Raw genomic sequence first — 49,517 nt, forward strand, 5'->3', positions numbered from 1 at the left:
TACTTCTTCTCAATTGATGCGGTTTGTTTTTTATTTTTTATGGTAAAACGATTTAATAGTTGAGAATTATTAATTTATTCCAATTAATTAACATGTAATTTATAATATGTTTGCTTTTTGCTTATTATTGTAAAGCATTGATAATTTAATTATTGATGATTATTACATAATATTTTTAATAATTCGCAAATGGAAAGAAGAGAGGCACTTAAAAAGATAGCTTATTTGATGGGAGGAGCCATTTCTGCCACAACAATGGGTGTTTTATTTGAAAGTTTTACAGTATTTGACCCCGAAAAGAACACCTATTTCTTTTCTGCAAATGATGAGGAAATTCTCGCCGAATTTTCAGAAATCATTTTACCAACAACCGCAAATTCTCCTGGAGCTAAAGCTGCTGGTGTTGGTGTCCTAATACCGTTAATTATAAAAGACTGTTATCCTCCAAATTTGCAGGAAGTTTTTAAAAAAGGATTCGAGGAAATGTTAACTAAATGCAAAACCAAATTCAATAAAGAATTCCTGAGTCTGAATGGAGAAGAAAAAATACAGCTGATGAATGCATTAAAACAAGACTCCATAGACAATAATAAAGAGCCTTCGTTCTTTTTAATAGCAAGAGATTTAACACTATTAGGTTATTTTTCTTCGGAAATTGGTTGTACAAAGGCTAGGGAATATTTGCCCATTCCGGGAAAATACGATGGTAATGCGGAATACAAACCAGGTCAAAAAGCTTGGGCTATTTAAAAGACAAAGCTATTTATCATTTTTTATCAATTCATAAAAAGAGACTCGTGAATATCAATACTGATTTAAAAAAGCAAAACACTTATGACGCAATTGTTATAGGTTCAGGAATAAGCGGCGGATGGGCAGCCAAAGAATTAACAGAAAAAGGACTCAAAGTTCTGATGTTAGAACGCGGTATGAACATAGAGCATATTAAAGATTATGATTCGGCGATGAAAGCTCCTTGGGAAATTGCTTATTGCGGAAAAATGACTGAAGAACAAAAGCGTACTCATCCCGTGCAAACCAGAGATTATCCATACACTCAAGCTAATGAAAGCTGGTGGGTTAATGATTTAGAGTGTCCATATACTGAAGACAAGCGTTTTGATTGGTACAGAGGTTTTCATGTAGGCGGAAAGTCTCTGATGTGGGGACGCCAAAGCTACCGTTTCAGTGATCACAATTTTGAAGACAATATTAAAGATGGTCATGGTAATGATTGGCCCATCCGATATAAAGATATTGCGCCATGGTATGATTATGTGGAAAAATTTGCTGGAATCAGTGGTCAAAATGAAAATTGGCCTTTATTGCCTGATGGTCAGTTTTTGCCTCCAATGGATATGAATTGCGTTGAAAAATCAGTTAAAGAACGCCTTGAAAAACACTATAATAAATCTAGAATAATGACTATTGGACGTGTGGCAAATCTAACTGTACCCCATTTAGGAAGAGGAAGCTGCCAATATAGAAATTTATGCAGCAGGGGCTGTCCATTTGGAGCCTATTTCAGTACGCAGTCCTCTACTTTACCAGCGGCTATGGCTACTAAAAAATTAACTGTTCGCCCCTACTCGATTGTCAATCATATTATTTATGATAAGGACACGAAGAAAGCTAAAGGTGTAATGGTGATTGACAGCCAGACTAATGAAACAATGGAGTTTTATGCCAAAATTGTTTTTGTAAATGGCTCAACTTTAGGCTCAACTTTTATTTTATTGAATTCAACTTCTGAGGCTCACCCTAATGGATTGGGCAATAGCAGCGGACAGCTTGGACATAATTTAATGGATCACCATTTTAGATGTGGTGCCGAAGGAACTGTCGAAGGTTTTGAAGATAAATATACGTATGGACGAAGAGCCAATGGTATTTACATTCCAAGATACCAAAATTTTAATGATGACAAAAGAGATTATTTACGAGGATTTGGTTATCAAGGAGCGGCAAGCAGAGGAAACTGGCATAAAGAAGTTGCCGAATTAGACTTTGGTGCCGATTTTAAAGAAACGTTATCAAAACCAGCAGATTCATGGACAATGGGATTAGGTGGTTTTGGAGAAATGCTTCCTTACTATGAAAATAAAGTATACATCGACCATTCTAAAAAAGATAAATGGGGACAACCTGTATTGGCAATAGACTGCGAATACAAAGAAAATGAAGCCAAAATGCGTGAAGATATGATGTATGACGCTGCCGAAATGCTTGAAGCGGCTGGTGCCAAAAACGTAAAGGCTTATGATAACGGCTGCTATCCGGGAATGACAATTCATGAAATGGGTACTGCCCGTATGGGGAATGATCCAAAAGATTCTGTGTTGAATAAATGGAATCAAATGCACGAAGTAAGTAATGTATTTGTTACTGATGGTTCATGCATGCCTTCAAGTGCGTGCCAAAATCCTTCATTGACCTACATGGCCTTAACTGCCAGAGCCTGTGATTATGCAGTAAAAGAATTAAAGAAAAAAAATATTTAGATTAGGTTATTCAATTATGAGAAAATTAAAAATGGGAATGATTGGCGGTGGAAAAAATGCTTTTATTGGAGCAGTTCACCGCATTGCTGCAAATATGGATGGGTTAATCGAATTGCATTGTGGTGCTTTTAGTTCCAGTCCAGATTTATCCCTTGAATCTGGTAAAGAGTTAGGTTTGCCAGAAGATAAATGCTATAGCTCTTATGCCCAAATGATTGAAGCTGAAGCAAGATTACCTTTTGGTGACAGAATGGATTTTGTTTCAATAGTGACTCCAAATCATGCCCACTTTGCTCCTGCTATGTTGGCACTTGAAAATGGTTTTCATGTCGTTTTGGACAAACCTATGACTTTGACTTTGGCGGAAGCTAAATTATTGGAACAAAAAGTTAAAGAAACCGGACTGTATTTATGCCTGACACATACTTATGCTGGCTATCCAATGGTAAAACAAGCTAGAAACATGATAGCTGAGAATAAATTGGGTACAATTCGAAAAATAATGGTAGAATACCCTCAGGGCTGGTTGAGTACTGGCTTTGAAAATGAAGGAAACAAACAAGCTGCGTGGCGAACTGACCCGTCTAAAAGCGGGATTAGTGGCTGTATGGGAGATATTGGGACTCACGCTGCTCACTTGGCAGAATATATTTCTGGATTAAAAATTACACAGCTTTGCGCTGATATCAACACTGTCGTTGCCGGCAGAAGATTGGACGATGATGGAAATGTACTGCTTAAGTTTGATAATGGAGCGAATGGTATTTTGGTGGCGAGCCAAATTGCAGCTGGCGAAGAAAATAGTCTGAAAATTAAAGTATATGGAGAAAAAGGTGGCTTAGAATGGCATCAAATGGAACCGAACACTTTAGTTGTAAAATGGTTAGATGCTCCTGCTCAATTATATCGCACAGGAAATGGATATTTATCGGCAATAGCAGCTTTCAATACTCGAACACCAAGCGGACACCCGGAAGGATATCTGGAAGCTTTTGGAAATTTATACAAAAGTTTTGCTCTGACTTTGCAGTCAAAACTAGAAGGCAAAGAACCATCAGCAAATATGCTTGATTTTCCAACTGTAACAGATGGTGTTCGTGGAATGGCTTTTATAGAAAATGTAATAGCTTCAGGGAAATCATCACAAAAATGGACTGAATTTAAAATTTAAATAGAATCAAATGACCACAATGCAAGGACCAGCCGTTTTTTTAGCACAATTTATATCTGATGAGGCACCTTTTAATTCTTTAGAAGGAATTTGTCAATGGGCCGCTAATTTGGATTTTAAAGGAATACAGATTCCAACTTTGGATTCCCGTTTTATTGATTTGAAAAAAGCGGCTGAAAGTAAGACTTATGCTGATGAACTTACAGGAATTGTTGGTTCTTACGGCTTAAAAATATCCGAACTTTCTACCCATTTGCAAGGCCAGCTGGTTGCGGTTCATCCTGCTTATGATGATTTTTTTGATGGATTTGCACCACAAGCTTTACGAGGAAATCCAAAAGCGAGACAAGAATGGGCGGTGCAACAATTGCATTATGCAGCAAAAGCTTCTCAAAATTTAGGCCTTAATGCTCATGCTACTTTTAGTGGTTCGTTATTATGGCAATATTTTCATCCTTGGCCTCAGCGCCCACCTGGTCTAATTGAAGATGGATTCAAAGAATTGGCTAAACGCTGGCTGCCAATTCTCAATGAGTTTGACAAAAATGGTGTGGATGTTTGTTATGAAATCCATCCTGGTGAAGATTTATTTGATGGAGAAACTTACGAAATGTTTCTCAAAGCCGTAAATAATCATCAGCGTGCCTGCATTCTGTACGACCCTTCACATTTTGTTCTTCAGCAATTAGATTATATTCAGTACATCGATTTTTATCATGAACGAATTAAAGCCTTTCACGTAAAGGATGCCGAATTTAACCCAACAGGAAAACAAGGAACTTTTGGAGGCTATCAAAGCTGGGTGAATCGTGCAGGCCGTTATCGTTCGCCAGGCGACGGTCAAATTGATTTCAAAACCATTTTCAGCAAATTAGCTCAATATGATTATAAAGGCTGGGCTGTGATGGAATGGGAATGTTGTTTGAAAAATCAAGAAGATGGCGCTCGCGAGGGAGCAGAATTTATAAAGAAACACATTATCAAAGTAACTGATAAAGCTTTCGACGATTTTGCAGCGGTCGAAACCAACACACAGCTTAATAGAAAAAATTTAGGATTATAAATTGTTTAATTAATACAACATGAAAATTAAAATTTTAGCAGGAATAATAACTATAGGAGTTTTATGTTCTTTTTCGGATTACAAATCAATTCCAACAGGATATAGTGAAGTATACGAGGTTCAACCTTCGGATGGAGAGATGATAATGAAAAAGCTAGATTGTGCTACCTGCCACAAAATAGATAAAAAAATAATAGGCCCTTCCTATTTGGATATTGCCAAGAAATATCCAATGAATGACAAAAACATCAGTTATTTATCGGATAAAATTATAAAGGGAGGTTCAGGTGTTTGGGGAGCTATACCTATGGCACCTCATGCGGCATTAAAAAAAGATGATGCTAAAAAAATTGCGAAATACATTTTATCATTGAACAAATAATTTGAAACCTTATGGATAAAGACTTCAATAAAAATAAAGAACCAGAATCTACTCTCCGCAGGGATTTTCTAAAAAAAGGAGTGCTAGCAACAGCTGGTTTAATGATTATTCCCAGACATGTCATGGGTAGAGGCTTTGTAGCTCCTAGTGACCGATTATTAATTGCGAGTATTGGAGTTGGCGGAAAAGGAAGATCAGATGTTGGTTCTTTTGAAAAAAGTGGACTTGCAAATGTTGCTTATTTATGTGATGTAGATTCCAGAAGAGCCTCTGATGCTGTAAAAGCTTTGCCAAAGGCTAAATTTTATAAGGATTGGCGTGAAATGCTAGATAAAGAGCATAAAAACTTCGACGCTGTTTCAGTTTCGACTCCCGATCATAATCACGCTATTCAAGCGTTTTCGGCTATGCAGTTAGGAAAACATGTGTATGTACAGAAGCCAATGGCACATGATATTTACGAAGCACATATGATGACTCAAGCGGCCGCTCGTTATAAAGTAGTGACGCAAATGGGAAATCAAGGATCGTCCAATGATGGTACACGTATTCTAAAAGAATGGTACGATGCCGATTTGATTGGTGATGTACATACGGTTTATGCTTGGACTGACAGACCTGTCTGGCCGCAAGGAATTCCTTGGTCAACTGCAAAAACTGAAATACCAAAAGAATTAGACTGGGATTTATGGCTGGGAACTGCTCCTAATAAAAATTATGTAGACAAATTAGTGCCATTCAACTGGCGTGGCTGGTGGGATTATGGAACTGGTGCGTTGGGAGATATGGGCTGCCATTTAATGGAAGCACCATTTTCTGTTTTAAATCTAAAGTACGCCAAAGATGTGCAGTGCAGTGTAGGTTCAGTATATATTGATGAGTTCAAAAGAGGATATTTTCCAGAAAGTTGTCCTCCTTCTAGTCATGTGACATTAACATTTCCAAAAACAGATAAAACAAAAGGAGACATCAAAATGCATTGGATGGATGGTGGTATTCAACCGGAACGCCCTGAAGAATTAGGCGCAAACGAAATCTTTGGAGATGGCGGGAACGGTACTTTATTTATTGGAACCAAAGGAAAAATGATATGCGACACTTATAGCGAAAATCCAAGATTATTGCCTTTGAGTCGTAATGAAAATCTAAAAATTGCAGAGAAGTATCCTAGAGTAAAAGATGGTGCCAGCGGTCATCAAAAACAATGGATAGAAGGTTGTATTGCTGGATATGGCAAAAAAGAATTGAGTTCGCCTTTTGAAATTGCAGGCCCTTTAACAGAAGCTTTATTAATGGCAAATCTTGCCGTAAGAGGTTATGATTTACACAAAGAGTATTTAGGTGAAGATACATATCCAGGGCGTTCGGTTAAACTGCTTTGGGATAATGAAGCTAAGAAAGTAACAAATGTTGATGATGTAAATCAATTTGTAAAACGAAATTATAGAGAAGGTTGGAAGAACCTAAGTTTTTAAAAAATATAAAAAATTAAATAGCAAACCCATGAAATCGCTATGATTCTAAAATACAAACAAAAATGAAGAATGGCGATTCCATTAAAAAACAAATATTATCTATTATGAAAAAGATTATTACAACAGTATTAGTATTCACTTTATTTCAAACACTGCAAGCTCAAAAAGGTTTTAAACCTCTTTTTGATGGCAAAACCACAACGGGTTGGCATACTTATGGCAAAACTTCAGTTGGTGGTGGGTGGAAAGTTGAAGATGGTGTTTTGCATTTTGATCCAGTGGCTGCCAAAAATGGTCAAGGTGGGGATTTAGTAACGGATGCTGAATATGAAAATTTTCATTTAAAAGTGGACTGGAAAGTGGCACCAAATGCCAATAGTGGAATCATTTTTTATGTAAATGAAAATACTACGAAATATCCAAATACCTACGAAACTGGTTTAGAAATGCAAGTTTTGGATAATGATGGTCATCCAGACGGTAAAATAACCAAGCATCGTGCTGGAGATTTATATGATTTAATTCAAAGTAAATCGGAGCCTGTTAAACCTGTTGGTGAATGGAATACAGCCGAAATTGTTTGTAAAAATGGGAAACTGACTTACGTTTTAAACGGAGTTATCATTGTAGAAACAGTACTCTGGGATGATAATTTTAAAGCATTGGTTGCTGGAAGCAAATTTAAGACTTGGCCAGCATTTGGAACATTCAAAAAAGGAAAAATTGCTTTGCAGGATCACGGTGATAATGTTTGGTATCGTAACATAATGATCAAAGAGTGGAATACGATGGAAACTACAACTGGCTGTAAATAATAGCTCCAAAACTAACTTAACCAAAATCAACCTCTTTTTATGAATACAACTATCCGTATTAAATTATCTGTAATGATGTTTCTGGAATTTTTTATCTGGGGGGCATGGTTTGTCACCCTTGGTACTTTTTTGGGAAGTAATTTAAAAGCTTCCGGTTCAGAGACTGCAGCTGTTTTTTCCACTCAATCTTGGGGAGCCATCATTGCTCCTTTTATTATTGGTTTGATTGCAGATCGTTATTTTAATGCTGAGAAAATCTTAGGAATTTTGCATTTAGCAGGTGCATTTTTAATGTATCAAATGTATCAATCGGAAGATGTTGGGATGTTTTATGCCTATGTATTGAGTTATATGGTTTTGTATATGCCAACATTGGCTTTGGTAAATTCTGTGGCATTCAACCAAATGAAAGATGCTGAGAAAGAGTTTGCTAATATTAGAGTTTGGGGTACAATAGGATGGATTTTAGCAGGGTTGTCTATTAGTTTCTTATTTCATTGGGACTCTGTAGAAGCTGTTTCTAATGGATTACTTAAAAATACATTTCTTTTGGCTGGAATTGCAGCTTTGGTTTTAGGTCTGTTAAGTTTTTCATTGCCTAAAACACCGCCGAAAGTTAGTGATGGAAAAATTAAAATCGCCGATATTATTGGCCTTGATGCTTTAAAACTTTTAAAAGATAAAAATTTCTTAATATTTTTCATTTCATCTATTCTGATTTGTATTCCATTAGCTTTTTACTATCAAAATGCTCACCCATTTTTAACTGCTGCCGGTATTGAAAATCCAACTGGAAAAATGGCAATAGGACAAATATCCGAAGCTTTATTTTTATTGTTTATTCCTGTGTTTTTTGCCCGCTTTGGATTTAAGAAAACAATTTTAGTGGGAATGCTTGCGTGGGCTATTCGCTACGTTTTATTTGCTTATGGCAATGGTACTGATTTGAGTTTTATGCTTATTCTTGGAATCGCTTTACATGGAATTTGTTATGATTTTTTCTTTGTTTCTGGACAAATTTATACCAATTCAAAGGCAGGAGAAAAATATAAAAGTGCCGCTCAAGGTTTGATAACATTAGCAACTTATGGCATTGGAATGTTAATTGGCTTTGCAGTTGCAGGCTGGATTACGGATAATTACAAAACTCTTGATGGAGCAATTAATTGGCAAATGGTATGGATAATTCCTGCCGGAATTGCTTTTGCCGTATTCTTGATTTTTGCTCTTTTATTTCAGGACAAAAACAAAGCAGTAAATGAAATTTAAGTTAATTTATAGACAAAAAAATGAGCCCAAATTTTGATAGAAGAACAGCTATAAAAGGAATTCTAGCAGGAACTGTGACTTTAGGTATTCCAACAGGTTTATCGGCTTTCGCTATTTCTAATGAAGAATTAAAATTAGAATCGAATATGTTGAAAGGAAGAATTAATCATTCAGTAGCTCGTTGGTGTTTCAATGATTTTGATGTTGAAACGCTTTGTGTGGAAGCTAAAAAAATCGGAATTACTGGTATTGATTTGGTTGGTCCAAAAGATTGGCCAATACTTAAGAAACATAATCTTGTTTCTACTATGTGTAATGGTGCCGAAATAAATTTAGTAGACGGTTTCAATGATCCAAAATTTCATGATGAGCTTATTAAAAAGTATACTGAAATGATTCCCTTGGTTGCTGAAGCGGGTTATAAAAACTTGATTTGTTTTAGCGGAAACAGAAGAGGAAAAACAGATGAAGAAGGTTGGAATAATTGTGTACTTGGTTTACAAAAATTGATTCCATTAGCCAAAAAATATAAAGTAACCTTAGTTATGGAACTTCTGAATAGTAAGATTGATCACAAAGACTATCAATGTGATAAGACCTATTGGGGAGTAGAATTGGCAAAACGTATTAATTCGGAAAATTTTAAACTGCTCTATGATATTTACCACATGCAAATTGACGAGGGTGACGTAATTAGAACGATCAAAGAGAATCACAAACACATTGCACATTATCATACAGGTGGAGTTCCGGGGCGCAATGAAATTGATGAAAATCAAGAACTCAATTACAGCGCCATAATGAAAGCTATAGCAGATACTGGTTTTACAGGTTTTGTGGGGCAAGAGTTCATTCCGAAGCAAAAAGATAAAATGGCCTCTTTGAAAAAGGCAATTGCGATTTGTGATATTTAATTTAATAAAAGTAAAAAGAATGATAAAGAGAAGAGATTTTATAATTAACAGCGGTTTGGCTTTAGGAGCTTTGGCAATTGTTCCTTCCCTAGCCTTTTCAAGTAAACCTAAAAATATTGGCCTTCAATTGTACACTTTGAGGGATGCATTTTCTAAAGATGTAAAAGGCGTTTTAGAACATGTGGCTAAGTCTGGGTATAAAGAAGTAGAAACGTATGGATTTTCCAGTGAAAAAGGATTTTTCGGCACTTCACCAAAAGATTTCAAAAAGATTCTTACCGATAATGGGCTAAAAGCCACAAGTGGTCATTATGATTTTAAATCTTTAATAAAAGACAATAATTCTGATTTTTTGAAGTCTTGTATTGAATGTGCTAATGTAATAGGTAGTGAATATGTTGTTGTTCCTTGGTTAGAAGAAAGTTTAAGAAGTAACTTAGACGATTACAAACGAATTGCACAAAAAGTAAACGAAGCAGCTACTTTGTGTAAACAATCTGGATTGAAATTAGCTTACCACAACCATGATTTTGAGTTTGTGAAATATGGTGATCAATGTGGATATGATGTGTTATTAAAAGAAACAGATAAAAAATTAGTTGATTTTGAATTGGACTTATATTGGGCAGTTCGTTCAGGAAATGATCCTTTGAAATTGTTTAAGGCTAATCCTGGTCGATTTACGATGTGGCATGTAAAAGATATGGATAAATCTAAAGTGGAATGGAATACAGAAATTGGTGAAGGAAGCATTAACTTTAAAGCAATTTTTGCTGAAGCTAAACTTTCGGGTATGCAACACTTTTTTGTAGAACAAGAAACTAATTATTCTCCAAATCCAACTGATTCTATTAAAACAAGTTGGGACTATGTATCTAAAAATTTAATTTAAACTTATTTTTGCTATTTCTCAATTAAATTTAGTAGTAAGACAAAAGTTTTTTAATACAAAAAGACCAGCAATTGCTGGTCTTTTTGTATTAAAAAAATAACATTATTTAATTTGCATTCTTAGAAAAAACATAGAAATCCTTATTTACTTCTACTTTTTCAATTTTAGAGGAATTTGTAAGTTCACTCCAGTCTGCTTTTGGAGTCAAAGTAACTTCTGTTCCGTTTAGAGCAACCTTTACAGGCATATCAAAACCATCAACAATATTTGTCCAACGGTATTTTAAAGTGTTGTCTTGAAAAGTATATTCTAATGTTGGAATTCTAATGTCTCTCAAATATTGATTAAAGAAAGGATTCAAATCCATACCAACCTGTTGGCTCAAATAATCTTCAATTTGTTTGGTAGTTACCGTTTGATGGTAAAAAGTACTATTTAAACCTCTCAAGATACTTCTCCATTTTTCATCGTTATTTACAATTTGACGTAAAGTGTGTAGCATGTTGCCTCCTTTTGGATACATATCCCCAGATCCTTCGTGGTTTACATCGTAATTTCCTATAATAGGTTTGTCATTATTAATACCGCTTCTTGTTCCTCTAACATATTCATTTCCTGCTTCTTTTCCGTAGTAATACTCTACAAAAAGACTTTCGGAATAATTGGTAAAACTCTCGTGAATCCACATATCAGCAATGTCTTTGTAGGTAATGTTATTTGCAAACCATTCATGCCCTGATTCATGGATGATAATAAAATCGAATTTTAATCCCCAACCTGTTCCACTCAAATCACGTCCTAAATAACCATTTTGATATCCATTTCCATAAGTTACGCAACTTTGGTGCTCCATTCCTAAATAGGCAGTTTCCACCAGTTTATAACTGTCTTCGTAGAATGGATAAGGACCGAACCAATGTTCAAAAGCTTTCAACATTAGTGGCACCTGTTTGAATTGTTCTTTGGCTTTAGCCAAATTATCTTTCAAAACATAGTAAGTACAATCTAAATCACCTTTTTCTCCTTTGTGTTTTTCCGAAAAAGTCACGTAATCACCAATATTGATATTCACGCCATAATTATTGATCGGATTTTTTACAACCCAAGTATACGTTTTGGTACCGTCTTTTAGTGTTTTTACATTTTGCAGTCGACCATTGGAAACATCCGTCAATTTCCCGGGAACATTTACGCTAATTTTTATTCCTTCCGCTTCATCATACATATGGTCTTTGTTTGGCCACCAAACACTCGCTCCCAATCCCTGACAGGAAGAAGCAATAAACGAATTTTTATTTTTGTCTTTTTTCCAGGTAATTCCTCCATCCCACGGTGGTCTAACGGCTACTTTAGGTTTACCGTGATAAAATACTTTTATTTCTTTTGTAGCGCCTACATTTTGCGCAGAAGCTAATGTTATGAAAAAAGCATTACCTTCTCTTTTGTATTTTAAAGTTACCCCGTCTTGAGTAACTTTGGTAATTTCCATTGGATTTTGCAAGTCAATTTGCATTACATTATAAGGCTGTAAAACTTTATATTGGATAGCGTTAGATCCTGTAATTGTGCTGTCTGCAGGATTTACTTTTATATCTAAAAAATAATGTTTTAGATCCCACCAAACTCTTTCTTTGGTGATACTACCTCTTAAAGAATCTTGTCGAGTAAAATTAACTTCTGGTTTTCCAAGAAGTCCTTGAGCTTTAATTCCATTGGAGATTAAAAATGAAATCAATAACAGATTTAAATATTTTTTCATGTTTGGTAATTTTTCTCCAAAACTACACACTTTTTTTGAGTTTTTTTTATCAAAAAAAGACCCAATAGTAATTAATTTACTATTGGGTCACTAGAAATATTACAATTGCTTTAAAATTTTAAATCTAATTTTTAAGTTCTTTGATAGAGAATTATAACCGATTTTTTTTACTTCTGACGGCTTTTTAAAACATCAATTACATCATTCAATTGAAACCCTTTGGCTTGCAGCAGAATCAAATAATGAAAAAGCAAGTCGGCACTTTCACTCAAAAACAAATCGTCGTTGTCGTCTTTAGCCTCAATTACAACTTCTACTGCTTCTTCACCTACTTTTTGGGCAATTTTGTTGATTCCCAATTTGAATAATGAAGCCACATAACTTTTTTCTGAATCGGCATTTTCTCTTCTAGTTTTGATTGTGCTTTCAAGATTTGAAATAAAACCATATTCTTGACTGTTTGGTTCTTGCCAGCAAGTATCAGCTCCAGTATGACAAGTCGATCCAACAGGTTTTGCTTGTATCAAAAGTGAATCTTCATCACAATCATTCTTGATGTCAACCAAATTTAAAAAGTTACCGCTTTCTTCTCCTTTTGTCCAAAGCCTTTGCTTCGAACGGCTAAAAAAAGTTACTTTTCCTGTTTCAACTGTTTTTTGATAAGCTTCTTTGTTCATATAGCCTAACATCAAAACATTTTTAGTTTCGCTATCTTGAATGATTGCAGGAATTAATCCGTGTGCCAATCTTGAAAAATCTATTTCCATTATCTAAAGTTTGAGTTTAGAGGTTAGAAATTAGAAGTAGTAAAGGGAAGCTTAATTTTAAACTTCTTATCTCCAACCTCTAAATTCTAACTTCAATATTGTTGTTTTTTAATTCTTTTTTTAATTCCTTAATTTCGATTTCTTTAAAGTGAAATACGCTTGCCGCTAAGGCCGCATCTGCTTTTCCATCAATAAAAGTATCCACAAAATGCTGCATATTGCCCGCGCCACCTGAAGCGATTATTGGAATATTTACTAAATCAGATAATTTAGCCAAAGCTTCATTGGCAAATCCGTTTTTGGTTCCGTCGTGATTCATTGAAGTAAAAAGGATTTCTCCTGCCCCTCTTTGTTCTACTTCTTGTGCCCAATCGAATAATTTGATTTCTGTCGGTACTTTTCCACCAACTAAATGCACAATCCATTCGCCATCAATTTGCTTGGCATCAATCGCTACTACGACGCATTGGCTTCCAAATTTTTGTGCCAAATCATTAATTAACTGCGGATTTTTAACTGCTGAGGAATTGATAGAGACTTTATCTGCTCCATTTTGCAGTAAAACTTCAACGTCTTCCACAGCCGATATTCCACCGCCTACCGTAAACGGAATATTAATCGTAGCCGCAACTTTCCGAACCAAATCCACCAAGGTTCTTCTTCTTTCTTCGGTTGCCGAAATATCAAGAAAAACCAATTCATCAGCTCCTTCATCCGAATAGATTTTAGCCAATTCCACAGGATCGCCAGCATCACGCAAATCTACGAAATTAACACCTTTTACAGTTCTTCCGTTTTTAATATCGAGACAGGGTATTATTCTTTTTGTTAACATCGTTTTTGTTTATTGTTGGTTGTTTGTTGTTTATGGCTCGTGTTTTACGACTACAAACCATTAGCAATAAACTATAAACCAATTATATAATTTTCCAATTGTTTTAACGAAATTCTGCCTTCATAAATCGCTTTACCGATAATAGTTCCTTCACAACCCAATTCGGCTAATTTAGGTAATTCATCAAAAGTAGAAATTCCTCCTGATGCGATTAATTTGATACCATTTACTTCTTTTAAAATTTTGGCATATAAATCAAAACTTGGTCCCTCCAGCATTCCGTCTTTGGCAATATCAGTGCAAATTACGTATTCAATTCCTTTGTTTTGATAGTCTTGGATAAAAGGAACTAAATCTTCATCTGAATCTTCTAACCATCCAGAAACTGCTACTTTTTCATTATTAGCATCTGCTCCTAAAATAATTTTATTCGAACCGTATTCTGAAATCCATTTTTCGAAAATAGCTCTGTTTTTTACAGCGATACTTCCTCCTGTTATTTGGTTCGCACCTGATTCGAAAGCTATTTTCAAATCGGAATCTGCTTTCAAACCACCACCAAAATCTATTTTCAATTTGGTTTGTGTGGCAATTTGTTCCAATATTTTATAATTGACAATTTTACTTGATTTTGCTCCATCCAAATCAACCAAGTGTAGATATTCAATTCCGTGGGCTTCGAATGATTTTGCTACTTCAAGCGGATTTTCATTGTATATGATTTTGGTATTATAATCGCCTTTGGACAAGCGAACACATTTCCCTTCTATGATATCTATTGCGGGTATTATTCTCATTGAGATTTATGATTTATGATTTATGATTAACGATTTTTGATTTCAGAATTGCTATTGAAATTGATTTTTGCTATTGCCATTGAATTTTATAATTTCAAGAAATTCCCAAGAATCTTCTCTCCGACATCACCGCTTTTTTCAGGGTGAAATTGAGTTCCATAGAAATTATCATTTTCCAATGCTGAGGAATATTCTAGTTCATAATCTGTTGTGGCAATGGTTTCTTTACAGATAGGCGCATAAAAGCTGTGAACTAAATACATATATTCGTTTTCGGCAATCCCTTTGAACAAATCTGATTTTAGGTTGTAAATGTTGTTCCAACCCATTTGTGGCACTTTTACTTTTGGAGAAAATTTGATAACATCTACATCAAAAATCCCCAATCCTTCGGTATTTCCTTCCTCAGAAGAATTGCACATCAGTTGCATCCCCAAACAAATTCCGAATACGGGTTGTTTCAATGTTGGAATTAAAGAATCAAGACCACTTTGCTTTAACATTTTCATTGCGTAGCTCGCCTCTCCCACTCCAGGAAAAATCACTTTATCTGCTGCTTTTATTTCTTCTGGATCGTTACTCAAAACCGCTTTGAATCCCAACCTTTCGATGGCAAACATAATGCTTTGAATGTTTCCTGCTCCGTAATTTATGATTACTATCCCCCCAGCCCCCGAAGGGGGAGCTGATGCCGATTGTGTTTTATCTTTTTCCATATTTTTAATTTCAAACTTTGTAATTCCCCCTTCGGGGGTTAGGGGGATTTTACAACATCCCTTTCGTACTCGGCAAAATCATCTTTTCGGTATCACGTTTTACGGCTACTTTTATCGCTTTCGCAAAAGCTTTGAAGATGGCTTCGATTTTGTGATGTTCGTTTGTTCCTTCCGCTTTGATGTTGATATTGGCTTTTGCTCCATCAGAAAATGATTTAAAGAAATGATAAAACATCTCCGTTGGCATTTTACCTACCATTTCACGTTTGAATTCGGTTTCCCAAACCAACCAGTTTCTGCCTCCAAAATCAATTGCTACCTGTGATAAGCAGTCGTCCATTGGTAAACAAAAACCATAACGCTCAATACCTAACTTATTACCCAATGCTTTGGCAAAAACTTCTCCAAGCGCAATAGCGGTATCTTCAATCGTGTGGTGTTCATCAACTTCTAAATCGCCTTTTACCAAAATTTCCAAGTCCATTTGGCCGTGGCGTGCAATTTGGTCAAGCATATGGTCAAAAAAAGCAATTCCGGTTTCGATTTTACTTTTTCCTGTTCCATCTAAGTTCAGGTTGATATAAATATCGGTTTCGTTGGTTTTTCTTGTAATCGATGCCGAACGCGCTTCTAGTTTTAAAAACTCATAAATAGCTTTCCAGTCGGTTGATTGCAATACGATTACTTCGTCCAGTTCTTCTTTTTTACTTGAAATTTCAGCCACACCTAAATCATCTTCTGATTTCATGAAAATAGCTTTTGCTCCTAAGTTCTTGGCTAATTCAACATCGGTAATTCGATCACCTAAAACAAATGAGTTAGCTAAATCATATTCGGGGTTATCAATGTATTTAGTTAACATTCCAGTTCTTGGCTTGCGGGTTGGCGCATTGTCTTCTGGAAAAGAACGGTCCACAAAAATATCATCAAAAAGAACACCTTCGTTTTCAAAAGCTCTCAAGATAAAGTTTTGTGTTGGCCAAAAGGTGTCTTCTGGAAAACTGTCGGTTCCCAATCCATCCTGATTGGTAACCATAACCAATTCATAATCCATTTCTTTAGCAATTTTCGCCAAATATTGAAACGCTTTTGGGTAAAATTCCAATTTTTCTAAACTGTCTAATTGATATCCTTCTGGTTCTAAAACGATTGTTCCGTCGCGATCTATAAAAAGTACTTTTTTCATTTTCTAAGCTATTAATGCCTCAATTAATTTTTTATTTTCTTCTTCTGTTCCAATAGTCAAACGCAAACAATTATCACATAATGGCTGAGTTGTTCTATTACGGATTACGATTCCTTTGGCAATTAAATCATCGTATCTTTTATTAGCATCATCTACTTTTATTAAGATAAAATTAGCCTCAGTAGGATAGATTTTTTCAACGTATTTTATGTCAAGTAAAACTTTAAGTAATGCTGATCTTTCGCTTATAATAGCTGCGATTTCAGATTGTATAGCATTGGTGTTATCCAATCTTTCTAAAGCTCTTCTTTGAGTTAATTCATTGACATTATAAGGTGGTTTTATCTTGTTTAAAACCGCGATTATTTCTGCGGAGGCATAACAAATTCCCAATCGGATTCCTGCCAAGCCGTATGCTTTTGAAAGAGTTTGTGTGATAATCAAATTAGGGTATTGATCAATTTTTTTTAACCAACTTTCTTTTTCGGAAAAATCAATATACGCTTCATCAATTACGATCAAACCACTAAAATGCTCCAATAAAGTCATTACGCTTTCTTCTGAAAAGGAATTTCCTGTTGGGTTATTCGGTGAACACAAAAAGATCATTTTCGTGTTATCATCAATTGCCCTAAATATTTTTTCAATTTGAGGCTGAAAATTGGTTGAAAGCAATACTTCTCTATTTTCTACCGCATTGATATTAGCCAAAACGCCGTACATTCCGTATGTGGGAGGCAAAGTAATTACATTATCGATTTTTGGCTCACAAAAAGCCCTAAAAATCAAATCCAGTACCTCATCACTACCATTTCCTAACAGCATTTGGTTTGGATTCACGTTGTTTTGTTTTGCTAATATGCTTTTTACTGAAGCTTGTTGCGGGTCAGGATAACGATTTACCCCACTATTGAACGGATTTTCATTGGCATCCAAAAAAACCATATCAGCCGTGTCAAAATCTTCAAATTCATCTCTCGCGGACGAATAAGGCTTTAAAACCTTGACATTGTCACGAACTAAACTATCTAAATTAAAACTATTTGTCATTTTTAAGGGCTTTTAATCGTAATGTAACTGCATTTTTGTGGGCTTGTAATCCCTCAGCTTCAGCCATAATTTCAATAGCCGAGCCTATGTTTTGTATTCCTTTTTCAGAAATTTTTTGAAAAGTCATCGATTTGGTGAAACTGTCAAGGTTCACTCCGCTATAATTTTTTGCGTAACCGTTCGTAGGCAAGGTATGATTGGTTCCCGAAGCATAATCTCCCGCGCTTTCCGGAGTGTAATTTCCAATGAAAACAGAGCCTGCATTGGCAATATTATCTACGTAGAAAGACTCGTCTTTCGTGCAAATAATAAAATGTTCCGGCCCGTATTCGTTGATTAATTCTAAAGCGATAGTGTCATTTTCGACATAAATCAACTTTGAATTGGCAATGGCTTTCTCTGCAATGGTTTTTCTTGGCAATACTTCCATTTGTGAGTAAATTTCAAGTTCTACGGCATCAATCAAGTCTTTTGAAGTAGAAACCAAAATTACCTGACTGTCTGTACCGTGTTCTGCTTGGGATAATAAATCGGAAGCAACAAAAGCTGGGACTGCGGTATCATCAGCGACAATCAACAGTTCTGATGGACCTGCAGGCATATCGATAGCAACTCCAAACTGGGTAGCTAATTGTTTGGCAACAGTTACAAATTGGTTTCCGGGACCAAATATTTTATACACTTTTGGAATAGTAACCGTTCCAAAAGTCATTCCTGCAATAGCTTGGATTCCTCCTACTTTCAGAATTTTGGTTACACCACATAAATACGCAGCATACAAAATGGCTGGATTGATATTTCCATTTTTATCTGGAGGAGAACATAATACGATTTCGCTGCAACCTGCAAGATTGGCTGGTACTGCCAACATTAATACAGTTGAAAATAAAGGAGCCGTTCCGCCTGGAATGTATAAGCCAATTTTTTGGATTGGTCTTTTTTCTTGCCAGCAATTCACACCTTCGATGGTTTCCACTACTACACGATTTGTTTTTTGTGCAGCGTGAAATTTTTCGATATTTGATTTTGCCAATTGTATGGCTTCTTTTAGTTCTTTAGAAATAGTTGCTATTGCAGTTGCTATTTCGGTTTGGGAAACTTCCAATTCAGGAACGGAAACTCCATCAAAAAGAGAAGTATATTTTGCAACAGCAAAATCACCTTTTGACTGTACTTCCTTGAAAATTCCTTTTACAGTTGCTTCGATATCATCAACTGTTTTAGTTGGTCTTTCTAAAATGGCTGACCAAGTTTCTGGTTTTGGATTGTATATTTTATTCATTTTTTTAGCTACTAAGTTTCTAAGATGCTGAGCTTCTAAGTTTAGATTTCTTTAGGTGATTAACGGATTAAAGTACCATTTTCTCAATTGGACAAACTAAAATTCCTTCGGCACCAACCTCTTTCAGTTTATCAATCACTTCCCAGAAAGTATCTTTATCAATTACCGAGTGTACACTACTCCAACCTTCTTGTGCCAACGGTAAAACGGTTAGACTTCGCAATACGGGAAGGATTTTTCCAACTGCATCAATTTTGTCATTTGGAATATTCATCAAAATGTATTTCGATTTTCTGGCTCTTAATACCGATTCGATTCTGAATTTTAACGTATCAATTATTTTTTGAGATTCAGGGCTTACTTTTGGGGAAACGGCCAATACCGCTTCACTTTTGAAAATAACCTCAACTTCTTTTAAATTATTTTTGAATAAAGTGCTTCCGCTGGATACAATATCTACAATTGCATCTGCCAATCCTATATTTGGCGCAATTTCTACGGAACCGGATATTTGGTGAATGTCAACAGTTACTCCTTTAGAATTAAAAAAATCTATTACCGTGTTTGGATAAGAAGTTGCAATACGCATACCTTCTAAATCTTTTACTGATTTATAATTAAATGTTTTAGGGACTGCTACAGAAACTTTACATTTTGAAAAACCTAATTTTTGAATTACTTCAATTTTTTTTCCTTTTTCAACCAATAAATTATCTCCAACAATAGCTATATCAACTACTCCATCAATCAGGTATTGGGGAATATCTGAATTTCGTAAATACAAAACCTCCAAAGGAAAGTTTGAAGCTTCTGCTTTTAATTGATCTATCCCATTATCAATTGAGATTCCCGCGTCTTTTAGGATTTGGATGCTTTCCTCGTTTAAACGTCCTGATTTTTGAATTGCAATTTTAAGTGTACTCATTTTTAGTTTTTTAGTTTGTAGTTTAAATTAATGCTTGAGTACAAAGAATAGGTAATAAAAAACCCGTTTGATGTACTCAAACGGGTTTAGATTATTGTGATTTACACGCATACCATTAACACATCGCTTGAGAGCAATTATGAGAATGATGATGATGTAATTGAATTGATAACATAACTTTATAAAATTAGATAACTCTTTGTTTCTTTTGCAAATATAGAGGATAAATCAATTACAATCCAATTTTTATTTTAACGTTTCAATAATTATTTGTTAAATTAAATAAAACTTGATTCAAACGGCTTTATTGAATTATTAAAAACGAATTTATCTTGAGTGATATTTTTAATTTAAAATATAAACACCTATCAATACTGTTTTTTACGCATTATCAATAGGTGTTTAACCAACCCTAAATAATTATTAGTAACTTACTAATTTAATACAGCTTCCAATGAAGGTCCAGCAGCGACTAAACGTTTTCCTTCTTCAGTATCTGTATATTGTTCGAAATTTTTAATGTAACGCTCTGATAAATCTTTTGCTTTACTTTCCCATTCCGCTCCATCTTTATAAGTATCTCTTGGATCAAGAATTCCTTCACTAACGTTAGTTAATGCTGTTGGAATTGTCAAATTCAAGAATGGAATTGTTTTTGTATCAACAGAATCGATTTCACCGCTGATGATGGCATCAATGATGGCTCTTGTGTTTTTAAGAGAAATTCTTTTTCCTGTTCCGTTCCAACCTGTGTTTACCAAGTATGCTTTTGCTCCGTGTTCTTTCATTTTTCCAATTAATGTTTTAGAATACATTGTTGGGTGTAATGTTAAGAATGCTTCACCAAATGCTGGAGAGAAAGAAGGTTCTGGAGAAGTAATTCCTCTTTCAGTTCCTGCTAATTTAGATGTATATCCGCATAAGAAGTGGTATTGGGCTTGATCTTCATCTAAGATAGATACTGGAGGCAATACTCCAAATGCATCAGCAGAAAGATAAATGATTTTGCTTGCGTGTCCAGCTTTAGACGGTAATACAATTTTGTTAATATGGTAAATTGGGTAAGAAACTCTAGAGTTTTCAGTGATTGAGTGATCGTAGTAATCAATTTCTCCGTACTCATCAACTATCACATTTTCTAATAATGCATCTCTTTTGATAGCTCTCCAGATGTCTGGTTCGTTTTCTTCTGATAAATCAATTACTTTGGCATAACAACCTCCTTCATAGTTAAATACTCCATTGTTATCCCATCCGTGCTCATCATCACCAATTAAGTATCTTTTTGGGTCTGCAGAAAGTGTGGTTTTTCCTGTTCCTGAAAGTCCGAAGAATACAGCAACATCTCCTTTTTCACCAACATTAGCAGAACAGTGCATAGAAGCCATTCCTTTTAGTGGTAAATAGTAGTTCATCATAGAGAACATACCTTTTTTCATTTCACCTCCGTACCAAGTTCCTCCAATAATTTGTATTTTTTCAGTAAGGTTAAATACTACGAAATTTTCAGAGTTTAATCCTTGTTCTCTCCAATTTGGGTTTACAGTTTTTGAACCGTTCATTACAATGAAATCAGGCTGTCCAAAGTTTTCCAACTCATAATTCGAAGGTCTGATAAACATATTGGTAACAAAATGGGCTTGCCAAGCAACTTCCATTACGAAACGAACTTTCAATCTTGTATCTGGATTTGTCCCGCAAAATGCATCAACTACGTATAATTTTGGAGAGGTAGAAAGTTGTTTTAGAACTAGTCCTTTCAACTCATCGTAAATTCCTTGTGTTGTTGGAAAATTTACTTTGTCATCCCAATAGATGGTGTCTTTTGAAACTGAGTCTTTAACGATGTATCTGTCTTTAGGAGAACGTCCTGTAAAAACTCCTGTTTTTACTGCAACAGCACCAGTATCAGTTAAAGCTCCTTTTTCATATCCTTTTCTTTTATTAGAAATTTCAGCTTTGAATAATTCTTCGTAGGAAGGGTTATATACAACTTCATGGTAACCTGTGATTCCTAAATTGTGCAATTCCTGAATAATTTTGATGTTTTTCATGGTTTTAAATTTATGTAATTTGATGTGTTATTTTCTTTCTCAAAGGTACTTTAGCAAATAAATAAAAAAACTGATTTTTATCATGTTTGGCAAAAAAATATACGCAATCGTTTTCGTTTTTTGCGTTGTTTTACAAGTAGTTAGATGTTATTTATTAAATTTGAAAATAAACTAAATTTAAGAGGTAAATTTGTTTAAAACTGATTTTTGTCATATTTAAAACTCAAAATTATTAATTTATTTACATCATTATTCACAACTAAAATATAATATTATGTTTGATTGGTTAAAAATATTGTTTACTCCTACTGAAACACCAGAAATGACACAGTCTTTAATTGTATTGTTTATGGCTGTAAGCTTAGGTTTTTTCGTAGGAAAGATTAAGATAGGCAATGTTTCTTTAGGAGTTTCTGCAGTAATGTTTGTCGGTCTTTTTTTAGGTCATTTGGGTTTCAGTATGGAAGCTGAGTTAATCCAGTTTGTTAGGGAATTTGGTTTAATTCTATTTGTTTACGGTATTGGTATTCAGGTTGGACCTTCTTTTTTCTCTTCCTTTAAAAAGGAAGGGCTGGTTTTTAATGCATTAGGAGTTGGAACTGTTTTTTTTGGGGGCATTATTGCCTATTTAATTCATTTGTTTGCTAATGTTAAAATTGAAAATGCTGTTGGATTAATGTCGGGTTCGGTTACTAATACACCAGGATTGGGAGCAGCAAAATCAACTTTGATTGAAATACAAAAACAATTGAATCTTCCTGCAGACCATTTTTCAGATCCTGCAATTGCCTATGCAATTACCTATCCCATTGGAGTTTTCGGTATTATTCTTATCATTATTTTGTCAAAAAACTTTTTGAAAATTAATTTAGAAAAAGAAGTGGGGTTACTTAAAGAAAAAAATAAAGACTCTGATAATAAAATTATTCGCCAAAAATGCAGGGTTACAAAACAAGGAGTTGTTGGAAAAACATTCCGTCAAGTGTTCAAAGAATTTAATATTGATGATGTAATTATTTCACGACAAAAGCAAAGCGGAACTAAAGTCGTGTACTCTCCTTCTTTGGAATCAATCATTCAAGAGAAAGATGTTTTGATGGTTGTTGCAAAACAAAAGGATATTAATAAATTTATTGATACTGTTGGGAAAGTTTCAACTGATTTATTCATTGAATCTGAAGATGATGTTACAACAAAAATACTTAGTGTAACCAAAAAAACGGCTACCCACAAAACATTGGCACAATTGGATTTGTACAATCAGTTTGGTTTGAAGGTTACCCGTGTAATTCGTTCTGGATTAGAAATTTTGGCACAGCCTTCTTTGGAGCTTTATTATGGCGATACCTTAATGGTGGTTGGTGATAAAGAAGCTATTCTTGAAGCCGAGAAAATTATAGGTAATTCAAAGAAAATACTTTTGGAGCCGGATTTTCTATCGCTTTTCGGTGGGTTGATTTTTGGAGTAATTATAGGATCAATTCCAATTATGATACCTACATTGCCAGTACCACTAAAACTAGGTTTGGCTGCCGGACCTCTTTTGGCTGCTTTATTCATCAGTAGATACGGTGGTGTTGGAGTAATTCATTCTTATATCAATAACGGTGCGATTCATTTCATGAAAGATTTTGGAATTTGTTTGTTCTTTGCTGCGGTGGGGATTAAGGCAGGTCATGGTTTTTACGACAATTTTGTTGCAAATAACGGATGGATGTGGATTTATTATGGCTGTTATATCACTTTTGTACCACTTACGGTATTGGTATTGATTAGCCGTTTTGTGTTTAAACTTAATTTCTATCAAATGGTGGGTATTATGAGTGGATCTTATACCGATCCTGCAGCTTTGGCTTTTAGTACTAAATATTTAGATTCGGACATTCCTAATCAATCATATGCTACTGTTTATCCGTTAGTAACGATCAGTAGGATATTGGTAGCACAATTGCTTATTCTACTCTTTGCGAGTTGATGTTTTACCTGTTTATTTCAATTGAAAAGAGGTGTCTAAATTTAATAGACAACCTCTTTTTTTTATGAATCTTTGTCAAAGTTTTGAACTTTGACAAAGATTAAATTCCAATAAATTTTGTTATGAAAACGGAATTGCGAGAGGGATAGAAGCTGGCTACCAAAGTAGCGCGGATAGCCCGACCGCATTATGGTAAGGGGGCAGATGAGCGATATGAAAAGTAGCCCCCTTACCATAATGGGGTCTCGCCCTAATGCTTTTTATTGTTTTAAATTAATACTCCAAAAGTATTTTCAATTCGGTTTCAAACCGGTCTTTCGGCAAATACTGGTCTTCTAGCGCTTTTGTAAAAGGAATTGGCGAATCCAAACTTGCCACACGTTTTACAGGAGCATCCAAGTATTCGAAACAATTTTCCATAATCAAAGCCGAAATATCGCTGGCAACACCACCAAACATAGAATCTTCTTGATAAATAATCACTTTTCCGGTCTTTTTAACCGAGGTATAAATCGCTTCGGTATCCAAAGGTTGAAGTGTTCTTAAATCCAATACATCTGCATTTATTTCAGGGTTTTTGTCCAAAGTTTCCAAAGCCCAGTGTACTGCAGCCCCAAAAGTGATGATAGTAACATCATTTCCTTCTTTTAGTAAAGCGGCTTTTCCCAACGGAATGGTGTAATAATCTGTAGGGACGTCTTGCGACAAACTTCTGTATAATTGTTTGTGTTCAAAGAAGAGAACTGGATTTGGATCATTGATTGAAGCATTCAGCAAACCTTTGACGTCGTAAGGAAAGGCTGGATAAACCACTTTTAAACCTGGAGTTTTGGTAAACCAGGCTTCATTGGTTTGGGAATGAAAAGGTCCCGCCTGAGTTCCACCTCCACAAGGCATTCGAACTACTACATCGGCCTTTTCCAACCAGCGGTAATGTGATTTAGCTAATAAATTCACTATCGGGTTAAATCCAGTGGATACAAAATCAGCAAATTGCATTTCGACAATCGCTTTATATCCATTAATGGACAACCCCATTGCTGTTGAAACTACGGCGCTTTCGCAAATGGGAGTATTTCGAACACGTTCTTTGCCAAATTGCGCCACAAAACCATCCGTTATTTTGAAAGCACCACCATATTCAGCAATATCCTGCCCCATGATAACCGATTTTTCATGTCGTTCCATTGATTGACGTAAACTGCTGGAAATAGCATCTATAAAACGGATATTTTCTGTTTCATCATTCGGATTGAACTCTTCATGAACATAGTGTTGGTAAACATCATTTAGTTCTCCTTCGTAAGTAGGTACTATTTCAGGTTCGGCATTGGCCATAGCCCAACTTTCATCAATATCTTTTTTGATTTCTTTTTTGATTTCTTCGTCATGTTCTTGGGTAAGAATACCGTTTTGGTATAAAAAGCTTCTGTAATTGTCTACAGGGTCTTTTGCGGCCCATAAATCCATTAATTCCTGGGGAACATATTTAGTGCCACTTGCTTCTTCATGACCTCGCATTCTGAACGTTTTGAATTCCAGTAAAATTGGTCGTGGATTGGCAATCATCGATGTTTTTAATTTGGTCAACAAATTAAAAACTTCCAATATGTTATTTCCGTCAACGATATGACTTTCGATTCCGTATCCAGTTCCTTTGTCGGCAAGGTTTTCGCAACGGTATTGTTCGTTGGTTGGAGTAGATAATCCGTATCCATTATTTTCAATTATAAATAGAACTGGTAAATCCCAAACTGCAGCAATATTTAAGGCTTCATGAAAATCACCTTCACTTGTTGCTCCTTCACCTGTAAAAACAGCCGTTACTTTTCCGTTTTTCTGTAGTTTATTGGCTAATGCTATTCCATCGGCAACGCCTAGTTGAGGTCCCAGATGCGAAATCATTCCAATAATTTTATAAAGTTGTGTTCCAAAATGGAAACTTCGGTCTCTCCCTTTTGTAAAACCATTGGCTTTGCCTTGCCATTGAGAAAATAATCGATGCAATGGAATATCTCTTCCTGTAAATACGCCTAGGTTACGGTGCATGGGTAGAATGTATTCATCAGTGTCCAAAACAGCGGTTATACCAACTGAAATGGCTTCTTGCCCTATTCCTGAGAACCATTTGGAGACTTTTCCTTGTCTGATAAGGATTAACATTTTTTCTTCTACCAATCTGGGTTTCAGAATTCTTTTATATAGATCTAATAAAGTATCGTTAGTTAGGTTTTTTTTATCAAAATTCATTTTGGTAGTATTTGTTGCTATATCTCAAAGATAAATAAATATAACAGTTTAATTAAAAATTGTTATATTATTTTGAAATGTCAATAATTTTTAAAATTACTTATCTATTTTATTTTTTATCTTTGTGCTTACGAAGTTTTAAAAACTTCTAAAGTATTAAATACAGACATAATATGCAAAACATTCCTAGTGTTGACTTGCGTGATTTCCTTTCGGACGACCCGAAACGTAAACAAAAATTTGTAAATGAAATCGGAAGTGCATTCGAAGATATTGGCTTCGTAGCGCTTAAAGGGCATTTTTTAAACGATCAATTAGTTGATGAATTGTATGGCGAAATTAGAAATTTCTTTTCGTTGCCATTAGAAACAAAACACAGCTATGAAATTCCTGGAATTGGCGGACAAAGAGGTTATGTTTCTTTTGGAAAAGAACATGCCAAAGGCCGTAAAGAAGGGGATTTGAAAGAGTTTTGGCATTTTGGACAGTATGTGGACAAAGATTCCAAATATGCTTCGGAATATCCAGACAATGTTGAGGTAAAAGAATTACCACGTTTTAATGTTGTAGGTAAAGAAGCTTACCAAATGCTTGAAAAAACAGGTGTTTATGTATTGAGAGCTTTGGCATTGCATCTTGGATTGGATGAATTCTATTTTGATGAATACGCCAAAGACGGGAATTCAATCCTAAGACCAATTCACTACCCTCCTATTACATCTGAACCAGAGAATGCTATTAGGGCAGCAGCTCATGGTGACATCAACTTGATTACTTTGTTGATGGGAGCTCAAGGTAAAGGATTACAAGTTCAAAATCATAATGGAGATTGGATTGAGGCTGTTGCAGAACCAGATGAATTAGTAATTAATGTGGGTGATATGTTATCGCGTCATACCAATAACAAACTAAAATCTACAATTCATCAAGTGGTTAATCCGCCTAGAGAATTATGGGGAACATCGCGTTATTCTATTCCGTTTTTTATGCATCCGGTGAGCGATATGAAATTGGATTGTTTAGAGAACTGCATTGACGCAGAAAATCCTAAAAAATTCGAGGATATTACTGCGGGAGACTATTTATATGAACGATTAGTTGACTTAGGTTTAATCAAGAAGTAAAAAATAAATCCCAAAACAGAAATTCCAAATTCCAATAATACACTTTTGGAATTTGGTTTTTTTTATAATTTAAAAAATATGGATTTACAAGACCAATTAAAAAATCTTTTTCCAGACCACGAAATGGCTCCCGAGGAGGCAATTGAAAAAGAAGCGCATGAATTGTATGTTCAAAAAGAACCTATGATCTGCAAATTCGAAAAAAGAAAAGGAAAAGCGACCACTATCATTGAAGGTTACGAAGGAACCGACGAAGATTTTAAAATCTTAGCCAAAGAAATCAAAACCAAATTGAGTGTTGGAGGTACTTTTAAAGATGATTCTATTATTATCCAAGGGGATTATCGTGATAAAATAATGACTATTTTAAAAGAAAAAGGTTTTAAAGTAAAACGTGTTGGGGGATAATCCCCCTAACCCCCGAAGGGGGAATATTCAGCTTGATAAACTAAAAAATAAATTAAACCTATTTACCCCTAATAGGAGTTCCCCCTTTGGGGGTTAGGGGGATTAACAATGGCTATTCAACAATCCGAATTAATACTCAATCCTGACGGGAGTGTGTATCACCTTAATTTGAAACCCGAACACATTGCCCATGACATTATTTTTGTGGGTGACCAAGATCGAGTGGCAAAAATCACCAAACATTTTGATTCTATTGAATTTTCTACCCAAAAAAGAGAATTCAAAACCCAAACTGGAATCTACAAAGGCAAACGCTTAACAGTCATGTCTACCGGAATTGGCCCAGATAATATTGATATTGTTATCAATGAACTGGATGCGCTTGTCAATATCGATTTGGAAACCAGAAAACCAAAAGAAAAGCTAACATCTTTAAATATTATCCGAATTGGAACTTCTGGTTCTTTACACGCTGATATTCCCGTGGATAGCTTTGTGATGGCACAATTTGGTTTGGGACTTGATAATATGCTTCGCTCCTATTTGGTCGATGCTGTTTCTAATGCTAATATGGAAGAAGCTTTTATTCAACACACCAATTGGGATTTGAGAAAAGGGAGACCTGTTGTTATTCCTTGTTCTTCAACTTTGGAAAAAAGAATAGAAAGCGATAGAATGCATAAAGGAATCACAGCTACTGCAGGTGGTTTTTATGGACCACAAGGACGTGTTTTGCGTTTGAATATTCAGGATTCAACCTTAAATTCCAAAATGGACAATTTCCTTTTTGAAGGAACCAGAATTACCAATCTCGAAATGGAGACTTCTGCGATTTATGGACTTTCCGCTCTCTTGGGGCATCATGCTTTGTCGCTGAATGCAATTATTGCCAATCGTTCAAATGGAACTTTTAGCAGTGATCCATACAAAGCTGTTGATGAATTGATTGAATATACGCTTGAGAAATTGGCAGAAAATTAATTCAATAAAAATGAAATTAAGGGTAGCGAGACATACGAATGATTTAGATAAAATTGAAGCTTTTTATATTAATATTCTAGGCTTTGAACGCCTTGGAGGCTTTCAGAATCATAATAATTACGATGGTATTTTTATTGGAAAATCAGGATTAGATTGGCATTTTGAGTTCACACAATCTAAAGAAAAAGTAAATCATACTTTTGATGAAGACGATATTATTGTACTTTATCCTGCAACGATTTTAGAATTTGATGTTTTTTTTAATAGACTTATTGATAATAACATTTCTATTCTTCCTTCAAAAAATCCATTTTGGAATCAAAATGGGAAAATGTTTCTTGATCCAGATGGTTTCAGAATCGTTGTTTCAGATTTAAAGGTAATATAAATTAAACTCAGTTTTATAGCAGGTTTTAAGAATTCGTGCAATTATAATCGATTTTAATTTGTGAAATTCGTGTCTAATATTTGCGCTGCAATAAGCTTCTACATTACTTTTTTTAAAACTATCTTTGTGTTTTGAAAAATAAACTAATGAAAATAATACTTACTGGAGCTACGGGAGTTTTGGGATCGCATATTATGTATGACATTCTGGAACTTTTTATAAAACAAAATAATAACGGAAAACTTTTTATTATTGCCAGAAATAAAGGTAAAGTTGGTGCATTAGATCGCATTAACGAACTTTTGACCAGTGATTATACACCTTCCATTTTACTGAAAACTGGTTTAGAAAAACTGCATCAATATATCGAAATCATTGATTCGGATTTGGCGAATCTTCAAGATACTTTTTCCGAAAAAATAAAGGGAGCTTACTTTATCCATTCTGCGGGTTATGTTAATTTATCTACTGACGAAAACCTAAAAGAGAAAATTTTTGATGAAAATGCCAAAATCACCAAATCGCTTTTCAAGACTTTTCACCCTTTTATAAAGAAATTCATTTACATTGGAACAGCATTTTCATCTGGGATCCGTGGTGGATTGATTGATAATGATTTCCATAATCTGGATTTTACACCAGAGCATCGCAATGCTTATGAGGATGCCAAATTCCATTCGGAGAATTTCATTGCCCAAGAATGTAAAAAATTAGGTTTGCCATTTCAAATCTTGAGACCAAGCGTAATTGGAGGCAAAATGCTGGGAACCGAAAGTCCTTATTTTATTCCAAAATACATGGTTTTTTATCTTTTGGCTAAGTTCTTCCACTTTACTTCACAGCGAAAAGGTGAACAGGAAAATGTTCGTTTTATAATCAATGAGGAAACAGGATTGAACATTATTCCAGTCGATTATGTGGCTAAAGTGATTGTAAATACTTTCGAACGTGATGATATCGAACAACTAAACATCGTAAATGACAAAAGTTTCAATATTGTAAAAGGATTGCAGTTGATTATGAAAGAAGTGGGTTATACCAATTTTACTTTAATCAAAAATCCACTGGATTTCAAATACAAAAACACTATTGAAAAGCTGTATTACGAAAGCATTGGAAAACATTTAAAGCCTTATTTTATTACCAATCCCAACGAATACGATACTACTTTGCTGAATTCTATTCTTGAAATTCCAAAACTTGACAATGAAGCGTTTACCAATATGATTCGCTATGCCATTTTGAATGATTTTAAGGATATTAATGTATAAAAGTCGCTAAGTTTCTAAGCTACAAAGACTCTTAGGAAGATAGTGTCTTACTAACTTAACAACTTTAAAAAAAACTTAGTGCTTAGTATCTTAGAAACTTTAAAAAAAAAAGTACTTTTACAAAAAGCAATACAGTTCCCAACTTTTGGGTATTATGATACAACTTAACAAAGAGAATTTTTATCTAGCAAAGTCCAAGTTTCAGTTGAAAAAACCTTGGGATATTTTTGTTATCTTTTTTTTAAGCATTCTTATTACAGTTCCTTTATTTATAGTACTTCACCAAAATTTGATAGATCCACATTGGTATTTTAATTTGGATCGGATACTACTTTTTATTCTGGTTTTGGTATTTATTCACCTTGCTTTGTACGCCTTGAGAACCATAATTATCATTTGTTTGGCTGTCTATTTGTTGGTGCTCATCTATGGAAGCTTATTTGGAAGTTTTAGTTTTAATTCAGTTTTTGACGATTATAATTCGATGCTTTACACCATGAATAATAATCCATTTCCACAGGATATTATTGTCGCCAAATTGCTACCATTTCCCAATAAAGATGAAATCTTAAAAGCAATTGAATACGAGAATCCAAAGGTGAGAAACTTTGCCATTATGGCAACAACAAAGCATTTTAAGAAAATTCGTGGCTATTCCGATTACAGGAATTTAATCCAATGTTTTGCTGTATTTAAAGAAATCAACAGTCGTTGGAATTATGTAAATGATCCCAAAAACGGAGACTATATCGCGACGGCTCACGAATCGTTGCTTTATTTTTCAGGAGATTGTGACGATCATTCTATTTTGATGTCTGCCAGCATCAAATCCATCGGAGGCACTCCTAGATTGATACATACCAAAGGCCATATCTATCCCGAAATTTTAATCGGAAATAAAAGTGACCTTGAAAAAGTAAACTATCTGATCAAAAATGTATTATTTGTAGAAGAAAGCCGAAATAAACTAATTAATTACCATATCGACGAGCGTGGCCAGGTGTGGTTAAACCTCGACTATACCGCAAAATATCCTGGAGGGCCTTTTATGTCCGAAGAAATATTGGGAGCATTGACATTGGAATAAAAAGACGGTTAGGAATTAATACCATACACTGCACCGTGGCGACTGATTATTCTCATCTCTCACTCGAGCCAATTTTTTTTGCTTGTTTTGAAATATCTTTGTCATTAAGCAGATAAAGCTGCCTCCCTAGTTCCGCAAAAAAGGGAAAACCTATTTCATCATATTCATACACATTATCATTAAAAATTCCATCTTTGTTGACCAATAAAGTTGCCGAAACCATGAACTCTATATTTTTATCAGAGTCAACAATGTATGCACAATCGGTTAGTGTTCCATAAGCATCCCCTACTTTATTATATATTTTTATAGAAGTAGGTATGTTTTCTTTGGTGTCACCAAACATAAAAAATTTGCAATAGCCATCATAATATTCTTCGGCATCATAACCCGCATTTTTCGGTAAGTTCTGCATCGAAAAAAGGATAAATTCCCTGTCTTTTTCAGTGATATGGAAACGTTCGCTTTCTTTAAAGTTATTTGGAAAAACGATTCTTTTCAACGTATTATGCATGGATTCTAAAGGAAAATAATTTTTTTCTGAAAAATCAAAAGGCTCTTTTACCAATGTGTCATTATACAAATAACCAGTTCCTTTCTTTATTCTAGATAGTGTTAAAGGGGCATACTTTTGACAAGAATATGAGGGAAAAACCATTTTTGATTGATCTTCTTTTATTAACGTAATTGCTTTTATAGTTTTACTCCCTGAGTTGGCTGTGGATAAACGGTGGTTGATTCTAAAAGGCTTTATTCCTTTTGCAATCATACCATTATTTAAATAATCATAACCAATAAATTCAAATAAATTATTGCTTCCTTCATTATCGCTTACAGCAAATATTTTTGTGATTTCTTCAGAAAATCGATATGTATTCGGATTGCCATCAATTGTAAATTGGCTATTGATAGAGGTATTTGGAATAGTATTTAGCTTTTCTAAAGCCATTATTGCAATAGGGAATTTTACTGTACTGGCAGGATAAAAATAGTGGTTATTATTTAGATTAAAAGTAAAGTCTTTAAAAGTGACTTTGTTGTTTTTAGTTCGAATAATTTGAGTGTAAATAATTTGAAGCTCATAGCCTTCAGGATTATCCATCACCTTTTTTATCTTTTCACTATCAGAACGTAACGCTTTTTGCAGTATGTTTTGAGCGTATAAATCATTGGTCAAAAAGAAAAGAATTAGTATAAAAAATGATAACGTAGCGTAAAATCTTGACATATTTATAACCATTTTATTGTTTGTATGTTGTTTTCTTGTAAATAGGCATTAGATTTGCTAAAATGCTTATTCCCAAACCATTTTCCCTGATTGGCACTCATAGGCGAAGGATGCCCGGATTCTAAAACCAAATGTTTTTCTCTATTAATTTTACTTCCTTTTTTTTGAGCAAAACTTCCCCATAACATAAAAACTACATTCTCTTTTTGATCTGATATTTTTTGAATGACAGCTTCCGTAAAAAAGTTCCAGTTGAGGTGTTTATGGCTGTTGGGATTGTCTTTTCTCACGGTTAAGGATGCGTTTAGCAATAAAACGCCTTGCTTGGCCCAAGATTCCAGATTCCCCGATGTCGGCATAAATATTGAATCCAAATCGGTTGTTAATTCTCTAAAGATATTACGCAACGAAGGAGGAATTCTAACCGAATCATTCACCGAAAAGGATAAACCATTGGCTTCGCCATCACCGTGATATGGATCTTGTCCGATAATAACCACTTTTACATTTTCAAAAGAACAATTATTAAAAGCAGAAAAGATCAGCTCCTTTGGAGGAAAACAAACCGAATTTTGATATTCTTGGTCAACCGTATCCATCAATTCGTGGAAATAAGGTTTCTCTATTTCATCAGATAAAATGGTTTGCCAAGAAGGATTTAAGTTGAGGTTCATATTCAAAAGTTATTTCGCAAAGATACATGAAGATTTTAAAGAGATTACAGGAGATTAAAACTAAAAGCAATAAATGAAACCAAAGCTTCTTGATTTTATCTCCTGTAATCTCTGCAAAATAAGGCTATGTTTCTTTCTTAAATAACCTTATTTTTGTAACGTAAAAGCAAATTATTAAATGATCTCCATTACCGAAAAAACATTACAAGATTTACAATTTCCTACGGTTCTCGAAACGATTTCCGAAATATGTAATACTGATATAGGAAAACAAAAAGCCTTGGAAATAACTCCTTTTAGAGACAAAGACACTTTGATGAGCGCATTATTGCAGACCTCAGAGTATGTTTCCTCTTTTCAAAATAACAATGCCATTCCCAATCACGGCTTTGATGCCATTACATACGAAATAAAATTTCTGGCTATCGAAGACAGTTTTCTCGAAGTCGGTGGCTTTAGAAAAATTGCCACAATTTCAGAAACGACGAATCTTCTTTTGACGTTTTTAAATAAATTCAATGACTATTATCCGAATCTTTGTGCCAAAGGTTCCGGAATCCAACTTACCAAAGAGATTATCACACTTGTCGATGCTGTGGTAGATAAATACGGAGAGATAAAAGACAATGCTTCTCCCCGATTACTAGAAATACGTAGAGAAATGAATTTGGTTCGCGGAAAAGTGAATCAGAGTTTCGGTTCGGCTTTGACTCAATACAATAGTTTGGGTTATCTGGATGATATTAAAGAAAGTTTTGTGCAAAACCGTCGTGTTTTGGCTGTATTGGCGATGTACAGACGAAAAGTAAAAGGTTCAATACTTGGAAGTTCCAAAACTGGAAGTATTGCTTACATAGAGCCCGAAAATACGCTTAAATATTCTCGTGAATTGAGTAACTTGGAATATGAAGAAAAAGAGGAAATTACAAGGATTCTAAAACAGTTATCGAATGCGATTCGTCCGTTTTTACCTCTTCTGATTCAGTATCAGGATTTCCTAAGTGATATTGACGTAATTGCAGCCAAAGCAAAGTATGCCAATAGAATCAACGGAATTTTGCCAACGATTTCGGAGGAACGTCGTCTTTATTTCAGGGATGCTTATCATCCTATTTTGTATTTAAACAACAAACAGAAAAAGGAAGTTACACATCCGCAAACCATCGAACTAAGTCAAGAAAATAGAATAATAGTTATTTCGGGACCTAATGCTGGAGGTAAAACTATCTCAATGAAAACCGTTGGCTTATTGCAATTGATGTTGCAGTCCGGTATGTTGATTCCTGTTCACGAACGTAGCGAAACATTTCTGTTTGATAGAATATTGACAGATATTGGAGATAATCAATCTATTGAAAATCATCTAAGTACTTATAGTTACCGCTTGAAGAACATGAACTACTTTTTAAAGAAGTGCAACAAGAAAACCATGTTCTTGATTGATGAATTCGGTACGGGTTCTGATCCTGAATTGGGAGGTGCTTTGGCTGAAATCTTCTTGGAAGAGTTTTATCATAGAGAAGCATTCGGATTAATCACCACGCATTATTCGAATCTAAAAATTTTGGCAAATGAATTGCCTTTTGCTACCAATGCTAACATGTTATTTGATGAAAAATCATTAGAACCGATGTATAAATTGGTCTTGGGGCAAGCAGGAAGTTCTTTTACTTTTGAAGTAGCCTTGAAAAATGGAATCCCTTTTAGCTTAATTAATCGTGCCAAAAAGAAAATTGAGATAGGAAAAGTTCGTTTTGACAAAACGATAGCCAATTTACAAAAGGAACGCTCGAAATTGGAAAAAACTTCGACAAACCTCAAAGAGGAAGAAACTCGAGCGCGTGAAGAGAGTAAAAAAATGGAAAATATCAATGTTAAAATCAAACAAAAACTGGAAAGCTATCAAGAATTGTACGATAGTAGTCAAAAGACGATTTACATTGGTCAAAAAATAGAAGATATCGCCGAGAAATATTTCAATAATAAAAACAAAAAAGACTTGATTGGAGAGTTTTTGAAAATCATTGAAATTGAAAATTCCAAACGCAAAAAAGCCACTCCAAAAGAGGCTAAAGCAATTATCGAGAAGAAAAAAGAGATTATAAAAGAAGTAACCGTTGTTGTTGAAGAAATCCGTAAGGAAAAGAAAGAAAAGAAATTAAAGCCCGTAATCGAAAAGCCAAGACCTGTTCTAAAAGTTGGTGACAGAGTACGAATGCTGGACGGTAAATCTGTGGGAAGCATTGATAAGATTGAGAAAAACAAAGCAGTTGTCAATTACGGACTGTTTACTTCAAAAGTCAGTTTAGACGATTTGGAGTTTGTTGAAGCGGCTAAGAAATAATATTCAATAACACGCCTTTGTCAAAGTTTAAAACTTTGACAAAGGTTTTTAGAAAAAATGCAAAACCTCCCTCCTAATAAAAAAATAATTCTCTTTGATGGTGTTTGCAATCTTTGCAATTCAGCAGTACAATTTGTGATTAAACACGATAAGAAAGATACTTTCCGATTCGTGGCATTACAATCAGTATTAGGGCAAGAAATCCTTGCATATATTGGAATTGATGCCAAAAATATTGACAGCATTGTTTTATATGAACCGGGAATCGCGTACTATTACAAGTCTGATGCTGCTTTGCAAATAGCAAGAAATTTGGATGGAATATTTTCGTTTGGAACTATTTTCAAAATTATCCCAACTGGAATAAGAAACTATTTATACGACTACATTGCCAGGAATAGATACCAATGGTATGGTAAGAAAGAAAGTTGCATGATACCTTCAGCAGAATTAAAAATAAAATTTTTGGAATAATTGGATTTTATGATAAATGTCATTTCTTAACACGCGTTCATGTCATAAATTTGACTAATCTTAAAAGTTAATTTTTATAAGATATTTGTTAGTTCATCAAAGGGAAAAACAGTGCGTTTATAATGATAGTTGTTTTCGGATTGGTAATTATTGGTTTAATTGAACCCTACGATGAAGATGAATTCTGTAAAAAGAAATGATTAGTTTTTTTTGTCTAAAAAAAGAGGATGCCTTTCTGTGGACATCCTCTTTTACTTTTTATAGAAAAATACTATCTAATTAATTTTCTGTATTTCAATCGTTTTGGAGTTAAATCACCACCTAAACGTTTCTTCTTGTTTTCTTCATAATCAGAGAATCCTCCTTCGAAATAATATACCTCAGAGTCGCCTTCGAAAGCTAGAATATGTGTACAAATTCTATCCAAGAACCATCTATCGTGTGAAATCACTACAGCACAACCTGCAAAATTCTCCAAACCTTCCTCAAGTGCACGAAGCGTGTTTACGTCCAAATCATTCGTTGGCTCATCCAGTAACAATACGTTTCCTTCTTCTTTCAAAGTCATTGCCAAGTGCAAACGGTTACGCTCTCCACCAGAAAGCATCGATACTTTCTTGTTTTGCTCACCACCACCAAAGTTGAAACGTGATAAATAAGCTCTTGAGTTTACTTGTTTTCCACCCATCATGATTAATTCCTGACCATCGGCAAAGTTTTCCCAGATTGATTTGTTAGGATCAATATTTGAATGCGCCTGATCTACATAAGCAATTTTTACTGTATCACCAACTGAAAATTCACCGCTATCCGTTTTTTGTTCACCCATAATCATTTTGAAAATAGTAGATTTACCAGCACCGTTTGGCCCGATAATCCCAACAATTCCTGCTTGAGGCAAAGTGAAATTCAAATTATCATACAATAATTTATCCCCAAAAGCTTTGGCTACATTTTTGGCTTCGATAACATTCGTTCCTAGTCTTGGACCATTTGGAATGTAGATTTCCAAGTTTTCATCCAATTGTTTTTGGTCTTCGTTCAAAAGTTTATCGTAGTTCTGCAAACGTGCTTTTTGTTTGGTTTGACGACCTTTGGCTCCTTGACGAACCCAGTCCAACTCACGTTCTAAGTTTTTACGACGTTTAGAAGCTACTTTTTCTTCTAATGCCATTCTGCTTGATTTTTGGTCTAGCCAAGAAGAGTAATTTCCTTTCCAAGGAATACCTTCTCCTCTATCCAATTCTAAAATCCAACCCGCAACATTATCCAAAAAGTATCTATCGTGCGTTACAGCAATTACTGTTCCAGAATATTGTGCAAGATGTTGCTCTAACCAAAGTACAGATTCTGCATCCAAGTGGTTGGTAGGCTCATCCAAAAGCAATACGTCTGGCTGTTGCAATAACAAACGACATAAAGCCACACGACGACGCTCACCACCCGAAAGATTTTTGATTGGTGTATCTCCTTCTGGAGTTCGCAACGCATCCATTGCGATTTCTAACTTGGTATCGATTTCCCAAGCACCAAGAGCGTCAATTTTGTCCTGTAAAGCCGCCTGACGATCCATCAATTTATCCATTTTGTCTGGATCGGAATAGTTTTCTTCAAGACCAAATAAATCGTTGATTTTATTGTATTCTTCCAAAACAGCCATCGTTTCGGCAGCACCTTCACGAACAATTTCGATAACCGTTTTAGAATCATCAAGAATTGGTTCTTGTTCCAAATAACCTACAGTGTAACCTGGTTGAAAAACGACATCCCCCTGATAGTTTTTATCAACTCCAGCAATAATCTTTAAAAGAGATGATTTTCCAGAACCGTTTAGACCTAAAATACCAATTTTGGCTCCGTAAAAAAAACTCAAATAGATGTTTTTAAGTACTGGTTTATCTGCTCCCTGATAGGTTTTACTCAATTTTTGCATTGAGAAAATTACTTTCTTATCGTCTGACATTTTTATATTTTTTATTTATATGTGATTAATTATTGGTTTTAAATGCAAATTAAACCCTTCCTTTAAGAGAACTAAATACCCAAGCATTAGCTAAAAAGCCAAAACCTACAGCTGCAAATCCCCAGCCTGCTACGTCATCATACCGAAAAGCGCCTAATCCTATCAGTAATAATCCCATAAGAATCATTATCAAGGTAGCCCATCCTAAAATAGTATTTTTATTCATTCCCATATTTGTGGTATTTAATTTAAGAAGTGCAAATATCGTGATTTTTCAGAACATTTTTTAATTAAAATAGCTATTCCTGATACAAAATTACTGCACTTCTACCTGGAATTGTTATTGATTGATTTTTAATGGTTTCAATGCCGTTTTGGTTGATAATTTCTCCATTGCAAATCATTTTCCAAGTTCCTTCAATGGTTTGTCTAGCTTCTTTTTCGTCTCCATTAAAATAGACTCTGATATTCTTCCATTTGTCCCCATTAGCATTGTTTTTTAAAGTATATCCAACTAATAAGAAATCATTTATTGTTAAAAATTCCAAATGTTCTTGAATCATCTTTTCGGATGTCATTTTGAATGCTGGATGATTATTTCTTAACGCAATCAGGTTTTCGTAGTATTGAACCAATGCTGCATTCTCGTGTTTCCAGTTCCAATCTATTTTATTGATACTGTCCGGCGATTTATAGGAGTTCTCTACTCCCATTTTGGTTCGTTTCATTTCTACTCCCATATGTAAAAAAGGAATACTTTGTGAAGTCAAAATAATGGTATTGGCTAATTTATCCATTTGCGCCAATTCTTTTTCGGTTGCTTTTGGGTTAGCTATTTTTAGTTTGTCGTACAAAGTGTTGTTATCGTGACAGGAAACATAGCCAATAACTTTTGTAGGACTGTCCGCATATGGAAATTGGGCATAACCTCTTTTGGAATCATATTTTATTTGAGGATGATTCGTGGAAGCTATAATTCCGAATTGAATTACTTCTTTATAATTTGGATTTCCGCTTACAAAACCTTTTTCGGTAACATTAGACCAATGTCCTTTTACGCCATCTCTTATGTCATCTGAGAAAACCGAAATATCATTTAACTTTTTTGCATTGTTTTTCAGCGCTCTTTTTTCTATTGGTAAAGGAGAGTTACCTGCTGTCCATCCTTCACCATATAAAAATATTGTTGGGTCAATTTTCTTTAATTCTGCCGAAATAGTATTCATCGTTTCAATATCGTGAATGCCCATTAAATCGAATCGGAATCCATCAACATGATATTCTTTTACCCAATATTTAAGTGATTCTAGCATGTATTGTCTAGCCATAATTCGGTCGGAGGCAAATTCATTTCCACAGGCTGAAGCATCCGAACGTTTTCCATCAGGCCAACTTCTGTAATAATAACCTGGAACCAATTGGTCAAAAATATCAGTAGAGCTGGTGTGATTGTAAACCACATCCATTATGAGACGAATTTTGGCTTCATGCAAAGCCAAAACCATTTGTTTGTATTCTTGTATACGTACTAATCCATCAAAAGGATTGGTTGAATACGATCCTTCTATAGAGTTGTAATTCTGAGGATCATATCCCCAATTATATTGGTTTTTGTCTAATGAAGTTTCGTCAACGGATTTGTAATCAAACACGGGAAGTAAATGCAAATGGGTAATTCCCAATTCCTGTAAATGAGCTAATCCAGTTGTTTCTCCAAAAGTGTTTTTGGTGTTTTTTTCTGTTAATCCGAGAAATTTTCCTTTGTTTTTTATACCAGATGAAGGATCAATAGAAAAATCGCGTACTTGTGCTTCGTACAATATAATATCCGAAACAGATTTTAATTCAGGCTGTTTGTCGGTATTCCAATTAGAAGGATTGGTTAGTTTTGAGTCGAAGATTAAACCGCGATTTCCGTTTACACCGACACCTTTTGCATAAGGATCAGGCATTTCTTTGGACCAATTTCCTTTGTTTTTTACTTGTAAAGTATAATAGGTATTGTGATAATTGCCATCTAAAATAACTTGCCAGACTCCAGTTTTTGGGTCGTAATCTAAACTTTTAGTAGCTATAGATTCGCCTCCGTTGCCTTCTTTGTAAAGGTTGATTTTGGTTTCTTCAACATTAGGGCTCCAAAGTTTGACTGTTGTTTGATTTACAGTATATGAAACTCCTAAATCATCTTTCAAATAAACGGGATAAGCATCATAAGAGGCGTATTGAGTGGTGTTTATTTTTGAGTTTTGAGTCATGGCAAAATTTGCTGTGAGAAGTAAACCAATTATGAAATAGAATTTTTTAGCAGAAACAAACATGGTGTAATTGTTTAATTAAATATTTTATAAAGCATTTCTCGTAACAAATCGGCCTGTGATAAACTGTTGGCACCAACTCCTTTGCTTTTTACATCGGTATCTCGTAATGAAGCAACAATCTGACTCACTTTTTTCATGGGGTAATTTTTGACTGCCACATCATAATCTTTTAGAAAAAAAGGATTAACTCCCAATGCCGAAGCCACATTTTTAGGATTTTTATCCTTCAATCCGTGGTATTTCAATAATTGGATGAAAAAGCCAAAAACCAAACCAGTTGTCATTACCAGTGGATTGTCTTTTGGGTTTTGAGCAAAATTCTCGGCAATTTTATAGGCTTTCAGTTGGTTGCGTTCGCCAATGGCTTTTCGTAATTCGAATACATTATAATCTTTACTGAATCCAATATTTTCTTCTATGTCTTTTGCAGAAATGGTGCTTCCGGCAGGCAATATAATTTGAAGTTTTTCGAGTTCATTATTGATTTTGCTTAAATCAGTTCCTAAAAACTCAACCAACATAGCAGAAGCTTTTGGTTCAATAGTATATTTTTTTCCAGCTAAGACACGCTTAATCCAATCCCCAACCTGATTTTCATACAATTTTTTGCTTTCGTAAACGATTCCGTTTTTGGCCAGAAGTTTGGTAACTTTTTTTCGTTTGTCCAAAGTTTTGTATTTATAACAAAATACTAAAACAGTCGAAGGCATTGGGTTCTCGACATAGCTTTCTATTTTGTCGATTGTTCTAGATAATTCCTGAGCTTCTTTTACAATAACCACTTGACGATCGGCCATCATAGGATAACGTTTTGCTGTGGAAACAATATCTTCTATACTAACATCTCTGCCATATAAAACGGTCTGATTGAAACCTTTTTCCTCTTCGGATAAAATATTTGCTTCTATATATTCTGATAATTTGTCAATATAGTAAGGCTCCTCTCCCATCAAAAAATAAATTGGTTTGATGTTTCCGCCTTTTATATCATTTACAATCTTTACAACTTCGTCCATTTACAATTATAGATTTCAAATTTTAGATTTTAGATTTCAAAACCTTAAAACTTATTTAATACTTTTGCTCAATGCAAAAACTCAATTTTCCTTCCTATACTTTTCGTTTCAAAAATAGCGAAAATAAAGTATCAATTTTTGATGCAATCAGGAAAAAATTCATCATTCTTACACCTGAAGAGTGGGTACGCCAACATGTAGTGCAGTTTTTATTGGAAGAAAAAAAATATCCAAAATCCCTGATTAATGTCGAGAAAGTTTTAATGGTCAATGGTTTGCGAAAGCGTTATGATGTTGTGGTTTTCAATCCGAATGGCACTATTTTTATATTAATCGAATGCAAAGCACCCGAAGTTAAAATCGCACAAGCCACTTTTGATCAAATCGCGAGATATAATATGACTTTGGAAGCCGAATTTTTGATGGTTACCAATGGGCTTAATCATTATTTTTGTCAAATGGATTTTGAAAATGAGAAATATGAGTTTTTGAGAGAATTGCCCAATTATGGTGAAGAAAAATTAGAACACAGAAAATAGAAAGATGCTTTTGAGTATCAATTTTGAATTCATAAAATAAATAAATAAACGTCCTTGGAAAAAATAGCCGTAGTCATACTGAATTGGAATGGAGTAAAACTTTTAGAACAGTTTTTACCTTCCGTAATTCAATATTCTCCCGAAGCAACTGTTTATGTTGCTGATAATGCTTCGACAGATGAATCCATAGCATTTGTAAAGAATAATTATCCAACGATTAAAATCGTACAAAATAAAACCAATCAAGGGTTTGCTGGAGGATATAACGATGCATTGAAACATATAGACGCAGAAATTTATGCTCTGGTAAATTCGGATATTGAAGTAACTGAAAATTGGTTGAAACCCATTTTGGAAACTTTTGAGAAAGAACCTGAAACGGCAATTATCCAGCCAAAGATTTTAGACTTTAAGAAGAAAGACCATTTTGAGTATGCAGGAGCCGGGGGCGGATTTATAGATAAGTATGGATATCCTTTTTGTCGAGGACGAATTTTTGATACTTTGGAAAAAGACAACGGACAATATAATGATGTAACTGAAATATTTTGGGCTTCCGGCGCTTGCTTTTTTATTCGATCTGTTGTTTATAAGGAATTGAGAGGATTTGACGAAGATTTTTTTGCCCATCAGGAAGAAATTGATTTGTGCTGGCGTGCACTTAATAAAGGGTATAGAATTAAATACAATTCAGGATCAGTTGTTTATCATGTTGGAGGGGCAACTTTGGAAAAGTCTAACTCAAAAAAAACGTATCTCAATTTTAGAAATTCGTTATTGATGTTAACAAAAAATTTACCTCAAAAAAAACTTTTTCAGGTGCTTTTTATTAGAATGCTCTTGGATGGTGTTGCAGGAGTTAAATTTCTGTTTTCAGGTCAATTCGCTCATTTTATGGCAATTATAAAAGCACATTTTTCTTTTTACAGGCTTTTTTTTAATAATTATAAAAAAAGAGAAATAAATCAGATTGAAATATACTTTAAAGCGAAAAGCATCGTTTATGGTTATTATGTTAAAAACGGCACAGTTTTTGTTGACGTTATTTAACAATAATTTACATTTAAAATTAACATTTAAAAACTAACTTTGTAATTCACGTTTAATTAAAATTTGCATTCTATGAAAAAAATAATGATCACTCTATCAGCTTTAGCTCTTCTAACTTCTTGTGTGTCTAAAAAAGAGTACGCAGCTTTGGAAGCTAAGAATAAAGAAACTCAAGATTTATTAAATACTTGTACAGTAAAATTAAATTCTTGCCTAGAAGAAAAAGCTGGTCTTAAAGCTACTGTAGATGGTTTAAAAGAAACAAATCAACATTTAATTTCAACTTCAAAAGACATGACTGTTTTGTCAACAAAAGGAGCTGAAAATATTGAAAAAGCATTAGAATCTATCAAAGAAAAAGATTTAAAAATCAGCAGAATGCAAGATGCTTTGACAAAAAAAGACAGTGTTACGCTTGCAGTTGTTACTAGTTTGAAATCGGTTGTTGGAATGGACGACCAGGACATCGAAATCAATGTTGATAAAGGAGTGGTTTTCATTTCTATCTCTGATAAAATGTTATTCAAAAGCGGTAGTTATGAAGTAAGTGATAAAGCAAAAGGAGTTTTAGCTAAAGTTGCTAAAGTAGTTAACGATAAACCGGACTTTGAATGTATGGTTGAAGGTCATACTGATACTGATGTATTAAAAGGAAATGCCTGTTTAGTTGACAACTGGGATTTGAGTGTAAAACGTTCTACTTCTATTATCCGTATTTTGTCTAAAGACTTAGGGGTAAATCCAGCACAATTAATTGCAGCAGGTAGAAGTTCATATGTTCCTTTAGTAGCGAATGATACTCCTGAAAACAAATCTAAAAACAGAAGAACCCGTATCTATGTAATGCCAAAAATAGATCAGTTCTACGATATGGTTGAAAAAGAAATGAAAAAACCAGGATCGACAACATCTGCGCCAGTTCAAAAATAAGGTATGATTATAATTCATAAAAAACGCTTCGAGATTCTCGAGGCGTTTTTTTTATGTTTTCTTGAAATTTGAACGAGTCCTGACTGAATAATATGATTTCTATTTAGCTAAAAAATCAGCACAAAAAAAAGCAGAACCAAAGTCCTGCTTTTATGCATCCCTAATTTTTTCTTTAACAACCAATTAAATATAAATTAAGAATAACATGCTATAAATATCTCTAAGTGAGTTTATTTCTTAAATATTTCACTAAATAAGGCTTTTATTCTAAGTTATACAATTAATTTATAAAAAATTTAATATTTTTTTAAAGAATATCAAGACTTCCCTTACCTTCTCTAACCACAATCGGCTCATCTCCGGATAAATCGATAATGGTTGACCCAATATTATCTCCGTAACCTCCGTCAATAACCAAATCAACCAAATTTTGCCATTTTTCAAAAATAAGCTCTGGGTCGGTTGTGTATTCGATTACTTCATCTTCATCTCGAATGGATGTTGAAACAATTGGATTCCCTAATTGGCGGACAATCTCTAATGCTATGGAATTGTCAGGTACACGGATACCAACGGTTGTTTTCTTTTTAAACTCTTTGGGTAAATTATTATTTCCTGGGAGAATAAAAGTATATGGCCCAGGTAATGCTCTTTTAAGCAGTTTAAAAGTTGAAGTCTCTATTTGCTTTACATAATCTGATAAATTGCTTAAATCGTGGCAAATAAACGAGAAATTGGCTTTTTCCAACTTCACTCCTTTTATTTTTGCAATTTTTTCAAGAGCTCGGGAATTAGTTATATCGCAACCCAATCCATAAACTGTATCAGTTGGATAAATAACTAAACCTCCGTCTTTCAAAATCTTAACGACTTTGGCAATTGCCGCTTCGTTGGGTTTGTCTTCGTATATTTTTATAATTTGAGCCATGGAGATTGTAGATTTTTGATTAACGATTTTTGATTTTTTGATTTAAAAGTGAGCTATATACTAAAACTGACCACTGAATACTAACCTATTATATCTAGTTTTGCAAAACGCAATAATAATTTTTTTAAACCACCAACTTCAAACTTGATTTCCGCTTTTTTATCGGCGCCAACACCTTCTAGATTGATGACTTGTCCTTTTCCAAAACGTTCATGCATCACTACATTTCCAGCTACTAACGTATTATCAAATAAATTAGCGCTCCCAGCCGAAGTGCCACTGGACACTGGTTTCAATTTTCGCAAATTAATATCTGACTTTGGTTCGTTATCTGTAACGTGTTTTGGAGGTGTACTCCCTATCGGTTTGGCCAGGCGTAATTTGGATTTATCCACATCACCAAAAATATCACCGTCAATCATAGGTTTGAAACGGTAATTGCTTTCGGCTGGTGTAAGGTATTCCAAATATTGTCCATCAATTTCTTCAATAAAACGGGAAGGTTCACTGTCTGTCAATTTTCCCCAGCGGTAACGCGATTGGGCATACGTTAAATACGCCTGATGTTCCGCACGAGTTAAAGCTACGTAAAATAATCGACGTTCTTCTTCTAGTTCGCTTCGAGTACTCATACTCATAGCGCTAGGAAACAAATCTTCCTCCATTCCTACCACAAAAACATGTGGAAACTCTAGTCCTTTGGCCAAGTGAATCGTCATCAAAGCTACACGATCTTCATCACTGGTATCTTTGTCGAGATCGGTTGCAAGAGCCACATCTTCCATAAATTCAGATAATGCACCACGAGCACCATCAACCTCTTTTTGTCCTTCAGTAAAATCTTTTACACCGTTTAATAACTCTTCAATATTCTGAATACGAGCCATTCCTTCAGGAGTAGCATCTTTTTTTAATTCTTGGATCAAACCAGTTTTCTTGGCCACATGATCCGTTAGGTAAAAAGCATCCTGATTTTCATTGACCACCTGAAAACTCTGAATCATAGTAACAAAATCTAATAGTTTTTGTTTGGTCCCCGAATTTAGTTTTAAATCAATTCGTTCAATGTTTTGCATTACTTCAAAAATTGAACGTTTGTAATGATTGGCTGCGATAGTCAGTTTTTCGATAGTTGTATTTCCAATTCCCCTTGCTGGATAATTAATCACGCGTACCAAAGCTTCCTCATCTTTTGGGTTAATAACTAATCTCAGGTAACACAGCACATCTTTTACTTCTTTTCGTTGGTAAAAAGACAAACCTCCATATATTCGATACGGGATATCTCTTTTTCGCAACGCATCTTCAATGGCACGGGATTGTGCATTGGTTCGGTACAAAATCGCAAACGCACCATTGTGCAAGTGATTGGTCATTTTTTGTTCCCAAATCGTACTGGCTACAAAACGCCCTTCCTCATTATCGGTAATACTACGATGTACTTTTATTTTTGGACCAAATTCATTGGCAGTCCAAACCACCTTATCCAGTTTTACTTTGTTTTTATCAATGATTGTATTGGCCGCTTCTACAATATTTTTGGTCGAACGGTAATTTTGTTCCAATCTAAAGGTTTTCACTCCTTCATAATCTTTCTGGAAGTTCAGGATATTATTGATATTCGCACCACGGAATGCATAAATACTCTGTGCATCATCTCCAACCACACAAATATTCTGAAATTTATCTGATAAAGCCCGTACAATCAAATACTGCGAATGGTTGGTATCTTGGTACTCATCAACCAAAAGGTAACGAAAACGGTTTTGGTATTTCGCTAAAACTTCAGGAAAACGAGTTAGTAATTCATTGGTTTTTAGTAATAAATCATCAAAATCCATCGCGCCAGACTTAAAGCAACGGTCAACATAATGCTGATAAATCTCGCCCATCCTCGGCTTTTTACTCATCGCATCAGCTTCCTGCAAATCGGGATCATTAAAATAGGCTTTTACGGTAATCAGACTGTTTTTAAAATTTGAAATCCGACTCAAAACCTGTTTGGGTTTGTATACATCACGATCCAATTGTAATTCTTTGATAATTCCCGAAATGGCGCGCAAAGAATCCTGCGAATCATAAATTGTAAAGTTTGAAGGATACCCCAAATGCTCCGCTTCCGAACGCAAAATTCGAGCAAAAACAGAGTGAAAAGTCCCCATCCATAGATTCTTGGCCTCACTGGCGCCAACAATATCAGAGATACGTTTTTTCATCTCTCTCGCTGCCTTATTGGTAAAGGTAAGTGACAAAATATTAAATGGGTCAACACCTTGGTGCATCAAATAAGCAATCCTGATGGTAAGCACACGAGTTTTTCCGGAACCAGCACCCGCAATAATAATCATGGGGCCATCCTTTTGTAATACAGGTTCGCGTTGTGCCTCGTTGAGTTGTTCTATATATTTTTGCATAGAAAAAATTCTGTTTGACGCAAAAATAAGAATTTAAGAACGAATAAACGAGTCTTCTTAGAATTCAGATAGCAGAATTTAGATAGCGGTTTTTCAGTTCAAAACTTTCTGCAATCTAAAATTATTTGGGCGTGACCGCAATAGGAAAATGGGCCTACTTAGCTTGTCTTTATTTGCCCCTTTCCCTATTGCGGTCGGGCTATCCGGGCTACTCTGGTAGCTTCCTCCTATCCCTCACGCGATATTGTACACAACCAGAGGATTTATTTTTAAAACGAGTTCTATTTACCAACGTCAATAACTTCAATTTGATATACATACTTGAGATACAAAAAGAAAAAAGCGAGCGACAAAAACAATATAGCAAGTCCTATCACACCAGTATTTATTTTCAAGCCTGTTTGTGAAATTTCGATATTTGTTTCTTCTGATTTTATTTCAGTAGTTTCAGATTTTGGTTTAGTGATATTAGATTTTACTTGAACCTCTGTTAGTTGAAACTGTTTGTATGAAAGTACAAGTCCCATTATTACAATAAATACGACCATGATAAAAATGATGATACTACTATAGAATTGCCAAGCAAAACTGCGCTTTTGGTGCATTGCTGCAAAATCGTATTGTTTTAACTGTCTGTCAAATTGTATGGAATCATGAACAGGGTTTCCCGTAGCTATTACATCATGTTCAAACTGAGGCGGTCTCTGTATTTTTGTTTTCTGATTTTTAATAGAATCGTGTGTTGCCAAAAATTCGTTCACTACATCATCCTCAGATTTAGTTGTTTTTTGAGCATGCATAATAATAGAACTCATGCTAAATAATACAAACAGCAGCCAAGTATTTAATAATTTTAGTTCCATGTCATTCTATATTTTTTTTTGAGGAATTCAATATATTCAATTCTTAGAGTAATTTGTTCATCAATTGTAGCTTTCTTATATGCCTTTTTTTCAATTTTCATATAATCGCCTAATACATCCCTATATGGATCAATATCCCTCATTGCCCGACTTAAATCAGTTGAAATCCAATCGAGTAAAACATCGGCATATTTTTGTTTACTTTTTAAAGATTTATTTGCATTATTAGATACATCGGAGGGGAAATGAAGACTTGGAAGATGCATAGCCTTCATAATTTGTGGAGCTAATGATTCGTGTGAAAAAATAATCTTTCCGCTTTTTATCATATCATAAACTTTGGGATACACCTTTTTTAGTATAGTATCCCCCCTGCTAAGTGCTGACCCAAAATCATTTGTGGGATAACCTTCAAAAAATTCATAAGAATCTTGTGCAGAATCAATATAGATTGTGATTGGTAAAGTACTTCCTGATGGAGGTATCTGAATGAGAGGCTTATTGCCCGAATAAAAATTATAAAATCTTTTTGAAGAATAGGTGTACAATTTGGATTGGTCCGGCATAATTCCTAATTCTAGTTGGTCAACTATTTTCCTATACAAATCTTGTCTTATATAAAATTCCATAAGCATACTAAATTCTTGATCCATTGCAAACCTTTCTATGTTTGCTCGTGTATATTTTTCATCTAGTTCAATAAGTTGAGAATTCAAACTCACAATTGGGTCAATTGCTTTTATGCTATCCAAAAGAAGAAGCAAATCTTTATCTTCTGTTTGAGAAAAAGTAACAAGTGAAGATAATAATAGAATAAGAGCTAAATATAATTTCATAATTCCCTATTTAAGTAATTAAAAATATAGGTTATGAATTATTGTTGGGACAATACGATTTGGGATTAATACTTAATACCTTGTTAATCAATTGTTTCAAATGTACAAAATAATATTTAAATCAGTTGGAAACAAACGAAATTAGCAAAATATCAATTTGGATACAGTTCTTTAATATAGGTAATCGATTTTTGCACCAATTGACTCAATATGTTTGTATCTATATCTTCTAATTTTTGAATATAAACGCAGGACTTACTGGATTTATGTTTTCCCAATTGCGAAAGTAAGATTTCTTTGTCGTCAAAATCTGAAGCTAAATAAACCGTGATGGCATTTTTTCGTGAGGCAAGTCCAGCAAGTGGTGCATTTCCTTCGTGTCCACTTTCGTATTTGTAATTATAAATACCAAAACCTATAATAGTGGATCCCCACATTTTGGGTTCAAATCCAGAAATCTTACGAAGTAAATTTATCATCGACGTACAGTCCTCACGTCTTTTAGAATCTATTATAGCGTTCAAAAATTCGTCGACATTGTTTTCTGTTTCAATTGTTTTATTTTTCGCCATGCTTTAATTTTAAAATTTATATAGTTATTTC

General features: G+C 34.5%; 44 protein-coding genes. 22 read left to right on the forward strand and 22 right to left on the reverse strand.

Going from position 1 to position 49,517, the window contains the following annotated elements; translation table 11 throughout:
* The first annotated feature begins 189 nt into the window (after positions 1-189).
* From B0E44_RS18285 to B0E44_RS18330, 10 genes are all read left to right on the forward strand, one after another.
* Positions 190-750: a gluconate 2-dehydrogenase subunit 3 family protein gene (locus tag B0E44_RS18285; RefSeq protein WP_077378826.1), complete on the forward strand. Its 561-nt coding sequence runs from the start codon at positions 190-192 to the stop codon at positions 748-750.
* Positions 751-797: 47 nt separating this feature from the next.
* Complete coding sequence (locus tag B0E44_RS18290; RefSeq protein ID WP_077378829.1) at positions 798-2,501, forward strand: GMC oxidoreductase; 1,704 nt, start codon at positions 798-800, stop codon at positions 2,499-2,501.
* A gap of 16 nt (positions 2,502-2,517) precedes the next feature.
* The gene (locus B0E44_RS18295; RefSeq protein ID WP_254423318.1) at positions 2,518-3,672 is read left to right on the forward strand and encodes a Gfo/Idh/MocA family protein; all 1,155 of its coding nucleotides are present in this window, start codon (positions 2,518-2,520) and stop codon (positions 3,670-3,672) included.
* Positions 3,673-3,682: 10 nt separating this feature from the next.
* Positions 3,683-4,735: a sugar phosphate isomerase/epimerase gene (locus B0E44_RS18300; protein WP_077378832.1), complete on the forward strand. Its 1,053-nt coding sequence runs from the start codon at positions 3,683-3,685 to the stop codon at positions 4,733-4,735.
* 19 nt (positions 4,736-4,754) lie between these two features.
* A complete protein-coding gene (locus tag B0E44_RS18305; protein WP_077378835.1) occupies positions 4,755-5,117 on the forward strand; it encodes a c-type cytochrome in 363 nt (120 codons plus the stop codon).
* Between the two features lie 11 nt (positions 5,118-5,128).
* Complete coding sequence (locus tag B0E44_RS18310; RefSeq protein WP_077378838.1) at positions 5,129-6,592, forward strand: Gfo/Idh/MocA family protein; 1,464 nt, start codon at positions 5,129-5,131, stop codon at positions 6,590-6,592.
* Positions 6,593-6,696: 104 nt separating this feature from the next.
* Positions 6,697-7,407, forward strand: a complete 711-nt coding sequence (locus tag B0E44_RS18315) for a DUF1080 domain-containing protein (RefSeq protein ID WP_077378949.1) — start codon at positions 6,697-6,699, stop codon at positions 7,405-7,407.
* Between the two features lie 39 nt (positions 7,408-7,446).
* On the forward strand, positions 7,447-8,676 hold the full coding sequence (locus tag B0E44_RS18320) for a nucleoside permease (protein WP_077378841.1): 1,230 nt from the start codon (positions 7,447-7,449) through the stop codon (positions 8,674-8,676).
* Between the two features lie 20 nt (positions 8,677-8,696).
* Positions 8,697-9,590: a hydroxypyruvate isomerase family protein gene (locus B0E44_RS18325; protein WP_077378843.1), complete on the forward strand. Its 894-nt coding sequence runs from the start codon at positions 8,697-8,699 to the stop codon at positions 9,588-9,590.
* A 19-nt stretch (positions 9,591-9,609) separates the two neighbouring features.
* Entirely contained in the window at positions 9,610-10,482 is an 873-nt protein-coding gene (locus B0E44_RS18330) for a sugar phosphate isomerase/epimerase (protein WP_077378846.1), read from the forward strand.
* Between the two features lie 106 nt (positions 10,483-10,588).
* On the opposite strand, the gene B0E44_RS18335 is transcribed toward B0E44_RS18330, so the two are convergent.
* From B0E44_RS18335 to pckA, 10 genes are all read right to left on the reverse strand, one after another.
* Positions 10,589-12,241, reverse strand: coding sequence for a M1 family metallopeptidase (locus B0E44_RS18335; RefSeq protein ID WP_077378849.1), 1,653 nt, complete (start codon positions 12,239-12,241; stop codon positions 10,589-10,591).
* Between the two features lie 167 nt (positions 12,242-12,408).
* Positions 12,409-13,008 (reverse strand): bifunctional phosphoribosyl-AMP cyclohydrolase/phosphoribosyl-ATP diphosphatase HisIE, encoded by a 600-nt coding sequence (gene hisIE, locus B0E44_RS18340; RefSeq protein ID WP_077378852.1) that lies wholly within the window; start codon positions 13,006-13,008, stop codon positions 12,409-12,411.
* 79 nt (positions 13,009-13,087) lie between these two features.
* On the reverse strand, positions 13,088-13,843 hold the full coding sequence (gene hisF / locus B0E44_RS18345) for an imidazole glycerol phosphate synthase subunit HisF (RefSeq protein ID WP_077378854.1): 756 nt from the start codon (positions 13,841-13,843) through the stop codon (positions 13,088-13,090).
* A 71-nt stretch (positions 13,844-13,914) separates the two neighbouring features.
* The gene (gene hisA, locus B0E44_RS18350; protein WP_077378857.1) at positions 13,915-14,640 is read right to left on the reverse strand and encodes a 1-(5-phosphoribosyl)-5-[(5-phosphoribosylamino)methylideneamino]imidazole-4-carboxamide isomerase; all 726 of its coding nucleotides are present in this window, start codon (positions 14,638-14,640) and stop codon (positions 13,915-13,917) included.
* A gap of 86 nt (positions 14,641-14,726) precedes the next feature.
* Positions 14,727-15,356: an imidazole glycerol phosphate synthase subunit HisH gene (gene hisH / locus B0E44_RS18355; RefSeq protein WP_077378860.1), complete on the reverse strand. Its 630-nt coding sequence runs from the start codon at positions 15,354-15,356 to the stop codon at positions 14,727-14,729.
* A 49-nt stretch (positions 15,357-15,405) separates the two neighbouring features.
* Positions 15,406-16,542, reverse strand: coding sequence for a bifunctional histidinol-phosphatase/imidazoleglycerol-phosphate dehydratase HisB (gene hisB, locus B0E44_RS18360; protein WP_077378863.1), 1,137 nt, complete (start codon positions 16,540-16,542; stop codon positions 15,406-15,408).
* Positions 16,543-16,545: 3 nt separating this feature from the next.
* Positions 16,546-17,592 carry a histidinol-phosphate transaminase gene (gene hisC / locus B0E44_RS18365; protein WP_077378866.1) on the reverse strand — a complete coding sequence of 349 codons (1,047 nt, stop codon included), beginning with the start codon at positions 17,590-17,592 and terminating at the stop codon, positions 16,546-16,548.
* Positions 17,582-18,874 carry a histidinol dehydrogenase gene (gene hisD, locus B0E44_RS18370; RefSeq protein ID WP_077378869.1) on the reverse strand — a complete coding sequence of 431 codons (1,293 nt, stop codon included), beginning with the start codon at positions 18,872-18,874 and terminating at the stop codon, positions 17,582-17,584. The genes hisC and hisD overlap by 11 nt, the downstream gene beginning before the upstream one ends.
* 67 nt (positions 18,875-18,941) lie before the next feature.
* The gene (gene hisG / locus B0E44_RS18375) at positions 18,942-19,799 is read right to left on the reverse strand and encodes an ATP phosphoribosyltransferase (RefSeq protein ID WP_077378871.1); all 858 of its coding nucleotides are present in this window, start codon (positions 19,797-19,799) and stop codon (positions 18,942-18,944) included.
* A 434-nt stretch (positions 19,800-20,233) separates the two neighbouring features.
* Positions 20,234-21,853, reverse strand: coding sequence for a phosphoenolpyruvate carboxykinase (ATP) (pckA, locus tag B0E44_RS18380; protein WP_077378874.1), 1,620 nt, complete (start codon positions 21,851-21,853; stop codon positions 20,234-20,236).
* A 274-nt stretch (positions 21,854-22,127) separates the two neighbouring features.
* On the opposite strand from pckA, the gene B0E44_RS18385 reads away from it, so the two are divergent.
* Positions 22,128-23,828, forward strand: coding sequence for a putative transporter (locus tag B0E44_RS18385; RefSeq protein WP_077378877.1), 1,701 nt, complete (start codon positions 22,128-22,130; stop codon positions 23,826-23,828).
* A 273-nt stretch (positions 23,829-24,101) separates the two neighbouring features.
* Here B0E44_RS18385 and B0E44_RS18390 read toward each other — a convergent pair whose 3' ends face one another.
* Positions 24,102-26,078 carry a thiamine pyrophosphate-dependent enzyme gene (locus B0E44_RS18390; protein ID WP_077378880.1) on the reverse strand — a complete coding sequence of 659 codons (1,977 nt, stop codon included), beginning with the start codon at positions 26,076-26,078 and terminating at the stop codon, positions 24,102-24,104.
* Positions 26,079-26,251: 173 nt separating this feature from the next.
* Here B0E44_RS18390 and B0E44_RS18395 point away from each other — a divergent pair, with 173 nt between their 5' ends.
* The 6 genes from B0E44_RS18395 (at position 26,252) to B0E44_RS18420 (ending at position 31,337) form a co-directional block, all read left to right on the forward strand.
* On the forward strand, positions 26,252-27,202 hold the full coding sequence (locus tag B0E44_RS18395) for an isopenicillin N synthase family oxygenase (RefSeq protein WP_077378884.1): 951 nt from the start codon (positions 26,252-26,254) through the stop codon (positions 27,200-27,202).
* 78 nt (positions 27,203-27,280) lie between these two features.
* Positions 27,281-27,610: a translation initiation factor gene (locus tag B0E44_RS18400; RefSeq protein WP_077378887.1), complete on the forward strand. Its 330-nt coding sequence runs from the start codon at positions 27,281-27,283 to the stop codon at positions 27,608-27,610.
* Positions 27,611-27,718: 108 nt separating this feature from the next.
* The gene (locus tag B0E44_RS18405) at positions 27,719-28,591 is read left to right on the forward strand and encodes a nucleoside phosphorylase (protein WP_077378890.1); all 873 of its coding nucleotides are present in this window, start codon (positions 27,719-27,721) and stop codon (positions 28,589-28,591) included.
* Positions 28,592-28,601: 10 nt separating this feature from the next.
* The gene (locus B0E44_RS18410) at positions 28,602-28,979 is read left to right on the forward strand and encodes a VOC family protein (protein ID WP_077378952.1); all 378 of its coding nucleotides are present in this window, start codon (positions 28,602-28,604) and stop codon (positions 28,977-28,979) included.
* Positions 28,980-29,125: 146 nt separating this feature from the next.
* Positions 29,126-30,250, forward strand: coding sequence for an SDR family oxidoreductase (locus B0E44_RS18415; RefSeq protein ID WP_077378893.1), 1,125 nt, complete (start codon positions 29,126-29,128; stop codon positions 30,248-30,250).
* 154 nt (positions 30,251-30,404) lie between these two features.
* Positions 30,405-31,337: a transglutaminase gene (locus tag B0E44_RS18420; protein ID WP_077378896.1), complete on the forward strand. Its 933-nt coding sequence runs from the start codon at positions 30,405-30,407 to the stop codon at positions 31,335-31,337.
* A gap of 52 nt (positions 31,338-31,389) precedes the next feature.
* Here B0E44_RS18420 and B0E44_RS18425 read toward each other — a convergent pair whose 3' ends face one another.
* Positions 31,390-32,565, reverse strand: a complete 1,176-nt coding sequence (locus B0E44_RS18425) for a serine hydrolase (protein ID WP_077378955.1) — start codon at positions 32,563-32,565, stop codon at positions 31,390-31,392.
* 2 nt (positions 32,566-32,567) lie between these two features.
* Entirely contained in the window at positions 32,568-33,239 is a 672-nt protein-coding gene (gene ung / locus B0E44_RS18430; protein WP_077378899.1) for a uracil-DNA glycosylase, read from the reverse strand.
* 178 nt (positions 33,240-33,417) lie between these two features.
* On the opposite strand from ung, the gene B0E44_RS18435 reads away from it, so the two are divergent.
* The gene (locus tag B0E44_RS18435; RefSeq protein WP_077378902.1) at positions 33,418-35,583 is read left to right on the forward strand and encodes a DNA mismatch repair protein MutS; all 2,166 of its coding nucleotides are present in this window, start codon (positions 33,418-33,420) and stop codon (positions 35,581-35,583) included.
* A gap of 57 nt (positions 35,584-35,640) precedes the next feature.
* The gene (locus tag B0E44_RS18440; protein WP_077378905.1) at positions 35,641-36,057 is read left to right on the forward strand and encodes a thiol-disulfide oxidoreductase DCC family protein; all 417 of its coding nucleotides are present in this window, start codon (positions 35,641-35,643) and stop codon (positions 36,055-36,057) included.
* A 271-nt stretch (positions 36,058-36,328) separates the two neighbouring features.
* On the opposite strand, the gene ettA is transcribed toward B0E44_RS18440, so the two are convergent.
* The 4 genes from ettA to holA form a co-directional block, all read right to left on the reverse strand.
* Entirely contained in the window at positions 36,329-38,020 is a 1,692-nt protein-coding gene (gene ettA, locus B0E44_RS18445; protein WP_077378908.1) for an energy-dependent translational throttle protein EttA, read from the reverse strand.
* Positions 38,021-38,069: 49 nt separating this feature from the next.
* The gene (locus tag B0E44_RS18450) at positions 38,070-38,252 is read right to left on the reverse strand and encodes a CAL67264 family membrane protein (protein ID WP_077378911.1); all 183 of its coding nucleotides are present in this window, start codon (positions 38,250-38,252) and stop codon (positions 38,070-38,072) included.
* 67 nt (positions 38,253-38,319) lie between these two features.
* Positions 38,320-40,338, reverse strand: coding sequence for a type I pullulanase (pulA, locus tag B0E44_RS18455; RefSeq protein ID WP_077378914.1), 2,019 nt, complete (start codon positions 40,336-40,338; stop codon positions 38,320-38,322).
* 11 nt (positions 40,339-40,349) lie between these two features.
* Entirely contained in the window at positions 40,350-41,354 is a 1,005-nt protein-coding gene (gene holA / locus B0E44_RS18460; RefSeq protein WP_077378917.1) for a DNA polymerase III subunit delta, read from the reverse strand.
* Positions 41,355-41,425: 71 nt separating this feature from the next.
* Here holA and B0E44_RS18465 point away from each other — a divergent pair, with 71 nt between their 5' ends.
* From B0E44_RS18465 to B0E44_RS18475, 3 genes are all read left to right on the forward strand, one after another.
* Positions 41,426-41,893, forward strand: a complete 468-nt coding sequence (locus tag B0E44_RS18465) for a type I restriction enzyme HsdR N-terminal domain-containing protein (protein WP_077378920.1) — start codon at positions 41,426-41,428, stop codon at positions 41,891-41,893.
* Positions 41,894-41,947: 54 nt separating this feature from the next.
* Positions 41,948-42,943: a glycosyltransferase family 2 protein gene (locus tag B0E44_RS18470; RefSeq protein ID WP_077378923.1), complete on the forward strand. Its 996-nt coding sequence runs from the start codon at positions 41,948-41,950 to the stop codon at positions 42,941-42,943.
* Positions 42,944-43,015: 72 nt separating this feature from the next.
* On the forward strand, positions 43,016-43,873 hold the full coding sequence (locus B0E44_RS18475; RefSeq protein WP_077378926.1) for an OmpA family protein: 858 nt from the start codon (positions 43,016-43,018) through the stop codon (positions 43,871-43,873).
* A 307-nt stretch (positions 43,874-44,180) separates the two neighbouring features.
* On the opposite strand, the gene B0E44_RS18480 is transcribed toward B0E44_RS18475, so the two are convergent.
* From B0E44_RS18480 to B0E44_RS18500, 5 genes are all read right to left on the reverse strand, one after another.
* A complete protein-coding gene (locus tag B0E44_RS18480) occupies positions 44,181-44,801 on the reverse strand; it encodes an L-threonylcarbamoyladenylate synthase (RefSeq protein ID WP_077378929.1) in 621 nt (206 codons plus the stop codon).
* 80 nt (positions 44,802-44,881) lie between these two features.
* Positions 44,882-47,215, reverse strand: a complete 2,334-nt coding sequence (locus tag B0E44_RS18485) for an ATP-dependent helicase (protein WP_077378932.1) — start codon at positions 47,213-47,215, stop codon at positions 44,882-44,884.
* A 281-nt stretch (positions 47,216-47,496) separates the two neighbouring features.
* Positions 47,497-48,078: a hypothetical protein gene (locus B0E44_RS18490; protein WP_077378935.1), complete on the reverse strand. Its 582-nt coding sequence runs from the start codon at positions 48,076-48,078 to the stop codon at positions 47,497-47,499.
* Entirely contained in the window at positions 48,069-48,914 is an 846-nt protein-coding gene (locus B0E44_RS18495) for a hypothetical protein (protein WP_077378938.1), read from the reverse strand. The genes B0E44_RS18490 and B0E44_RS18495 overlap by 10 nt, the downstream gene beginning before the upstream one ends.
* A 152-nt stretch (positions 48,915-49,066) precedes the next feature.
* On the reverse strand, positions 49,067-49,486 hold the full coding sequence (locus tag B0E44_RS18500; RefSeq protein WP_077378942.1) for a DUF1801 domain-containing protein: 420 nt from the start codon (positions 49,484-49,486) through the stop codon (positions 49,067-49,069).
* Between the last annotated feature and the right edge of the window lie 31 nt (positions 49,487-49,517).

The organism is Flavobacterium sp. A45 (assembly GCF_002001005.1).
Classification (GTDB): domain Bacteria; phylum Bacteroidota; class Bacteroidia; order Flavobacteriales; family Flavobacteriaceae; genus Flavobacterium.

Coding starts and splice junctions, on each gene's coding strand:
- B0E44_RS18285 (WP_077378826.1), top strand. CDS start 190: ATGGAAAGAAGAGAGGCACTTAAAAAGATAGCTTATTTGATGGGAGGA.
- B0E44_RS18295 (WP_254423318.1), top strand. CDS start 2,518: ATGAGAAAATTAAAAATGGGAATGATTGGCGGTGGAAAAAATGCTTTT.
- B0E44_RS18300 (WP_077378832.1), top strand. CDS start 3,683: ATGACCACAATGCAAGGACCAGCCGTTTTTTTAGCACAATTTATATCT.
- B0E44_RS18305 (WP_077378835.1), top strand. CDS start 4,755: ATGAAAATTAAAATTTTAGCAGGAATAATAACTATAGGAGTTTTATGT.
- B0E44_RS18310 (WP_077378838.1), top strand. CDS start 5,129: ATGGATAAAGACTTCAATAAAAATAAAGAACCAGAATCTACTCTCCGC.
- B0E44_RS18315 (WP_077378949.1), top strand. CDS start 6,697: ATGAAAAAGATTATTACAACAGTATTAGTATTCACTTTATTTCAAACA.
- B0E44_RS18320 (WP_077378841.1), top strand. CDS start 7,447: ATGAATACAACTATCCGTATTAAATTATCTGTAATGATGTTTCTGGAA.
- B0E44_RS18325 (WP_077378843.1), top strand. CDS start 8,697: ATGAGCCCAAATTTTGATAGAAGAACAGCTATAAAAGGAATTCTAGCA.
- B0E44_RS18330 (WP_077378846.1), top strand. CDS start 9,610: ATGATAAAGAGAAGAGATTTTATAATTAACAGCGGTTTGGCTTTAGGA.
- B0E44_RS18335 (WP_077378849.1), bottom strand. CDS start 12,241: ATGAAAAAATATTTAAATCTGTTATTGATTTCATTTTTAATCTCCAAT.
- hisIE (WP_077378852.1), bottom strand. CDS start 13,008: ATGGAAATAGATTTTTCAAGATTGGCACACGGATTAATTCCTGCAATC.
- hisF (WP_077378854.1), bottom strand. CDS start 13,843: ATGTTAACAAAAAGAATAATACCCTGTCTCGATATTAAAAACGGAAGA.
- hisA (WP_077378857.1), bottom strand. CDS start 14,640: ATGAGAATAATACCCGCAATAGATATCATAGAAGGGAAATGTGTTCGC.
- hisH (WP_077378860.1), bottom strand. CDS start 15,356: ATGGAAAAAGATAAAACACAATCGGCATCAGCTCCCCCTTCGGGGGCT.
- hisB (WP_077378863.1), bottom strand. CDS start 16,542: ATGAAAAAAGTACTTTTTATAGATCGCGACGGAACAATCGTTTTAGAA.
- hisC (WP_077378866.1), bottom strand. CDS start 17,592: ATGACAAATAGTTTTAATTTAGATAGTTTAGTTCGTGACAATGTCAAG.
- hisD (WP_077378869.1), bottom strand. CDS start 18,874: ATGAATAAAATATACAATCCAAAACCAGAAACTTGGTCAGCCATTTTA.
- hisG (WP_077378871.1), bottom strand. CDS start 19,799: ATGAGTACACTTAAAATTGCAATTCAAAAATCAGGACGTTTAAACGAG.
- pckA (WP_077378874.1), bottom strand. CDS start 21,853: ATGAAAAACATCAAAATTATTCAGGAATTGCACAATTTAGGAATCACA.
- B0E44_RS18385 (WP_077378877.1), top strand. CDS start 22,128: ATGTTTGATTGGTTAAAAATATTGTTTACTCCTACTGAAACACCAGAA.
- B0E44_RS18390 (WP_077378880.1), bottom strand. CDS start 26,078: ATGAATTTTGATAAAAAAAACCTAACTAACGATACTTTATTAGATCTA.
- B0E44_RS18395 (WP_077378884.1), top strand. CDS start 26,252: ATGCAAAACATTCCTAGTGTTGACTTGCGTGATTTCCTTTCGGACGAC.
- B0E44_RS18400 (WP_077378887.1), top strand. CDS start 27,281: ATGGATTTACAAGACCAATTAAAAAATCTTTTTCCAGACCACGAAATG.
- B0E44_RS18405 (WP_077378890.1), top strand. CDS start 27,719: ATGGCTATTCAACAATCCGAATTAATACTCAATCCTGACGGGAGTGTG.
- B0E44_RS18410 (WP_077378952.1), top strand. CDS start 28,602: ATGAAATTAAGGGTAGCGAGACATACGAATGATTTAGATAAAATTGAA.
- B0E44_RS18415 (WP_077378893.1), top strand. CDS start 29,126: ATGAAAATAATACTTACTGGAGCTACGGGAGTTTTGGGATCGCATATT.
- B0E44_RS18420 (WP_077378896.1), top strand. CDS start 30,405: ATGATACAACTTAACAAAGAGAATTTTTATCTAGCAAAGTCCAAGTTT.
- B0E44_RS18425 (WP_077378955.1), bottom strand. CDS start 32,565: ATGTCAAGATTTTACGCTACGTTATCATTTTTTATACTAATTCTTTTC.
- ung (WP_077378899.1), bottom strand. CDS start 33,239: ATGAACCTCAACTTAAATCCTTCTTGGCAAACCATTTTATCTGATGAA.
- B0E44_RS18435 (WP_077378902.1), top strand. CDS start 33,418: ATGATCTCCATTACCGAAAAAACATTACAAGATTTACAATTTCCTACG.
- B0E44_RS18440 (WP_077378905.1), top strand. CDS start 35,641: ATGCAAAACCTCCCTCCTAATAAAAAAATAATTCTCTTTGATGGTGTT.
- ettA (WP_077378908.1), bottom strand. CDS start 38,020: ATGTCAGACGATAAGAAAGTAATTTTCTCAATGCAAAAATTGAGTAAA.
- B0E44_RS18450 (WP_077378911.1), bottom strand. CDS start 38,252: ATGGGAATGAATAAAAATACTATTTTAGGATGGGCTACCTTGATAATG.
- pulA (WP_077378914.1), bottom strand. CDS start 40,338: ATGTTTGTTTCTGCTAAAAAATTCTATTTCATAATTGGTTTACTTCTC.
- holA (WP_077378917.1), bottom strand. CDS start 41,354: ATGGACGAAGTTGTAAAGATTGTAAATGATATAAAAGGCGGAAACATC.
- B0E44_RS18465 (WP_077378920.1), top strand. CDS start 41,426: ATGCAAAAACTCAATTTTCCTTCCTATACTTTTCGTTTCAAAAATAGC.
- B0E44_RS18475 (WP_077378926.1), top strand. CDS start 43,016: ATGAAAAAAATAATGATCACTCTATCAGCTTTAGCTCTTCTAACTTCT.
- B0E44_RS18480 (WP_077378929.1), bottom strand. CDS start 44,801: ATGGCTCAAATTATAAAAATATACGAAGACAAACCCAACGAAGCGGCA.
- B0E44_RS18485 (WP_077378932.1), bottom strand. CDS start 47,215: ATGCAAAAATATATAGAACAACTCAACGAGGCACAACGCGAACCTGTA.
- B0E44_RS18490 (WP_077378935.1), bottom strand. CDS start 48,078: ATGGAACTAAAATTATTAAATACTTGGCTGCTGTTTGTATTATTTAGC.
- B0E44_RS18495 (WP_077378938.1), bottom strand. CDS start 48,914: ATGAAATTATATTTAGCTCTTATTCTATTATTATCTTCACTTGTTACT.
- B0E44_RS18500 (WP_077378942.1), bottom strand. CDS start 49,486: ATGGCGAAAAATAAAACAATTGAAACAGAAAACAATGTCGACGAATTT.